The sequence below is a fragment of the Clostridium sp. LIBA-8841 genome (assembly GCF_057782475.1).
The window spans coordinates 2386173-2443843 of the sequence record NZ_CM173488.1; the positions used below are offsets into that span (position 1 = coordinate 2386173).

At 28.2% G+C, this 57671-nt stretch carries 52 protein-coding genes and 3 riboswitches (2 of these 55 cut by a window edge); of the genes, 12 read left to right on the forward strand and 40 right to left on the reverse strand.

The features are described from left to right. Positions 1–1371, reverse strand: partial view of an alanine/glycine:cation symporter family protein gene (locus AC2A4K_RS10330; RefSeq protein ID WP_322502409.1) — the 5' portion only. Its footprint begins 18 nt before the window's first position; 1371 of the gene's 1389 nt are visible here — the first part of the coding sequence; it begins with the start codon at positions 1369–1371; its stop codon lies off the left edge, out of view. A 75-nt stretch (positions 1372–1446) separates the two neighbouring features. Then, positions 1447–1530: riboswitch (glycine riboswitch) on the reverse strand. Between the two features lie 2 nt (positions 1531–1532). Then, positions 1533–1611: riboswitch (glycine riboswitch) on the reverse strand. A gap of 64 nt (positions 1612–1675) precedes the next feature. After that, positions 1676–2332: an HDIG domain-containing metalloprotein gene (locus AC2A4K_RS10335; RefSeq protein ID WP_322502410.1), complete on the reverse strand. Its 657-nt coding sequence runs from the start codon at positions 2330–2332 to the stop codon at positions 1676–1678. 352 nt (positions 2333–2684) lie between these two features. Here AC2A4K_RS10335 and AC2A4K_RS10340 point away from each other — a divergent pair, with 352 nt between their 5' ends. The 3 genes from AC2A4K_RS10340 (at position 2685) to AC2A4K_RS10350 (ending at position 4937) form a co-directional block, all read left to right on the forward strand. Next, positions 2685–3437 carry an ECF transporter S component gene (locus AC2A4K_RS10340; protein WP_416173342.1) on the forward strand — a complete coding sequence of 251 codons (753 nt, stop codon included), beginning with the start codon at positions 2685–2687 and terminating at the stop codon, positions 3435–3437. Positions 3438–3534: 97 nt separating this feature from the next. Beyond that, positions 3535–4512, forward strand: a complete 978-nt coding sequence (locus tag AC2A4K_RS10345) for a P1 family peptidase (protein ID WP_322502411.1) — start codon at positions 3535–3537, stop codon at positions 4510–4512. Between the two features lie 245 nt (positions 4513–4757). Then, positions 4758–4937, forward strand: a complete 180-nt coding sequence (locus AC2A4K_RS10350) for an alpha/beta-type small acid-soluble spore protein (protein ID WP_322502412.1) — start codon at positions 4758–4760, stop codon at positions 4935–4937. Positions 4938–4984: 47 nt separating this feature from the next. Here AC2A4K_RS10350 and AC2A4K_RS10355 read toward each other — a convergent pair whose 3' ends face one another. From AC2A4K_RS10355 to clpB, 5 genes are all read right to left on the reverse strand, one after another. After that, positions 4985–5425, reverse strand: coding sequence for a gamma-glutamylcyclotransferase family protein (locus tag AC2A4K_RS10355; protein ID WP_322503245.1), 441 nt, complete (start codon positions 5423–5425; stop codon positions 4985–4987). Further along, positions 5425–6066: a pyroglutamyl-peptidase I gene (gene pcp / locus AC2A4K_RS10360; protein ID WP_322502413.1), complete on the reverse strand. Its 642-nt coding sequence runs from the start codon at positions 6064–6066 to the stop codon at positions 5425–5427. Before pcp ends, AC2A4K_RS10355 begins: the two co-directional genes overlap by 1 nt. A gap of 34 nt (positions 6067–6100) precedes the next feature. After that, positions 6101–7030: a DUF979 domain-containing protein gene (locus AC2A4K_RS10365; RefSeq protein ID WP_322502414.1), complete on the reverse strand. Its 930-nt coding sequence runs from the start codon at positions 7028–7030 to the stop codon at positions 6101–6103. 12 nt (positions 7031–7042) lie between these two features. Continuing rightward, entirely contained in the window at positions 7043–7723 is a 681-nt protein-coding gene (locus AC2A4K_RS10370) for a DUF969 domain-containing protein (RefSeq protein ID WP_322502415.1), read from the reverse strand. A gap of 244 nt (positions 7724–7967) precedes the next feature. After that, entirely contained in the window at positions 7968–10568 is a 2601-nt protein-coding gene (gene clpB, locus AC2A4K_RS10375; protein ID WP_322502416.1) for an ATP-dependent chaperone ClpB, read from the reverse strand. A gap of 335 nt (positions 10569–10903) precedes the next feature. Here clpB and AC2A4K_RS10380 point away from each other — a divergent pair, with 335 nt between their 5' ends. Beyond that, positions 10904–12445, forward strand: coding sequence for a GTP pyrophosphokinase (locus AC2A4K_RS10380; protein ID WP_322502417.1), 1542 nt, complete (start codon positions 10904–10906; stop codon positions 12443–12445). 76 nt (positions 12446–12521) lie between these two features. Next, positions 12522–13952, forward strand: coding sequence for a cardiolipin synthase (cls, locus tag AC2A4K_RS10385; protein ID WP_322502418.1), 1431 nt, complete (start codon positions 12522–12524; stop codon positions 13950–13952). Positions 13953–14047: 95 nt separating this feature from the next. Here cls and AC2A4K_RS10390 read toward each other — a convergent pair whose 3' ends face one another. The 14 genes from AC2A4K_RS10390 to AC2A4K_RS10455 all read right to left on the reverse strand — a co-directional run bounded on the left by AC2A4K_RS10390 (position 14048) and on the right by AC2A4K_RS10455 (position 28499). Beyond that, positions 14048–15664, reverse strand: a complete 1617-nt coding sequence (locus tag AC2A4K_RS10390) for an FAD-binding protein (protein WP_322502419.1) — start codon at positions 15662–15664, stop codon at positions 14048–14050. A gap of 224 nt (positions 15665–15888) precedes the next feature. Then, the gene (gene hemL, locus AC2A4K_RS10395) at positions 15889–17166 is read right to left on the reverse strand and encodes a glutamate-1-semialdehyde 2,1-aminomutase (RefSeq protein ID WP_416173343.1); all 1278 of its coding nucleotides are present in this window, start codon (positions 17164–17166) and stop codon (positions 15889–15891) included. A 64-nt stretch (positions 17167–17230) separates the two neighbouring features. Continuing rightward, the gene (gene hemB / locus AC2A4K_RS10400) at positions 17231–18199 is read right to left on the reverse strand and encodes a porphobilinogen synthase (RefSeq protein WP_322502421.1); all 969 of its coding nucleotides are present in this window, start codon (positions 18197–18199) and stop codon (positions 17231–17233) included. Positions 18200–18255: 56 nt separating this feature from the next. Then, the gene (gene cobA / locus AC2A4K_RS10405) at positions 18256–19734 is read right to left on the reverse strand and encodes a uroporphyrinogen-III C-methyltransferase (RefSeq protein WP_322502422.1); all 1479 of its coding nucleotides are present in this window, start codon (positions 19732–19734) and stop codon (positions 18256–18258) included. Positions 19735–19742: 8 nt separating this feature from the next. Continuing rightward, on the reverse strand, positions 19743–20618 hold the full coding sequence (gene hemC, locus AC2A4K_RS10410; protein ID WP_322502423.1) for a hydroxymethylbilane synthase: 876 nt from the start codon (positions 20616–20618) through the stop codon (positions 19743–19745). A gap of 107 nt (positions 20619–20725) precedes the next feature. Beyond that, the gene (locus tag AC2A4K_RS10415) at positions 20726–21382 is read right to left on the reverse strand and encodes an NAD(P)-dependent oxidoreductase (protein WP_322502424.1); all 657 of its coding nucleotides are present in this window, start codon (positions 21380–21382) and stop codon (positions 20726–20728) included. Beyond that, complete coding sequence (gene hemA / locus AC2A4K_RS10420; protein ID WP_322502425.1) at positions 21346–22548, reverse strand: glutamyl-tRNA reductase; 1203 nt, start codon at positions 22546–22548, stop codon at positions 21346–21348. Before hemA ends, AC2A4K_RS10415 begins: the two co-directional genes overlap by 37 nt. A 192-nt stretch (positions 22549–22740) precedes the next feature. After that, complete coding sequence (asrC, locus tag AC2A4K_RS10425; RefSeq protein WP_322502426.1) at positions 22741–23721, reverse strand: sulfite reductase subunit C; 981 nt, start codon at positions 23719–23721, stop codon at positions 22741–22743. Between the two features lie 11 nt (positions 23722–23732). After that, on the reverse strand, positions 23733–24524 hold the full coding sequence (gene asrB / locus AC2A4K_RS10430) for an anaerobic sulfite reductase subunit AsrB (RefSeq protein WP_322502427.1): 792 nt from the start codon (positions 24522–24524) through the stop codon (positions 23733–23735). After that, complete coding sequence (gene asrA / locus AC2A4K_RS10435) at positions 24517–25533, reverse strand: anaerobic sulfite reductase subunit AsrA (protein ID WP_322502428.1); 1017 nt, start codon at positions 25531–25533, stop codon at positions 24517–24519. The genes asrB and asrA overlap by 8 nt, the downstream gene beginning before the upstream one ends. Before the next feature lie 243 nt (positions 25534–25776). Beyond that, complete coding sequence (locus AC2A4K_RS10440) at positions 25777–26469, reverse strand: Crp/Fnr family transcriptional regulator (RefSeq protein WP_322502429.1); 693 nt, start codon at positions 26467–26469, stop codon at positions 25777–25779. A 148-nt stretch (positions 26470–26617) separates the two neighbouring features. Then, complete coding sequence (locus AC2A4K_RS10445; RefSeq protein WP_322502430.1) at positions 26618–27430, reverse strand: formate/nitrite transporter family protein; 813 nt, start codon at positions 27428–27430, stop codon at positions 26618–26620. A gap of 189 nt (positions 27431–27619) precedes the next feature. Continuing rightward, positions 27620–28240 (reverse strand): DUF2238 domain-containing protein, encoded by a 621-nt coding sequence (locus AC2A4K_RS10450; RefSeq protein WP_322502431.1) that lies wholly within the window; start codon positions 28238–28240, stop codon positions 27620–27622. Further along, entirely contained in the window at positions 28218–28499 is a 282-nt protein-coding gene (locus AC2A4K_RS10455) for a GIY-YIG nuclease family protein (protein ID WP_322502432.1), read from the reverse strand. Before AC2A4K_RS10455 ends, AC2A4K_RS10450 begins: the two co-directional genes overlap by 23 nt. 265 nt (positions 28500–28764) lie before the next feature. Between AC2A4K_RS10455 and AC2A4K_RS10460 the strand changes: the two genes are divergently transcribed. Beyond that, positions 28765–30825, forward strand: coding sequence for a helix-turn-helix domain-containing protein (locus AC2A4K_RS10460; protein WP_322502433.1), 2061 nt, complete (start codon positions 28765–28767; stop codon positions 30823–30825). A gap of 484 nt (positions 30826–31309) precedes the next feature. Here AC2A4K_RS10460 and AC2A4K_RS10465 read toward each other — a convergent pair whose 3' ends face one another. The 8 genes from AC2A4K_RS10465 to AC2A4K_RS10500 form a co-directional block, all read right to left on the reverse strand. Beyond that, on the reverse strand, positions 31310–32575 hold the full coding sequence (locus tag AC2A4K_RS10465; protein WP_322502434.1) for a helix-turn-helix domain-containing protein: 1266 nt from the start codon (positions 32573–32575) through the stop codon (positions 31310–31312). Positions 32576–32591: 16 nt separating this feature from the next. Next, a complete protein-coding gene (locus AC2A4K_RS10470) occupies positions 32592–33893 on the reverse strand; it encodes a helix-turn-helix domain-containing protein (RefSeq protein WP_322502435.1) in 1302 nt (433 codons plus the stop codon). Positions 33894–34189: 296 nt separating this feature from the next. Then, positions 34190–34351, reverse strand: coding sequence for a YtxH domain-containing protein (locus tag AC2A4K_RS10475; RefSeq protein WP_322502436.1), 162 nt, complete (start codon positions 34349–34351; stop codon positions 34190–34192). A 79-nt stretch (positions 34352–34430) separates the two neighbouring features. Continuing rightward, positions 34431–35063, reverse strand: a complete 633-nt coding sequence (locus AC2A4K_RS10480) for a ribonuclease H family protein (RefSeq protein ID WP_322502437.1) — start codon at positions 35061–35063, stop codon at positions 34431–34433. 13 nt (positions 35064–35076) lie between these two features. Next, positions 35077–36048 carry a YkvA family protein gene (locus tag AC2A4K_RS10485; protein ID WP_322502438.1) on the reverse strand — a complete coding sequence of 324 codons (972 nt, stop codon included), beginning with the start codon at positions 36046–36048 and terminating at the stop codon, positions 35077–35079. Positions 36049–36328: 280 nt separating this feature from the next. Next, positions 36329–37360, reverse strand: coding sequence for a rhomboid family intramembrane serine protease (locus AC2A4K_RS10490; protein ID WP_322502439.1), 1032 nt, complete (start codon positions 37358–37360; stop codon positions 36329–36331). Positions 37361–37376: 16 nt separating this feature from the next. Beyond that, the gene (gene pepF, locus AC2A4K_RS10495; protein WP_322502440.1) at positions 37377–39176 is read right to left on the reverse strand and encodes an oligoendopeptidase F; all 1800 of its coding nucleotides are present in this window, start codon (positions 39174–39176) and stop codon (positions 37377–37379) included. A 20-nt stretch (positions 39177–39196) separates the two neighbouring features. Continuing rightward, a complete protein-coding gene (locus AC2A4K_RS10500) occupies positions 39197–39595 on the reverse strand; it encodes a DUF6762 family protein (RefSeq protein ID WP_322502441.1) in 399 nt (132 codons plus the stop codon). 160 nt (positions 39596–39755) lie between these two features. On the opposite strand from AC2A4K_RS10500, the gene AC2A4K_RS10505 reads away from it, so the two are divergent. The 3 genes from AC2A4K_RS10505 to AC2A4K_RS10515 all read left to right on the forward strand — a co-directional run bounded on the left by AC2A4K_RS10505 (position 39756) and on the right by AC2A4K_RS10515 (position 41668). Further along, a complete protein-coding gene (locus AC2A4K_RS10505) occupies positions 39756–40100 on the forward strand; it encodes a hypothetical protein (RefSeq protein WP_322502442.1) in 345 nt (114 codons plus the stop codon). Positions 40101–40172: 72 nt separating this feature from the next. Beyond that, positions 40173–40841 (forward strand): metal ABC transporter ATP-binding protein, encoded by a 669-nt coding sequence (locus tag AC2A4K_RS10510; protein WP_322502443.1) that lies wholly within the window; start codon positions 40173–40175, stop codon positions 40839–40841. Positions 40842–40858: 17 nt separating this feature from the next. Beyond that, the gene (locus AC2A4K_RS10515) at positions 40859–41668 is read left to right on the forward strand and encodes a metal ABC transporter permease (RefSeq protein ID WP_322502444.1); all 810 of its coding nucleotides are present in this window, start codon (positions 40859–40861) and stop codon (positions 41666–41668) included. A 155-nt stretch (positions 41669–41823) separates the two neighbouring features. Here the strand turns inward: AC2A4K_RS10515 and AC2A4K_RS10520 are convergent, their stop codons facing one another. From AC2A4K_RS10520 to AC2A4K_RS10535, 4 genes are all read right to left on the reverse strand, one after another. Next, on the reverse strand, positions 41824–43215 hold the full coding sequence (locus AC2A4K_RS10520; protein WP_322502445.1) for an MATE family efflux transporter: 1392 nt from the start codon (positions 43213–43215) through the stop codon (positions 41824–41826). Between the two features lie 168 nt (positions 43216–43383). Beyond that, positions 43384–45807 carry an FN3 associated domain-containing protein gene (locus tag AC2A4K_RS10525; RefSeq protein ID WP_322502446.1) on the reverse strand — a complete coding sequence of 808 codons (2424 nt, stop codon included), beginning with the start codon at positions 45805–45807 and terminating at the stop codon, positions 43384–43386. Positions 45808–45991: 184 nt separating this feature from the next. Further along, on the reverse strand, positions 45992–47386 hold the full coding sequence (locus AC2A4K_RS10530) for an NCS2 family permease (protein WP_322502447.1): 1395 nt from the start codon (positions 47384–47386) through the stop codon (positions 45992–45994). Between the two features lie 79 nt (positions 47387–47465). Next, positions 47466–47567: riboswitch (purine riboswitch) on the reverse strand. 77 nt (positions 47568–47644) lie between these two features. Continuing rightward, positions 47645–48055 carry a Fur family transcriptional regulator gene (locus tag AC2A4K_RS10535; protein ID WP_322502448.1) on the reverse strand — a complete coding sequence of 137 codons (411 nt, stop codon included), beginning with the start codon at positions 48053–48055 and terminating at the stop codon, positions 47645–47647. Positions 48056–48437: 382 nt separating this feature from the next. Between AC2A4K_RS10535 and AC2A4K_RS10540 the strand changes: the two genes are divergently transcribed. Then, on the forward strand, positions 48438–49640 hold the full coding sequence (locus AC2A4K_RS10540) for a 6-phosphofructokinase (protein WP_322502449.1): 1203 nt from the start codon (positions 48438–48440) through the stop codon (positions 49638–49640). Positions 49641–49699: 59 nt separating this feature from the next. Here the strand turns inward: AC2A4K_RS10540 and AC2A4K_RS10545 are convergent, their stop codons facing one another. Together AC2A4K_RS10545 and AC2A4K_RS10550 are read right to left on the reverse strand one after the other, a co-directional pair. Beyond that, on the reverse strand, positions 49700–50065 hold the full coding sequence (locus AC2A4K_RS10545; protein WP_322502450.1) for a C-GCAxxG-C-C family protein: 366 nt from the start codon (positions 50063–50065) through the stop codon (positions 49700–49702). Positions 50066–50204: 139 nt separating this feature from the next. After that, a complete protein-coding gene (locus AC2A4K_RS10550; protein ID WP_322502451.1) occupies positions 50205–51491 on the reverse strand; it encodes an aminotransferase class V-fold PLP-dependent enzyme in 1287 nt (428 codons plus the stop codon). Positions 51492–51661: 170 nt separating this feature from the next. Between AC2A4K_RS10550 and AC2A4K_RS10555 the strand changes: the two genes are divergently transcribed. Beyond that, positions 51662–53593, forward strand: coding sequence for an ABC-F family ATP-binding cassette domain-containing protein (locus AC2A4K_RS10555; protein ID WP_322502452.1), 1932 nt, complete (start codon positions 51662–51664; stop codon positions 53591–53593). A gap of 138 nt (positions 53594–53731) precedes the next feature. Here AC2A4K_RS10555 and AC2A4K_RS10560 read toward each other — a convergent pair whose 3' ends face one another. The 3 genes from AC2A4K_RS10560 to AC2A4K_RS10570 form a co-directional block, all read right to left on the reverse strand. Further along, a complete protein-coding gene (locus AC2A4K_RS10560; RefSeq protein WP_322502453.1) occupies positions 53732–54196 on the reverse strand; it encodes a dUTP diphosphatase in 465 nt (154 codons plus the stop codon). A 129-nt stretch (positions 54197–54325) separates the two neighbouring features. Then, entirely contained in the window at positions 54326–54964 is a 639-nt protein-coding gene (locus AC2A4K_RS10565) for a hypothetical protein (RefSeq protein WP_322502454.1), read from the reverse strand. Between the two features lie 75 nt (positions 54965–55039). Then, positions 55040–55594, reverse strand: a complete 555-nt coding sequence (locus tag AC2A4K_RS10570) for a DUF1836 domain-containing protein (protein ID WP_322502455.1) — start codon at positions 55592–55594, stop codon at positions 55040–55042. A 237-nt stretch (positions 55595–55831) separates the two neighbouring features. Between AC2A4K_RS10570 and trhA the strand changes: the two genes are divergently transcribed. Beyond that, entirely contained in the window at positions 55832–56479 is a 648-nt protein-coding gene (gene trhA, locus AC2A4K_RS10575; protein WP_322502456.1) for a PAQR family membrane homeostasis protein TrhA, read from the forward strand. Between the two features lie 46 nt (positions 56480–56525). Here trhA and AC2A4K_RS10580 read toward each other — a convergent pair whose 3' ends face one another. Both AC2A4K_RS10580 and AC2A4K_RS10585 read right to left on the reverse strand, forming a co-directional pair. Next, positions 56526–57410 carry a LysR family transcriptional regulator gene (locus AC2A4K_RS10580; protein ID WP_322502457.1) on the reverse strand — a complete coding sequence of 295 codons (885 nt, stop codon included), beginning with the start codon at positions 57408–57410 and terminating at the stop codon, positions 56526–56528. Positions 57411–57421: 11 nt separating this feature from the next. Further along, positions 57422–57671: the 3' portion of a hypothetical protein gene (locus tag AC2A4K_RS10585; RefSeq protein ID WP_322502458.1), read on the reverse strand. 41 nt of this gene lie beyond the right edge of the window; 250 of the gene's 291 nt are visible here — the last part of the coding sequence; the start codon falls outside the window, past its right edge — the gene reads right to left on this strand; the stop codon is at positions 57422–57424.

The following is a 57671-nucleotide window of genomic DNA, read 5'->3' on the forward strand; positions in this document are numbered from 1 at the left end:
TTCTAATTCAACACTCTTCTTATTAAGAGCTTTTTCTTTAAAGAATTCTTCTGTTTCTTCTATAACTACTTTTCTTAATCCAATAATACCTATAAGGTTTGGAATTGCCATTAATCCATTAACAATATCAGCTATTATAAATATCAATGTTAATGGTAAGAATGATCCTGCAGCAACAAGAAGTATATATAATATTCTATATGGTTTTATTGCTTTTATTCCAAATAAATACTCAACACATCTTTCCCCGTAATAATTCCATCCTAATATTGTTGTGAAAGCAAAGAATATAAGTCCTATATTAACTATATATGTTCCTATATTACTAATAGGAAGACCCATTTCAAAAGCTTGCGTTGTAAGGGCGGCACCTTCTAAATTTCCTGTATAAGCACCTGTAAGAATTATAACTATACCTGTCATTGTACAAATAAGAATTGTATCAAAAAATGTACCAGTCATAGAAATAAGTCCTTGCTTAACTGGTGACTTAGTCCTAGCTGCAGCCGCTGCTATTGGAGCACTTCCAAGGCCAGCTTCATTCGAGAAAACTCCTCTTGCTATCCCACTTTTCATAACAGTTATTATACTAATTCCCACAGCTCCACCTAAGGCAGCTCTAGGATTAAAAGCACTCTCTATAATTATTACTACGGCATTTGGAACCTTATCTAAATTAAAAGCTATAACAATTAAAACTCCTAATATATAAAGACCTGCCATTAAAGGAACAACCTTTTCTGATACGCTAGATATTCTCTTTATTCCACCTAAAGTTACTAAAGTAACTAATAAAGTTACTATTCCTGCTGTAATTACAGTTGGAACATTAAATGTAATACTTGCAGCATCAGTTATTGATTTAACTTGTCCAAAGGTTCCTATTCCTAATAAAGCTACACCGATTCCAAAGAAAGCAAAAATATTTGCTAGCCAATTTAGCCCAAGACCATTTTTTATATAATACATTGGTCCTCCAGCCATTTGACCATTTTCATCTACCACTCTGTACTTTATAGCAAGTACACCTTCTGCATATTTAGTTGCCATTCCAAAGAAAGCAGCTACCCACATCCAAAATAAGGCTCCTGGTCCTCCAGCTTTTATAGCCGTTGCAACTCCTACTATGTTTCCTGTTCCTATTGTAGCCGAAAGTGCTGTACATAAGGCTCCAAAACTTGAAACATCTCCTTCTGCATCATCACAAGAAGATTCATCATCCTTCTTAAATACATACTTTAAAGCCATTGGTAATTTTAAAATTTGTAATAATTTTAATCTTATAGTCAGGTAAATTCCTGTTCCTACAAGTAGTACAAGAAGTGGGACTCCCCATACTAAGTTGTCGATTTGATTTAATAAGTTTTCCATAAAAAAAATCCTCCTTAAATTTAAATTTGCGGAGGAGAATAAGGATACTTAAAAAACTTAAGTAACTAACCTTATCCTCTGTCCTTTTACCTGAGAGTTTCAGTCAAAATAATTTGACCTTGCTCCTTCGGTGCTCTTTTACAAGAGTCTCTCCAGAGGCTCGTCCAGTAACGGTCCTAATACCTGAAAGATTTCCCTCTTCGGTGGATATATAAAATATCACTCTCCCATTACCTTCATCCGAACATATTGAATTTTAATTTATTATAGTCATTATATAGTTATTTAATACAAAAATCAAATACTATTTTTCCAAAATATTTAATTTTTCGTATTTTTTATTAGTTATACTATTTGTCTTTTCAATAAAATCATTTATTGAATTTAAGATTTTTCTCTTTTCCTCTAAACTTTTTTCCCCTCTACCAACTCTATCGCAATATGTTAATAAAGCTATGTCATGTAAATCTGAATTTAAAACCATATCTTTCGGCTTTACAAATGGAAGATTTTTATCTACATAAAGATATGACATGTGATATCTTATTAGATTACTTACATCTATTATAAACTTTTCATCCTCTACTACACTTCTTAGAATATTTTTGGTAATCTCTGCCCCTACTCTATCATGATCATAAGCAGTCCATCTTCCTTTTCTCATCTTAGTAGTATCTTTTTTCCCTATATCATGAAGCAAAGCTGCCCACATAAACTCTCTTTTATTATTAGCAAATTCTTTTAACCTGGCTGCTTCATCCAAAACCTGCAAAGTATGATTCCATACATTACCTTCTGGATGATGTTTCTTTTCCTGCTGAACTTTCTCTAAATCCTTTATTATTTCTAAAAAAGAGTTTTTTAATTCTCCTTCTTCATTCAAAGAAATTAAAAATTTTGATGGAACTTTATCCTCTAAAATATGTTTTTCTAAAATTTCAAATAATTCTCTATCATTCATAATGAACTCCTAAACTTTATATTATAATTTTATTTATTAAATTAACATTAAGTAAAACTTAATGTTTCAACCTAAGATTAATTATATTTTACCACTAATTTTTAAATTCAATTCCTATAATTAATTGTCAGAAAATTACTACTTTATGTTTTCAAATCCAGCAAATGAGCCATTCTGCCTTTTATGGTACTTATATATTTGCACAAATTTTCCTTTTTATATTGAATTACTTAAAAAGATAATGTTAAAATATCACTGTCGGTATTCTAATCTTAGAAGCTGAACTATTTTTACGGTTAAAAATTCAAGAACCGAATTATATCCCAAAGGGAATAAGAACGGAGGAGAGTCAATGAGCGCAGTTTATCAAACTAGACAAAAGACAAGAAAACTAGTAATTATTGGTATGCTATCTGGTATATCAATTTTCCTAGGACTAACAGGATTAGGTTTTATAAAGATTCCACCTGTTAACGCTACTATTATGCATATTCCTGTTATAATAGGTGCTATTATTGAAGGACCAATTGTAGGAGGATTAATAGGACTAGTGTTTGGATTATTTTCTATGTACCAAGCCTTTACGGCACCAATGCCAACTAGTTTTATGTTTTGGAACCCTATTATAGCTTTAGTTCCTAGAATTCTTATAGGTGTAGTAAGTTACTACGTATATGCATCTATGATTAAGGGAGCTAAAAAGAATTTAAAAGCTACAACCTTTATAAGTTCTCTTGTTTTAGGACTACTTTTATTTGTGAGCTTATCAGCTTTAACAGAATCTTTACTAATATCAGCTATAATAGGAGCTTTATTCTTTGCAATTAGTATGCTTATTATGCTTAAATTTAAGCATAAAAATAAAGAGGAAGCCTTATCTATAGGTACAGCTTCAGTAATCGGAACCCTAGTAAATACTGTTGGTGTACTTGGTTTAACATATGTTTTCTATTTAGAAAGATATGCTTCTGCTTTAGGAATATCTGAGCATGCTGCTAAATTAACTTTAGCAGGAATAGGTATAACAAATGGAATACCTGAGGCTTTTATATCTGCCTTAATATCCATACCTGTTATACTTGGAGTTAGAAAAATATTAAAATAATTTTATAAATATGTTTTAGCGTATAGCTTAATAAAGTTATACGCTAAAACTTTATTCAATTGCTGGTAAAGGTTTAATAATGTGAGGTGTATATTATATGTTTGAAATAAAAATTACTGATATTGAGGGATTTAAGTTAGGACATGCACAGAATTTTGAAGGTGCTACTGGATGTACAGTTTTAACCTGTGAAGAAGGAGCTTCTGGTGGTGTTGATGTACGTGGTGGTGCTCCAGGTACTAGAGAAACAGATCTTTTAAATCCAATGGAAATGGTTGATAAAATTCATGCTGTTGTATTATCTGGTGGTTCTGCCTTTGGATTAGATGCTTGTTCTGGAGTCATGGAATACTTAGAAAATAAAAATGTTGGCTTTGATGTAGGTGTAGCTAAAGTTCCTATAGTATGTGGTGCTGTTTTGTTTGATCTAGTATGTGGAAGTTCTAAAATAAGACCTAATAAAGAAATGGGATTAGAAGCTTGCATTAATGCTGAGAACTATGATGATTCTAAAAATGGTAATATAGGTTGTGGTACTGGTGCCACCGTAGGTAAGGCCATAAATCCAAAACTTGCAATGAAAGGTGGTTTTGGAAGCTATGCCGTGCAAGTTGGTGACTTAAAAGTTGGTGCTATTGTTGGAGTTAATAGTCTTGGAGATATTGTTGATCCAAATAATAATAATAAAATCATTGCAGGTGGATTAAGTGAAGATATGAAATCCTTCATTAACACAGAGGAAAGTTTAATAGGCAACTATGCAAATCCTAAAAATGCTTTTAAAGGTAATACCACTATAGGTGCCATAGTCACTAATGGAAAGTTTACTAAAGCTCAAGCTAATAAAATTGCTTCTATGGCTCAAAATGGTTTTGGAAGAACCATAAGACCAGCTCATACTATGTTTGATGGAGATACAATTTTCACACTTTCTTCAAATAAGGTAGATGCTGATATAAATGTTGTTGGTCTTTTAGCTGCTCAAGTTATGGAAAGAGCTATTATTAAGGCAGTAAAAGAGGCAGATACTTGTCATGGCTTCCTAGCTTATAAGGATTTAAAATTTGATGTATAATATTTTTAACTCAAGCAGATAATATTTCTGTTTGAGTTTTTTATTTGATTTATTATAATATTTAAATCACCAGATAGGCTATTAAAATAATTTTATCATTTTATTCCAAAACATGTCTTTTAATCCTCCAATGGATATAAGTTTATAGTTTATTAACTCCATTTCTGCACATCATAATATCGAAAGGAAAAGAAAACTTATCCTTTCAAAAAAAATCTCATTTAACTTAAAAGGAGGAATTCAAAATGGCACAATTAGTTCCAGAAGCAAAAAACGGATTAGCAAAATTTAAGAATGAGGTAGCAAATGAAATGGGAGTACCATTCTCAGATTACAATGGTGACCTAAGCTCAAAACAATGCGGAAGCGTTGGTGGAGAAATGGTTAAAAGAATGGTTCAACAATACGAACAATCAATGAAATAATAAAAAAGAGTAGAAGGTAAGAACTTTCTTACCTTCTACTCTTTTCTTTAAGAAACCTTTTTAAGCATAAAGTTTCTCCAGTTTCCATCCTCTATTAAAATGCTATTACTTTCAAACTCTTCTTTATCATTCATTGCATAATAATAAACATAACATTTCTCTGGTGATTTTTTCCCTACAATTTCAACATCCATTTCAACTCTATTATATTCATTATTATTATTATCAATTCCAAAGTAGCCTTCCATAAGATCCATAGAATTTATAACATCTTCATAATCATGAATAGTCATTACTTCTCCATATACAAAGCCATCCCCTTCTAATAAAGCAGGATATCCTTTTTTAGGCATATGATATAAAGTTCCTCTTACTCTTCCTAATTCACTCTTTATAACTTTTCCTTTTAAGTATTTATCATAGTTAAAAAATCCTGTTCTTAAGCTTCCATAAACAAAGATTTTTCTTTTTATCCTAGGTTCTAACATTAGCAAACAGCGCCTCCTATAGTTTTAATATCATTATCATTTAAAACAATAGCTTTTATACTAAGCTCTAATCCTTTTGCTATATCATCAATTGACATAGATGGAGTATTTGGTTTACTTACAACTTGAGCTGGTATATATGGTACATGTATAAATCCTGCTCTTATATTTTTATATTTCTTATTAACCAAATATAAAACGCCGTACATTACATGGTTACAAACAAAAGTTCCTGCTGTGTTAGAAACTGATGCTGGTATACCATTATCCACCATCTCTTTAACCATTGCCTTTATAGGTAAATTACTAAAGTATGCACTTTCTCCATCTTCATATATAGGAATATCTATTGGCTGATTTCCCTCATTATCTTTTATTCTAGCATCATCCATATTTATAGCTACTCTTTCTGGAGTTATGCCAAATCTTCCTCCTGCTTGTCCTATTGATATAACTACATCTGGATTAATCTCGTTTATCTTTTCTTCAATTTTTTCGAGAGATTTTCTAAAAACTGTAGGTATTTCTAATTTAATAACCTCAGCTCCTTCTATATTTTCTGGTATCATCTTAACAGCCTCTAAAGCTGGATTTATACTTTCTCCTCCAAAAGGATCAAATCCTGTAATTAATACTTTCATTCTCATACACTCCTTCTTCTCAATACATAGTTAATTAAAATGCTAAGAAATACATTAATGCTATATGTATCACTAACAAAATTATAGCAAATAAACTTTGACATTTCATAACCACATTCTTGTCTTTTGTCTCTAATAAAGCCGCTGGCATTACATTGAAATTCGCCGCCATTGGTGTTAATAATGTTCCACAGTAACCTGCTGTTAAGGCTAAAGCCCCTGCTATAGCAACATTAGCACCTTGAGCAAATACAAATGGTAATCCTATTCCCACAGTTATAACTGAGAAGGCTGCGAAGGCATTTCCCATTATCATAGTAAATACAGCCATTCCTACACAGTAAGCTGTTACACCAGCTAGTATGTGTCCTTCAGGAATAAAATTAGATATTCCTGATGATATAACATCTCCAACTCCTGCCGCAGTAAATACTGTTCCTAAGGCTGCTAAAAGTTGAGGTAATATACTTGTAGATCCAACTGACTGAACCATTCTATTACTATCTTCTACTAAATGCTTAGGCTTAGCTTTTAATACTACAAATGTTGTTATTACAGCTGCCACGGAAGCTATACCTATAGCGACTGTTCCTGATAAACTTGTAAATTGTGCAATCACTAAAGAACCTATTGCTATTACAATCGAAGGTAAAAAAATCTTATTTTTTAATTTTTTAGCCTGCAGTTCTGCAAAATCTACATTAGGCAGCTTTAAGTTTCCTATATTAACTTGTTTACTTGCAGTTAATACACCTATAACTAAAAGTAAAGCTCCTATTACTACAGGTGGAATGGCTCCTCCAGCTATAAAAATAATTGATAGTATTGTCCAAAAGACTGCCGTTCCTATTCTAGTTTTATGTTCTTTATCTCTTAATGTATCAATTGCCGTATTTAACATTAAAAGACCTACAATTATATAAAAGATTTCAAGTAATACATTAGAAATCACTTCCATATTCATTAGCTTTCACCTCTACTTTACTTCTTCTTTGTTCTTTGATAAGTTTTTACTTAACTTTTTATCCAATAACCTATTTTGTAATACTCCTAGTATTAAAGCTATTATAGCTATTGGCACTGAAGCCTTTGCTATTTCTAAAGTACTAACTCCATATCCTAATTCCTGTAATGTTCCAGCTATTAAAAGAACTCCTGAACTTGCTAAGAATACGTTTTGGCCAAAGAAGTTTCCATAGTTATCCATAGCCGCTGCTGTTCCCTTTATTAAGTCTTCGCTCTTATCGTCTAGCTTTCCATATTTGCTTACAGCTGCTCCTTGAGCCATTGGATTTATAAGAGGTCTTATAAACTGTGCTTGTCCACTTAATCTTAAAGAAACCGCTGTTCCAACTTCTCTTATGAATAAATAACAACTTAAAAGTTTTCCAGTTGACATATTTTTCATATTTTTTATTAAAGTTATAGCTCTTTCTTTTAAACCAAATCTCTCACACATACCGATTACAGGTAAGGTCAAAATAAATAAAGTCATATGTCTTTGACTTACAAAAGTTGAACCTAATTTTTCTAATATTTCATATACACTCATGTCTGCTACTAATCCAGTAGCTAAACCAGCAACTAACACAACAGCTATAGTATCAAATTTTAGTGCAAATCCTATTATTACGATTAATATTCCTATTAGTTCCAATATTATCTCCCCTTTTCAATTTATCATCTTAATACCATTAAAATTTTTATTTCGTTATTTTAAAATTATTATAACCATAAATTTATCAATTTTCTACAGTTTTTTATGAATATTTTTAAAATTATCTATATTTTTATTATCATTTTAATTTTGTTATTAATTTATTTAAAGTTTATTCAAAATTTAAACAAACAAAAAAAAAGAAACCATAGGTCTAAACCTATAATTTCTTTTAATTAATATTCTATTTTCTAGAAACTATAATTTTTCCATCTTCTCCATCTACTAAAGCAATAGATCCATCATAAATTTCTCCAGAAATTATCTTCTTAGCAATTTTAGTTTCTAATACATTACTTATATATCTCTTTAATGGTCTAGCTCCATATACTGGATCATATCCTTCTTCAGCTAATATATCTTTAGCTGTATTAGTAACTTCAAGAGTTATATTTCTTTCTTTTAATCTATTTTCAACACCTTTTAAGAAGATATCTATAATTTTCTTAATACCTTCACTACTTAAAGGTCTAAACATTATGATTTCATCTACTCTGTTTAAGAACTCTGGTTTGAATCTTAATTTCATTTCATTCATAACATTTTCTCTAATATCTTCTTCTATACCTTCAGTAGATTTATTTTCTAATAAGTAGCTACTTCCTATATTAGAAGTCATAATTATTATAGTATTCTTAAAGTCAACAGTTTTACCTTTGTTATCTGTTAATCTACCGTCATCTAATATTTGAAGGAATAGGTTAAATACGTCATCATGAGCTTTTTCTATTTCATCAAATAATATTACTGAATATGGGTTTCTTCTAACAGCCTCTGTTAATTGACCACCTTCTTCATATCCAACATATCCTGGAGGAGGGCCTATTAATCTAGATACAGCATGTTTTTCCATGTATTCAGACATATCTATTCTAATAATATTATCTTCACTATCAAATAAGTCTCTTGCTAAAGTTTTTGCAAGTTCTGTTTTACCAACACCAGTAGGTCCTAAGAATATAAATGATCCTATTGGTTTTCTTTCATCTTTAAGACCTGCTCTAGCTCTTATTACTGCATTAGCAACAGCAGTTGTAGCTTCATCTTGACCAATTACTCTTTTTCTTAAATCTTCTTCTAATCTTAAAAGTTTTTCTCTTTGACTTTCAACTAATTTTGTAACAGGAATTCCAGTCCATTTTGAAATTATTTCTGAAATTTCATTTTCAGTAACTTCTTCTTTTAATAATGCATTATCATTATCTTTTTCCATGTGAACTTCTTGTTCTTTTATTTGACGTTCAAGCTCTGGAATTCTACCATATTTAAGTTCTGCAACTTTATTTAAATCATATTCTCTTTCATATTTTTCAACTAATCCTCTTGCTTCATCTAAGTTAGCTTTTAAATCTCTAATTGCTGAAATATGAGCTTTTTCTTTTTCATATTTAATTGTCATTTCATCATTTTTATTTTGAAGATCAGCAAGTTCTTTTTCTAATGCAACTAATCTATCTTTAGATGCTTCATCGCTTTCTTTTGATAAGGCTTCTTTTTCAGTTTCAAGCATTAAAATCTTTCTTCTTAAAATATCTAACTCAGTTGGAAGAGAGTCTATCTCACTTCTTACCATAGCACCAGCTTCGTCTATTAAATCTATAGCTTTATCTGGTAAATATCTATCTTGAATATATCTATGAGAAAGTTTTGCCGCAGCTACTATTGCTGAGTCATGGATTCTAATTCCATGGTGAATTTCAAATCTTTCTTTTAATCCTCTTAAAATTGATATAGTTTCTTCAACTGTTGGTTCTTCAACTATAATTGGTTGGAATCTTCTTTCTAAAGCTTTATCTTTTTCAATATATTGTCTATATTCATCAAAGGTTGTAGCTCCTATACAATGTAGTTCTCCTCTTGCAAGCATTGGTTTAATTAAGTTTCCTGCATCCATTGCACCATCTGTTTTACCAGCACCTACAATTGTGTGAATTTCATCTATGAATAAAAGAATTTTCCCTTCTGAACTTTGAACTTCTTTTAATACAGCTTTTAATCTTTCTTCAAATTCTCCTCTGTATTTTGCACCAGCTATTAAAGCTCCCATATCTAATGAAATGATAACTTTTTCTTTTAATCCTTCTGGTACATCTCCTCTTACAATTCTCTCAGCTAGTCCTTCAACTATAGCAGTTTTACCTACTCCAGGTTCCCCTATTAGTATTGGATTATTTTTAGTTTTTCTTGAAAGAATTCTAACGGCTCTTCTTATTTCTTCATCTCTTCCTATAACAGGATCTAATTTATGTTGTTTTGCAAGTTCTATTAAATTAGTTCCGTATTTATCTAATGCTTCATAAGTTCCTTCTGGATCTTGTGAGTCAACTCTTTGACTTCCTCTAACTTCATTTAAAACTTTTAGGAATCCATCTTTAGTTATATTATATTTTCTTAAGATTTCTCCTACAGCTCCATTTTTATCTATATCCATTATTGCAAGCATTACATGCTCAACACTTATATATGAATCCTCAAATTGTTTTGAGATTTCTTCTGCTTTTATTAATACTTCATTTATTCTTCTTGTTGCAGTCACTCCTGATGATTGAGCTGCTTCACCTAAAACCTTAGGCATTCTATCTATTTGAACATGAATGTCTCTTTTTAATGACTCAATATTAACACCCATTTTTTCAAATATATTAGGAATTAGACCATCTTTTTGATTCACTAATGCTGAAAATAAGTGAATTACATCTAGTTGTTGATTATTATATTTAACTGCAATTTCATAAGCATCATTTAAGCTTTGTTGTACTCTTAATGTCATTTTATCTGCATTCATTTTATCACCTCAATATTCTCTTGTTTGTATCTTATGTAATAATAATACTATAATAGTCAAAGAAAGTCAAAGTCTATTTTTAACTTTTAATTTTTTTCCTATTATCTTAATTAATAAGCTCTTTTCTTTATAAACTATTACTTAATAATAATTTATATTAATAATTTTTAAACTAATCCCCTATTTAAATAAGAAAATATATTTTTATTTCAAAAAAATAGCAAAATTATAAATATATTATTTTAAATTCCTATATTGTTATCCTTAATATATGTTGATATTATTAAACTATACTGACTTTAACAACTTTAACTAATAAGGATGGTGTTTTAAATTTGGAATTAAAAGTTTTTGAATTTACTAAAAGTACTTTGGAATTACTTAAGGATATAAAAAAGGAACTTGCATATAGTGCAAATCTATTAGATGATTTTTTCTATTCCTTACTAGAAAATTCTTGTGAAGGTTTTTTTAATATATCAACTAGAGTAAAATCAGCTTCAAGCTTAAGAGAAAAGATAATAAGACATAATTATTATCTAAAATATGAATCTTCTAAAGATTTATTTGAAAATTTATCTGATTTAATAGGAGTAAGGATAGAATGTAGATTTATAGAAGATGAGGAGCATATTTTTAAATTCATAAGAACAGTTTTTAACTGTATTAATGAAGATGGTTTCTCTTATTCATCTCAAAGTCCTAATATATTTTTAGATTTAAATGAGCATCAGCCTTTAAAACAAAAGAATGGTTTTGAATTATATAGAATAGATGGTTTTATTATTAATGAAGGAGAAAAATTTAACTTTGAACTTCAAATAAAATCAATGGTAAATAATTTTTGGGGAGAAATAGAACATAAAATCATCTATAAAAATTATAATATGATTTTAGGTGATAAGTTTTATAAAAATATACTTCATTCTATTAAAAACAACTTATGCCTAATAGATAATCAACTCCTTACAATATTTAATCATGTTAATTCCAACATGGATAATGCTCCTGGTATGGGAATTAAAAAAGAAGGTATAGAACTTCTTTTATCTAAAATGATTTATGATATCTATTCTTCTAAAGTAAAAAATGAATTAGGAATATCAGTTGACTTTAGAAATGCATGCGATATAATAATTGATTACATATTTACAAAAAATAATTGTAATACCTCTCAAGAGTACTACACCGCTTTTATAGATACTTCTGTAAGATTAAATGAGGTATTTAAAAATTCTATTTCTTTTAAAAACGAATTATCTATTGGAAAAGAACCTTTAGATTTTGATTCAGATTTTTCTATTTCTGTAGGAAATAAATTGGCTCATGCAATGAACTATGATTTTCACTGGAATCTATTTTTTAAAATATTATTTGAAATAGAACCTGGTAATAATAGAGAAGACTTCTATTCATTTATAAGCTATTTAGAAACTATTTTTTCTAAAAGAGATTCTTATTTGAATCTATATTTAACCTTCTCATCTGATGAAGTTTCTATGATAAAGGAAGATATTTTAAGTGCTTTAAGCAAGGCATTTTTAGAAATTGATTCTTTAAAATTCATATATAGAGATAAGCTTTCAGAAATATTTAATGCTCTTGATGAGCATGTTAAATTCTTATGTGAAAATATTAAGTCTTATGAGGATTATTCAGATCATAAATACTTATATACAGAATATCTTTACCTTAACGTATTAAGTATTTTTAATGCTGATATAAATATAAATTCAATTATTGAATTTGTTAATGAATTAAAAAATAGTAAGTGTAAACTTAGAATAAGCTATAAAGGAATTAAATTACTAGCTTCAAATAACATTAATTCTCCAATTAACACATGTGAACTTTTAGAACAAATTTATATTAGATAATCAATAATTAAAATATCAGTCCACATAAATTTAATTATTGGACTGATATTTTTTCATATACAAAGGAGGAATTTTTATGCACTTTTTTTTAAGCGCAATATTTTTAATAAATATTGTATTCATATTATCAATTATATTTCTTGAAAGGAAAAATCCCGCAACTACTTGGGCTTGGATTTTAATTCTAACATTTTTACCTATAATAGGATTTATTATTTATATTCTTTTTGGTCAAAATATAACACGTGAAAAAAACTTTAATAAAAAAATCACAGATGATAAAACAAAGCAAAAATACTTAAATGAGTTTAAAAAGCATTTCAAATTAGATGATATTTCTTTGAAATATAAAGATCTAATAATGATGAACTTTAATAATGATAACTCAACTTATACTCAACGTAATGATATAGACTTATATTTTGATGCTCACAGACTTTTTGAAGAGATGATAAAGGAAGTAAAACAAGCAAAAGAGTTTATTCATATGGAATTTTATATTTTTAAAAGCGATGAAATTGGTAAAAAAGTATTAAAAGCCTTAACAGAAAAAGCTAAAGAGGGGGTTGAGGTAAAACTACTAGTAGACTCCATAGGTAACTCTATAGAAAAAAAATATATAGATGACTTTAAGGCTGCTGGTGGTGAGTTTAAAGTATTCTTTCCTGGCTTTTGCAAATATATAAACCTAAGAATAAACTATAGAAACCATAGAAAAATACTTGTTATAGATAGAAAAGTAGCTTTTCTAGGTGGATTTAATATTGGTGATGAATACCTTGGAAGAGATAAAAAAATAGGTTATTGGCGTGATACTCATACTAAAATAAAGGGACTTGTAATAAATGATTTAGAAGGGAGATTCCTTCTTGACTGGAGTTATGCTAACGATTCAGATTTAAATATAGCCCTTAAAAAGTACTTCATACATCCTAATTCTTTAGATGTACCAGATAAAATTATTGGAGCTCAAATAGTTTCCTCAGGTCCTGACCATGTTGAACAACAGATTAAAAATGGTTATTTTAAAATTATAAATTCAGCAAAGAAAAATTTATTTATACAAACTCCATATTTTGTACTAGATGAACCTATGCTTGAGGCCTTAAGGCTTTCAGCATTATCCGGAGTTGATGTTAAAATAATGCTTCCTGGAAACCCTGACCATAAATTTATGGGATGGATAGCTAATTCATATTTTGAATCTTTATTAAAATCAGGTGCAAAAATTTATCTATACCAAAAGGGTTTTTTACATGCTAAAACGATAGTAGCGGACTCCTCTATATGCAGTATAGGAACTGCTAATATGGATATTAGAAGCTTTTCTTTAAACTTTGAAAGTAATATATTTATATACAACGAAGAACTTTCAAAAGCTATGGAAGATCAATTCTTTAAAGATTTAGAATTCTGTGAGAGAGTTACTCTTGAAAAATTTGAAAAACGTTCTATTGTATCAAAAGTTGGTGAATCCGTAATAAGATTGGTTTCTCCTTTAATGTAATAAAAAAATACAGCATATATAAAAATATATGCTGTATTTTTATTTCTCTTTAATTCTAAACTTTTAAATTATCTTAAATTAAATAAAAAAATTCATTATTCTTCTTTAAAATACACTTCAATGTCATCCTTTAATTCGACCATTATCATTTTATCCATATTTTCATTTATATTTGGATAATCACTTCTATAATGAGATCCCCTACTTTCTTTTCTAAGATCAATTGCTTTTAGTATAGCTTTACACAATAATATATTATTTTCTAACCTATATGAATTCCTTACACTTTCAATATTAATATCTTTCTTATATATAAATTCCTTAGACATTTTATTTAATTTTGAAATTGCATTTTTTACACCTATTTCATTTTTTTCTATCATTGCATTTTTAAACATTATTTCTTGAACTTCTGAAATAAGTTCTTCTGCCCTATCTATCTCATATAGTTCAAATTCTACTTCATCTTTATCACTTAAGTTTTTATTTTCAGCATACCTACTGGCACTTTCTCCAGCTATCTTTCCAAAAACAAGACCATTCGCTGTAGATAATCCACCTATTCTATCTGCACCATGCATACCTCCAGTGCACTCTCCTGCTGCAAATAATCCATTTATCTTTGTTTCTGCTTTTTTGCTTATGCTAATTCCACCGTTTGCTGCATGAAAGAATATTCCAATATTTATTTGATCCTCTATAGTAAGACTCTTATTTTCTTTTAACCACTTGAAATAGACTTCAATAAATTCTGGCATATTATCTTTCAAACTATCTTTATATCTAACAGCGACTCCATTTTTATTTTTCATAAACTCCTTAAATATAGCATAATCAATATCTTTAGAGGTTAATCTTGAAGTAAAAGGTCCATAAGTTGATCTTTCCTGAAGCTTTTCTTCTAAATTTTTAAATATACTTTCACCTATTTCATTTCTAGCCTCTATATATTTAAATGTCTTTTCATTAAATATAGTCTTCGGACATGGTTTTATATATCCTGGCATCATTTGCATAAATTCTATATTAACCAATTTACACCCCGCTTTTAATGCTAAGGACTGTCCCATGCCTGTTATATCACTAGTATTTAATCTATATTTAAATAATCCACCTATTCCTCCTGAGGCAATTACAAGTGCTTTACATTTTATAAACTCAAGTTTATTCAACTTACTAATAACGATTACACCAGAAACATTATTATTTTCTATTACTATATCAATTACCTCTGAAAAAGGATATTTTTCAACTTTATTGCTTTCTAATTTCTCATTTAAAATTTTCTTTGCACTTTCAAATAAAATTCCATTCCAATTTCTATTTTTATGATCAAAGCACGGAATAAATTCCTTTTCTCCTGCATTATTAGCTTGTTTAAGTTTAACATTCATTTCTTTTAATGACTCTATACTTGGATTGATATTTTTCACAAAAATCTCTACTAATTCTCTATCTATAACATTACAGCCAACTTCTTTAATTGTATTAGCTAAATCTTCTTCATCAATTTCATTTTCTGGTCCTATTAATCCTAATCCCCATGTGCCAGGATAAAAACTTGAACCTGAAAATATATTTGCACTACTTGCAATTATTACTCTTTGTCCATTATTGGATGCTTGAATTGCAGCCATAATTCCTGCAATCCCAGCTCCCATTACAAAAACATCACATTCTTTAACTTTTTTCAATTTCATTTTTTCTCTCATAAAAAATCCTCACATTAATTAAATTTCATATACCCTTTATTTATTATTCATTTTCTAAAATTAATTTTTCTTTATTTAAAAATTAAGCTCTGTTTTAAACTAGTGTTGATTTATAGATATAGGTGTCCAACTATCTTAATTAGCAATATAAACTCTTTATGAAACTAAGTTAGTTCTTACTATATCTAAAAATCAACATTCATTTAAAACAAAGCTAAAAATTATTATCCTTCAAAACTTTCAAAAGCTTCTAAGAATTTATCTATATGTTCTTCTGTATGCTTTACACTTAAAAACATAGCTTCAAATTGTGATGGTGGTATGTTAAATCCATTTTCTAACATATGTAAGAAATATCTCTTAAATCTTTCTCCATCACAAGTTTTTACATCATCATAAGAAGTAACTTCTTTTAAATCAGTAAAGAATAAAGTCATCATTCCACCTTGTCTATTAACAACAAGACCTATACCTTTTTTCTTTGCTATCTCAAGAACACCTTTTTCAAGCTTTTCTCCTATTTTTTCAATATGTTCATAATAGGATGGATTATCATGAAGCTTATTAACAGTAGCAAGCCCTGCACTCATTACTATTGGATTTCCTGACATTGTTCCAGCTTGATAAACTCCTCCTAATGGTGATAAGTTTTCCATTATCTCTCTTCTTCCACCATATGCACCACAAGGTAGTCCACCCCCCATTATTTTAGCATAAGTAACTAAATCTGGCTTAACATCAAATAAAGTTTGTGCTCCTTTATAAGCTACTCTAAATCCGCACATAACCTCATCAAATATAAGAAGTGATCCATATTTATCACATAACTCTCTAAGTTTTCTCATAAACTTAGGATTACACTTAACAACTCCCATATTTCCTGCAACTGGCTCTATTATTACTCCCGCAATATCATTTCCGTACTTTTCAAATAAATCTTCAACTTGCTTTTCATTATTGTATATTCCTATTAAAGTATTTTTTATACTTTCTTCTGGAACACCTAAACAGCCTGGAATTCCTTCTGTTAATACTCCAGAACCGGCTTCTATTAAAAATCCATCAAAGTGTCCATGATAGCATCCTGCAAATTTAATTATTTTGTCTTTCTTTGTATATCCTCTAGCTAACTTTACAGCACTCATAGTAGCTTCTGTACCTGAGTTTACCATTCTTATCATATCAACATTATCTAATGTTTCACATAGAAGCTTAGCTAAATCTAACTCTAATTTTGTTGAAGCACCAAAAGCTATACTTTCCTCTGAAGTTTTCTTTATTGCTTCCACTACATCTTCATCACAATGGCCTAATATCATTGGTCCCCAAGCTAAGACAAAGTCAATATATTCATTTCCATTCTCGTCCTTTATCATAGCTCCTTTACCACTTTTTATTATTGGAGGATTTATTCCTACACTTCCGAAAGATCTTACAGGACTATTAACTCCACCTGGCATATATTTTTTTGATTCTTCAAATATTTCTTTATTTCTGTCCATATTCATTCTCCTAACCATAAGATTGTTAATCAAATCCTTGATTTCATTATATTATAGTTTAAAACTATTTTTCTTGTAACCATCTAGCAGCTTCTATAGCATAATAAGTTATTATCATGTCTGCTCCTGCTCTCTTCATTGATAGAAGCATTTCTAAGGCAACTTGTTTTTCATTTATAAGTCCAAGCTTAGCTGCTGCTTTAACCATAGCAAACTCACCACTTACATTATAAACACAAACTGGCACATCTACTTTACTTCTAACTTCCTTAACAATATCTAAATATGATAAGGCAGGTTTAACCATAACTATATCTGCGCCCTCTTCTATATCCTGTTCTACTTCTTTTATTGCTTCTCTTGAGTTTGCAGGATCCATTTGATAAGTTTTTCTATCTCCAAATTGAGGTGCTGAATTAGCTGCTTCTCTAAAAGGACCATAAAAAGCTGAGCAATATTTTGCAGAATAGCTCATTATTCCAACATTAACAAATCCAGCTTCATCTAAAGCGTTTCTCATAGATAATATTCTTCCATCCATCATATCTGAAGGAGCCACCATATGAGCACCAGCTTTTGCATGTGAAACTGCTATTTTATCTAAGAAACTTAAAGTTTTATCATTATCTACATCTTCTCCATTGATTATTCCACAATGACCATGACTTGTGTATTCACACATACAAACATCAGTTATTACTAATAAATTCTCATAGTCCTCTCTTAATTTTCTAATAGCTTTTTGAACAATTCCTTCATCAGAATATGCTTCTGATCCACAAGCATCCTTATGCTCTGGAAGACCAAAGATAATAACACCTTTTATATTTAATTCTACAACTTCATCAACTATTTCATTTAATCTATCTAAAGATACATGATAGTTTCCTGGTAAAGAACTTATCTCCTCTTTTATGTTGTTTCCTTCAACTACAAATATAGGAAATATGAAATCATTAGCTGTTAGAGTATTTTCTCTAACAAGGTCTCTCATTTCCTTATTTATTCTAAGTCTTCTTCCTCTCTTTATCATAATCTTTCCTCCTAATTTGTTTGTGATTTACTTATAAATTTAATTTTACCATAAATTTATTTTTTAACCTCGTTCCATATACCCTCAATTTCACTTAAAAATCCTTCTCCACAATGTGTTTTGCACATTTTTCCTTCAATTCCACTTTCATTTAAAGCTTTTAATGTTATAGGTCCTATGGCTATACTAACCTTTTCCTTAAGAGCATCAAGTCCTATTAGATTTATCATGTTTTTAACTGTTGAAGGACTTGTATATAAAACCATATCTACCTCTTTAAAAGCTCTAGGATTCTTAACTCCTCCACATACAGTATCATAAATATTAACTCTATGGCATACAGCACCTAAATCAGTTAAGTTCTCAAATAAATATTCTCTACTTAGAGAAGAACATGGAATTAATATTTCTTCTCCCTCTTTAATATTATCTTTTAAAGCCTCAAATAATCCTTCTGCTGTAAATGATTTTGCAATTATAGTTGGTATAATTCCTCTTTCTATTAAAGCCTTTTTAGTAGCTTTTCCTAATACAGCAAACTCAGCTATTATTCTTCTTATATCAATTTCATTTTTTATTATATAATCGAAAAATATATTAACAGAATTTACTGAAGTAAATACTATACGATCATATTTTTCTAACTCTTTTAAGTAGTCCTTTAAGTTTTCAGATGTCTCTTTTATTTCTATAGAGTTTATTTCTGTTACCTCAGCACCTAATTCTTTTAATTTCCATTTAAGTTCTTTTGATTGCTCTTTAGATCTTGTAATGCAAATATTAGCACCAAATAAAGGTAACTTTTCAAACCATGAAAGTTTCTCATTTAATGAAACAACTTCACCGACAACTATTATGCAAGGAGATTCTAATTTAGCTTCTCTAACCTTTGAACATATATTCTCTAAAGTTCCAATAACCTTTCTTTGCTTTGATGTTGTTCCTCTCATTATTACTCCACAAGGAGTCTTTATGTCTTTATCATTTTCTAAAAGCTTCTCTACTATTGTTTCTAAATTTGAAAGTCCCATCATGAACACTAATGTTCCATTTTCTTTTGCTAGTGCTTCCCAATTTACATTTAAAGTTCTTGCTGACATACCTGTGACAATATGAAAGCTTTGAGCTAATCCTCTATGTGTTATTGGTATTCCACCATAGTTTAAAACAGAAATAGGTGAAGTCACTCCTGGAATAACTTCAAAAGGTATATTCTCTTCTACTAAAGCTAGTACTTCTTCTCCACCTCTTCCAAAAACATATGGATCTCCACCTTTTACTCTTCCAACAATATGACCTTTTTTAGCAAGTTCAACTATGCTTTCATTTATCTCTTCTTGTGTTTTATAATGACATCCTGGCTCTTTTCCACAATAATAAATTTCACAATCATCATTTAAATAGTTAAGTATGTTATTCCCAACTAACCTATCATATAAAACAGCTGTACATTTTTCTAATGCATTTATCGCCTTAAGTGTTAATAATTCTTCATCTCCAGGACCTGCTCCTATTATATATGCTTTTTTATTCATGATTTCTTCTAAGCCTCCCCTAGTATTTTCTCTGCAAGTTTTTTTCCTAATAATATATTATCTTCTTTCTTTCCTAATATATCTTTTTTAACTATTTTATTGTTAACCGCGAATGTACCTATCATATATAAGTCATTACCTTTAACCTCTGAATAAGCTCCTATAAGACTATGGCATCCACCATTTAAAACCTTCATAAAACTTCTTTCAGCTTCAACAGTAGTCCTAACCTCTTTGCTATCTAATGCTTTGAAATAGTCATTAAAATCTCCATCCTTTAAACACTCTATTCCTAAAGCTCCTTGTCCTATAGCTGGTAAAAATACCTTTGGATCAAAGTAATCACTTATTACATCTTCCATACCAAGTCTTTTTAATCCTGCCGCTGCTAAAATTATTCCATCTAAATTTTCTTCAGTTATTTTTTTTATTCTGGTTTGAACATTTCCTCTAATTGGAACAATCTCTAAATCGCTTCTAAATAATTTTAATTGCTCTGCACGTCTTATACTACTAGTTCCGATTCTAGCACCCTTTCTTAAATTAGATAAGGTTGAACCATTTAAAGATACAAAGGCATCTCTTATATCTTCTCTCTCAGGCATTGCAACAAGTTCAAATTCACTAGTAAGTTCAAAAGGAACATCTTTCATGCTATGAACTGCACCATGAGCTTCTTTATTTAAAAGAGCTAATTCTATTTCTTTTACAAATAGCCCTTTTCCACCAATTTTATTTAATGAGACATCTAATCTTCTGTCTCCTTCTGTCATAACTAAAAGCTTCTTACTATCTATATTTTCTTTTTCTTTTAAAAGTTCCATAACTTTTTCAGTTTGCACTTGTGCTAACTTACTTTTTCTAGTTGCTATTATTAATTCCATTAATCCAAACCTCACATTGATTATTTTTATAATAAATTTGATACTCTCTTTTCTTTTGCTAAAATTACTTTTATAAAAGGTTATTTTTTATTAAGATTATATTTGTCTTAATCCTCAGTTAATGAATAAGCTATTTTCTCTCCGAAAACATTTGATAGATATTCATACTCTCTTTCTTCTAAAAAAGCTTTTTTAAATTCATTACTTGAAATAACCTTAATTATTTCACTTTTTAATTCTTCTTTTTTAGCTTTTTCTCTAATTTTAGCTACTTTAATTGAGTACATATCATTTTCCTTAATAATACTTGATACCTCTTCACCTATAGCTCTAGTTATTCTAGGTGATCCTAACTTACTACTTATACTAAAGCCTAAATTTTCATAACATCTACTATATGGAATAGATACCATACCATCTTTATAATTAGTTGCATTTAAATATAATTTATATTCCTCATCACAATCCTTACATATTTCATATGCTAAGGAATCTTCATCTATAGCTATTATTATAAGATGAGCATCTTTTATAAACTCTTTATAATAAGTTCCTTCTTCAAGCTTTAAGTTTTCATTGTTAATATCTAAAATTTCCTTTGAAAACTTCTTTGATAAAATATGTACATAACAACCTTTTTCTAATAGTCCTTTAACCTTTATGAAAGCTGCTTTTCCTCCACCTATTACCTTAACGTGGAATTTACTACTTATAATATTTATTGGCACTAAGTTAAAAATATCTTCTCTATTATTTCTACACAAGAACTATCACTTCCCTTTAAAGCTTCACTTTTTAAAAGTTCTATAGCCCTATTAACATAAGCATCAGCTGTGCTTTTTATCATTTTTTCTGCTAATTTAGAATTTTCTCCATTTCCTTTATTAGAAAAAGTTTTTATTCTCTCTTTGCAAATTTCATTTTCTCTTATTTTTATATTTCTTATTCTGCTTGATATTTCTCTTATTTTAAGCCAGTTTAAAAATTCTTCTATGCTTTCTTCAACTATATGCTTATACTCTTCCATTCTATCTTTTCTTATTTGCTTATTTTTATCATCAATCTTACTTATCTCATCTATATCTTTAAGAATTATTCTTTCTTTTTCTGATAATTCTTTATCAACATCTCTTGGAACAGCTAAATCATATATGTATATTCTCTCGCCTTCTTCTTTTATGTCTCCATTTCTAACTACTGTATGAGGTGCTGCTGTGCAGGAAACTATACAATCAACCTCATTTATAACTTCATTTTTCTCATTAAAATCTAAAATTTCTACAATTTCATCTTCTAAATCACTAGCCTTACTCTTATCCCTTACTATTAAATAAATGCACTCTGCCTTGTGGCATAAAAGGTGCTTAATTGCAAGTTTTCCAATCTCACCGTAGCCTAATACCATAAATTTTTTGCACCCTTTTAATAAAGCGCTATTTATTGATATTGATACTGATGAAACTGGCACCTCAAACATTTTGCACTCAGTTTTAAACTTTTTACCACAAGCAATAGCTATTTCAAACATTTTTTGTAATTCGCCTGAAATACTATTATCCTCAAGTGCCTTCTTATAAGCATCTTTAATTTGCCCTAAAATTTGATCTTCCCCTAAAATTCTTGAGTGGAATCCACAAATAACCTCCATAAGATGGGTTACTGCTCTCTTTTCCTTTGATAAAAACATATAATTTTTCAAATCATCATTCCAGTTAAAAGCACCAAAAATCTTATTAAAAATTTCATCATCTGAAATACTTTCAGTGCAATTAAAGTAAATTTCTGTCCTATTACAAGTATTTACTATTACAACTTCTTTAAATGAATCTAATAATTCTTCTATATATTTCTTATGTTTTTTAGGATATAAGGCTAATTTTTCTCTTATTTCTATATCTACATTCCTTTTAACCCCTATAACTCCTATCATGAACTGCCTCCTAATTTAATGTCTCATCTGTTAAAAATTTATTAAAATACTATATAATTTATAATATCATAAAAATTATATATGCCCAATGAAATAATTGTATTAGTAATATCAAAAATATATATTTATTATAATCAGTAACTTATATACTAGTATATAAGGAAAAGCACTCTATAAATAGAGTGCTTTTTATTAAAATCCGTTTGTATAATGTATTCCGCTCCAATAAACATTATTTTTCATTAATGCTTTTTCAGATAAAGTTACTCCTTCTAAAGCCCATTTTTTAAATTCCATAAATCCAGTTCTGTCTATTATGTATCCAATGTGCTCTTTTCCACCTGGAGCATTTCTATCGATATATTCAGTAACATATTTATAAGTATTTAAAATAATTTTAACAATACTATCCTCATCTACCCAAAGTATAAAATCTTCTGCTAATCTTGGGTTTTTCTTTCCTGTTCTACCCATTATAGCTAATCTGTAGTATTTTTCTTTACTTCTTGTCCATGCATTTGTTGGGCAATTCATAACACATTCTCCACAACCAATACATTTACTTGCATCTCTAACAACTTTAAAGTTTTCAAAACTTAAAGCACCTGTAGCTTTCTTTTTACAAGCTCTAACACAAGCTCCACAAGTTACACATCTGCTTTTTTCATATTGTGGCTCTGTCATTCCTATTATTCCAAAGTCATGCATTCTTGCTTTAATACAATCATTAGGACATCCTGTTAAGGCAACTTTAAAATGTAAGTCATTTGGGAAAATTGCTTTTTCTATTCTTTTTGCAAAATTTGTTGTATTGTAATTAGCAAATGGACAAACATTATTTCCTATACATGCTGAAACATTTCTTGTTCCTGCTGCATTGTATCCATCTCCTGGATTTTCTTGGTTTATTTCTAAAGCTTCTATAATAGGTTGAAGTTTTTTGTTTACTTCCGGTATATCTCTCATATCTATTCCAGGTATTTCAAAACCTTGTCTAGTTGTAATATGAACTGTACCATCTCCATAAGTGTCAGCTATTTCTTGAATACCAAGTAATAATTTAGCATCTAAATGCCCACCTGGAACTCTTATTCTTGATGCTGTATATCCTCTTCTTTTAGTTACTCTAAAAGCGTTCTTTTTAAGTTTTTTAGTATTTATATCTAAAGACATAGTCCTTCCTCCTAATCTATTAAAAGTTTACCCTTAGTATAGTTGAATACTGGTCCATCTAAGCATATATATGTATCATCGATTTTACAGTGTCCGCATTTACCTAATCCACAACACATTTTTCTTTCTTGAGATATCCAGATATTTTCTTCTTTAATTCCTCTTTTTAAGAATTCTAAAACTGTAAACTTCATCATCATTGGAGGCCCAACAACTATAACTTGAACATTATCCATATCTTTTATTTCTAATTCAGGAATGTACTTAGTTACAAGTCCTGTATTTCCTTCATAACCTTCTTCTGCTGAGTCAACAGTTATGATCATGTTCATATTCTTTTCCCATTCTTTCATATCATCCTTGAAAAGAATATCCTTTGGTCCTTTAAATCCACTTATAAGAGTAAAACTTTCTGCATCTTGTGGATTTTGTGAGAAATAATCTACTATTCCTTTAACTGGTGAAAGACCAGTTCCTCCAGCAACAACTACAACTTCTTTTCCTTTATAGTTTTCAACGTCAAAGCCATTACCATAAGGTCCTCTTAAGAAAAGTTTATCTCCTTCGTATTTTTCAAATATTTCATTTGTTACTACTCCAACTCTTCTTATTGTAAGTTCTACATAGTCTTCTCCTATACCACTTACTGATATTGGAGCCTCTCCAAACTTTGGAAGAGAAACTTCAAAGAATTGTCCTGGTTTAACATCGCCTTTGAATTCCATTCTAAAAGTATATTCTATGTCAGTATGTTTTTTTACGTTTAATATTTTTGATATAAAAGGAGTATATTCATTATGCATTATCTTTCACCTCTTCTACAGCATCTTTAAGTTTATTTACACATTCTGAAAAAGATATGTATTCTGGACAGATATCATCACATCTACCACATCCAACACACATATGGTATCCCCATCTCTTCTTGTAGTCATATACTTTGTGCATAACTTTAAATCTCATTCTTTGACCTTTATCTTTTCTAAAGCTATGTCCACCAGCCATATCTGTGTATCCATCTACTTGACATGAAGCCCAAACTCTTCTTCTTTCACCTGCATTTTCATTATCTTTGTAAAATATATCTTGCATTGTGAAACAAGTACATGTTGGACATACAAAGTTACATCTTCCGCAAGCTATACATCTTTCCGAATACTCATTCCATACAGTTGATTTTATTATGTTTAAATCAATTCCTTCTGGAACTTCAACCTTAGTTTCATTTTCTTCTACAAACTTCGGTGAAACTTCTTCTTTATTACTTTCTACTGCTTCAAAGATTTTTGCTAATTCTTCATCTTTTATATCTAATAAAACTTCATCATTATCTATTCCTATATATGCTGAATATTCATCTGTTTTATTAGTTCCCATGCTTACACAGAAACAATTTTCAAAACTGTTTTCACATCCCATAACTATAAATTTAGCTTTTTCTCTTAACTTTTTATAGTAAGGATCTTCAAAACCATTTCTTAAGTATATATCATCAATTCTTCTTAATGAATGCATATCACAGCTTCTTAAGAAAATTAATATATTCTTTTCTTCTACACTTGCTTCACTAAATTTATCTTCAGTAAAGAAGAATAATGTTTGAGTTATTGGAAGTAAAACTTCTTTATATGAAAAATCTGACTTCTTTGAAAACTCAATATCATTTATAGAATTTATTTCTCCGTATCTTGTTATGTCAGTATCAGAAAATCTTCCCTTGCCTTCCATAACTTTAGGAGCGTATATCTTATATTCTTTTTTTAAACAGTCTATTATCTTATCAAAATTGTCTTTTGTAAGCCTTAAACCCATAATAAAACACCTCTTAAACTTAACTTTATTTTGAAATTAAATAAATTCTAATCTATTATTTAAAATAAAAGAATTTCTTTTTCCGTTAATTAATTTTTAATAATTAAGAATTTAACAAAGTATATTATAAGAATAAAGCATTAAAGATGATGTGATTTTTGTTACACTGTAAAAATTCTTAAATTGATAAAAAATAAAAAGTTATAAATAAATATTTATAACTTTTAACCATATAGACCCTTCTTATAATAAAGATTTAAAATATGCTGCAATTCTATCTCTATCAGGTACTATTATCTTTTTATTGTTTTTTATTATTAAATTCTCATCTTTTAAGGTTTTAATAGCTCTAGAAACACTTTCTCTTGGTGAACCAAACATATCTGCTAAATATGTTATGCTTATATCTAAATCAATAAGTGTTCCTTCATCAACCTTTTTCCCATAATCTTTACTAAGCTTCCAAAGCTTTGCTGCTACTCTTTTTTCAAGCTTTATAGGAGTTACATTCTTCATTTGTCTATAGAGTCTTCTTATTTTTTTACTCATTTCATTTAAAACAATTTTTGTTAATTCAAAATCTTCACTCATTATTTTTAGCAACTTATTTTTTTCTATACTTAATATAATTGAATTTTCAAAGGCTTCTCCATTTATTGATGAAGATAGATTATCAACTATTACTTCATTTAAGAAACTTTCTTCTCCAAGGATATATATTATTCTTTTTTGACCATACTCATTCATTTTATAAAGAGTAACTTTTCCCTTTAATACAATAAAAATATCTTGAACTTTATCCTTATCTCTAAAAATATGCTCTCCCTTTTTCTTTTTTAATACTTTCGAATTTTGAGCTATATATTTTAATGTATCATCATTAAGTCTCGAAAAAAAACTTATACTCTTTAACTCATCAATACTTATTAATTTCATAATCTCTCCTACTTTAATTCACAAAATATTAGTATCTTCACACAATATAATCTAATTTAACATAAAATCTCACGAAATAATAGAACTTAAATGATTATATTTTAAATATTTAGCCTTTAAAATATGAAAGATACCTATTTAATTGAGCTTAGTTCACAAAGATGTTCTTTTTCTTAATTGTTTTGTTATTAATTATTTTGTTTTTGTCAGATATATAATGATATGCCATAGCCAAAATAGTTCCACCTATTATATTACCTATTGTGACAAAAAATAAATTATATAAATAACCAGATATTGTTATGGTTGTTCCCTTTGTCAAAACAACCCCTATTGCTAGTAAACTCATATTAGCAACACTATGTTCAAATCCAACTGTTACAAAGGCAAAAATGCATAAAAACATCATTATAAGCTTGCCAGTCTCTGTTTTTAACCTATAAGTACACCATACAGCTAAACATACTAACATATTACAAAGTATTCCCCTTATAATTAACTGTTCCACTGGCATACTTGTTTTAATTCCAGCTGTTTTAATTATAAATTCGCTTACACTCCCAGTAGCTAAACCTGCTCCTGCGAACCCTAAGGCTGCCACTATTGATCCTAAGAAATTTCCTAAGTAAGCCATTCCCCATATTTTCCCGCATTCTTTAAAGCTTATTTTTTTATTTAGGATTCCTATGGTCATTATGAAATTATTTCCTGTAAAAAGCTCTGCTCCTGCAAAAACTACTAAACTTAAAGACACTCCAAAAGATGCACCCATTGCCATTTTTGTGCTTGGAGAATTCACACTATCTAATATCCCACCTATGGTAAATGCTAGCATTATACCAAAACCTACATAAAGTCCAGCCATCATAGCAGATACTAAATAACGTCCCTTACTATTATTTAGCAAATCTATTTTTCCCCTACCAGCATTATTAACTATACTTAATTCCTCACTAAACATGTTAAAGCCTCCCCACTAAAAAGTCTTTATTTAAAATTCTAAAATAAAATAATCTTAATAGCCATAATCAAAGTAATAAAATAACCATTTTTTACTTTTTATCTATAATTAATTAATAATAAATCAATATTTATATTAATCTTATAAAAGAAAAAAAGACTTTACTAAATTAATAGTAAAGTCTTTAATTTATTTTCTTTTATTATTATTTCTCATAAAGTCAGTTAAATCTTGGAATAACTTATTAGGTTTACCCTTTAAAAATCTATTTAAAAATGGTGATAAAACAATAGGGAATATACTTCCTGTTATTATATCTTTCATAGTATCAAACAAACTTATTTGAGCTGTTAATCCAAAAGTTTGATCTGTGAAGAACTCCCACATTTCCCATACAGCTGTAGAAGCTATTCCAAATAAAAGAGCAAATACAACTATTACTAATGGGTTTACATTGTCTGTTTTATAGTTATTAAGGTATAAAAATAACAAATATCCAAGTATAAATGTTAATATTCCAGATAATATATGTAAAAATGTATCCCAATGTGGTATAGCATAGAAGTTATTTACTTTAGCTAAAAACATTGAAATAAAGATAAATCCTACAATTATAAAATTTAAAAATGAAGATAATTTTATTTTAGCAATTTTACATATAGCTCTAGGTAAAGCTAAAGTAATAGCTGTTAAAACTGTTGAATATAATAAGATCATATCTTTATTTATTATTCCATATATTAAATATGCTACAAGTAAGATATAAAATATAATTTCAAAATAAATATCATAAGTCAATTTCTTTTTCATAAGTATCCTCCTCAATATCCTTACTATTTATAAGATTCAATTTTTGTTTTTTTGTTAACCTCTTTATATAATACTCTCTACTTTGAGCCTCTCTTTTATCTTCAAAAACCTCAAAATACATAAGCTTCACAGGCCCTCTTCCTCTAGTATATTTTGCTCCACAACCATTATTATGTGCATTAATTCTTTTTTTTAGATTGTTAGTCCATCCTGTATATAAAGAATCATCTTTGCATTTTAATATATAAACATAATTCAAAGTAATCACCACTTTTTATATTAAATCATACCTATGCTTTTATCAACTGAAAACATAACATTATTTAACAAAATTTTATTTTTATTTTTTATTGAGATATAATAGTACTATAAATAATTTTATCTAAAATTTACTAAGTAATTTCTAATTTTTTCAATAATAATTAAAAAATTATTTAGAATCATATAAATAAGACTAGATTTTTAGAACTTAACATTTTTTCTAATCTCTTAGTCTCAACTTATTATATAAAGGAGTTTTTTAAGTGAGAAAAGAATATGTGAACTACCCTTCAGACATCCCAGTAACAATATCTTATGCAAACATAAAAAACTATCCCTTGCATTGGCATGATGCAATCGAAATACTGTATGTACTTAAAGGTAGTATCCAAGTAGATATAGATACTGACAGTTATGAAATACTAGAAGATGAAATTGAAATAGTAAATACAGAACAAACTCACAGGATTTACTCTAATGAAGATAATAGAGTTTTAATATTTAAAATAGATCCTCACTTTTTTGAAAAATACTATAGTGATATAGAAAATATGTTCTTTTATACAAACACCTCTGATGAAGGTGCTCAAAGTGATGAATCCTATGATAAACTTAGAGTGTTTTTATCAATTATTTTATGTGAAGAAGCTCAAAAAGTAGATGATTATGATAAATATATCGAAAAGTCTTTAGTGGAACTTTTATTTCATCTTTTAAATAATTTTCATTATCTTTTATATGATAATGATGAAATACATGAAAATAACATGTTATTAGAAAGATATCATAGAATTTCTAAGTATATATACAATAATTATAATAAAAATATAACTTTAAAAGACATTGCTAATACAGAATTTCTTAGTACCCATTATCTTTCCCATGAAATTAAATATGCAACTGGCTTGAGTTTTACAGACTTATTAAATTTAACAAGAATTGAAGAATCAGTAAAACTTCTTTTAGATAGTGATAAATCACTTTCTGAAATCTCTTATGAAATAGGATTTTCACACACTCGTTATTTTAATAAACATTTTAAAGCTTATTATAATTGTACCCCTTTACAATTTAGAAAAAAACATAAAATAAGTGAAGAGGAATATAATAAGCAAAAAGAAGTAACTTATTATCCTTTAGAAGAAAGTCTTGATGAACTTTCTTACTATTTAGATGATTATCCTAGATTCAACTATGAAGATAAAATTCATAAACTTACTTTTAATATGAACACTGAAGGCACTGAATTTAATAAATACTTTAAGGAAGTTCTTAATGTTGGAGATGCCTTTGACTTACTTTTAGAAGATAACCAAGATATTGTTGAAGATCTGCAAGAACAAATCGGATACAACTATATAAGACTTCTTCATGTATTTTCATCAGATATGGGGATATTCCCTGGATCAAAATTTTTCAACTGGACTAGAACCTTCGATATTTTTGAGTATATATCTTCTTTAGATTTAATACCTTTGATTGTTTTAGATCATACTGGATATTCTAAAGAAAACTTCTTAGATATTATAAATTCATTCATAGACTTTTTCAGCGAGGTAGAAAGTTTTGAATTAACAGATTTAAAATTCCAATTAACCTCCACCTTTGATGAAGAATTAAAGAAATCCTTAATAGAACTTTTTGATTCTAAAGATTTGACTTTAGTAGATACTTTATATACACCTAATAATAAAATAGATTTAATATATGATACAGCCTATATGCTTCCATTTATAATCCATAACACTGTTAATTCTGGAAGCAAATTAAACTTTATAAAGGCCTTTGATGCCTTGGATAGACAAATCGATATTACAAATGAAGTTTTTTTCGGTTATCCAGCTATGGTTAATGATAAAGGAATAAAAAAGCCTGCTTATTATGCTTATTATTTCCTAAGTAAACTTGGAGATACCCTTCTTTATAAAGGTGATGGCTATATACTAACTCAATCTGAAGATGAGTATCAACTTCTTATATACACATATAATGACGAAATTGATTCTCTAATAGACTTTAAAGACTTTACAAAACTAAGAGGAGTTAAAGATTTAGTAGATAAGAAGATTTCTTTAAACTTACTTGATTTAGATAGTGATGTCAGAATAACCAAATACACAATAGGTGAAAATTTTGGTTCCTCTTTCAACTATTGGCTATCAATGGGAAAACCTAAAAGATTAAGAAAAGAAGAGAAGGACATATTATTTAAAGCTTCTTATCCTAAAATCGAATTTGAATATTCTAAAAAAAATACAATTTTAAATATTCAGACAACTCTTCAAGGATATTGTGCTGAATTATTTATACTAAAAAAAGTTTAATTTTGTATAATAAACATGTAAAAAGAGTACTTTTTTGCCTTTTTCAAATATTTTCCTGAAAAACTTTCCTTACATTTGTACATCTTTTAAGACATACATGCAAATTATTTTATTAAGGAATTAGGTATATAATATAACTATAGAAAAGAGAAGATATGAAAGAAGGTATTTTTATGGCAAGGCTAAAAAAATTTTTTAGACCTATTAATTTAAACTGTTTTAATTGCAAATTAAGTTTTTTACAACAAACAATGGACTTATTTTATAGAGGTTAAATATATATGAAAAAGAATCTAGAATTTAAATTTCTAGGTTCTTTTTTGTTATTCGAATAAAATTTTAGACTCTATTTTACGTAAATGTTGATTTTTAGATAGAACTGTAAGTTAAGTCTGAAGAGCTAGCTAAAAATCAACACTAGTTTAAAACAGCGCCTTTAAATAAAATTAAGGAGAGAGCCATAAGCTCCCTCCTTAATTTTATATTAATATAATTTATCAACTTCTTTTATAGCAAAGCTTAAATATTTTAAAGCTTCATTGGTATCATCTAAGTAATGGTAAAGATCAGCCATTTCTAAATATCTCGCTCTCTTTTCTTCATATGTACCAAACTTAAGTAAAAGATCTGTTGCTAAATTCATATACATTTCCCATTGCATATCATTTTTCTCATTTCTACTTAATTGGGCTTTAAAATAATAACTTCTCTCTATAAAAAACATATTGTTCTTATTTATCGCTAACTCTAAGGATAATTCACAATATTCTTTTACACTTTCTATGCATCCATTTACATTATAAACATTTATTATAAATAATAGAAGTTCTATATATCCTATTTTATCTTCTTTATCAACCTTATTTATAGACTCTTCAGTAAACTTTTGTGCTTCTTCATAATTACCATTCTTTAAGAAAGCATCTATAATAAGACTATTTATTCTTTTCCAATTATAAGCTTTACAATCAACCTTATTTTTATATTGATTATAATTTTTTTCAAACTCATCAATATTTTCATTTAGTAAAGCTATAGTGGCTAAGACACCTTGCGCCTCACCTAAGTATTTATTATTTATATCAATACCTTCAATTGAGAAAATATCTCTCAATATTTCATTGCTTTTGTCTATCTGTCCTACTCTATAATTACATATAGCTAAAGCCGTAGCATTTTTTATATAAATTTCATCCTTCTTTTCTATTCCATCTTTTAATAAAAAATCTAAAAGCATATTATAATATGTTATTGCATCTGCAAAGTTTTTTCTCACAGTAAAATATAAAGCTAAATCTTCATAATATACTCTTTTATTACTTTTATTACTTTCATATATGCTTGAATATTCATTTAATAATTCTTTTGCTTTTCTGAAATCCCTAAGGTTTGTATAATTCATAAATAAAATATGCATAAGTTTTGCTGAGATTTCATCATATTCCTTGCTTAAAGAATACTCTAAATACTCCTTAATTTCATCTGATTCGTTCTCTGTTAAAATTTTCTTCCCAACATATTTTTCAATTGAGTTGTTTAATTGAGTTATATCATCACATAAAAGATATTCTAAATCTAAATTTAATCTTTTAGCAACTAGTTCTAAGACCCATCTATCTGCTTTTACTTTTCCATTTTCTATACAGCTCATTCTAGATATAGATATATCCTCTTCACAAAGTTGCTTTAATGTTAACCCTTTATATATTCTAGCTCTTTTTATTTTCTCACCAGTAGATAAAAAATCCATCACTCTCACCTATACCTTAACTTTTAATTACACCTAAATTTTTCAAGTTATTTATACCTTTATCTAAATACTTAGCTGCTTCATAATCTCTCTTAAGCTCTAGATAAAACTTACCTAATCTTATGGATATGTTAGCTTCTTTCTTTTTCATATCATTTCTTTTGGCAATTTCAAGTGTATCTAATAAAATATTTTCTGCCTCTTTTATATTGTTTTGTAAGACTTCTATTCTAAAAGTCAGAATCTTATATTCTATTAACCTATTAACATCACTTATATTTAACTTATTCTTTATTTCATTAAGAATCTCTATGCACTTAGTCATATTCTTTGTTTTAATATGGTTTTCACATAAATTAAATAAAGTATCTAAAAGTTTAGAGTCAGTGTTTTCTTCTCTTATTTTCATTGCTCTATTATAATGTTCAAAAGATTCTTCTATATTGTCAAACTCAAAGAATAGTTTTCCTAAAGAATCTTCTATAGAACTTATCTTATCTAATTGTTCTAATTCCTTATAAACGTTAAGACTTTGTTTTGAATATGCTATAGCACTTTCTAAGTCTCCAACTTTAGCATGCTCTTCTGCTAATAACTCTAAGCTCTTAGCATAGGCCTTTTTATTGTAAACTTTTTCAAATTCGCTTTTTGCTAGAAATGCAAAATTTATTGCCTTAGGTAAGTTCTCAATAAAGAAATAAGTTTTTGAAATTAAGTAATATATTTCACCTAAAAGCAAATCTTCAGTTAATTTATTAGTTACATATATCTTTTCAGCCTCTCTTAAGTATGAATTAGCTGAATAGTATGCCTTTGAATGCAAGCTTATTTTTGCTATATTTAAATATGTCTTCACCATATCTATATTACTATTTATTTGTAAAAACAGCATATTTGCAGATAAAAAATACTGCTGTGCTAAAACGTATTCTTCGTTTTTTAAATACATCTCAGCCTTTAAGGCTAAGTTCTTTGCCTTTCTATATACTAAATCATATTTATCAGCATAATAGATTGCATATTCTATAAATTTCTCACCCTTTTTTATATCATCATTTAAAATAGCACCCTCTGCTATTTGTTCATAATATAAACATATTTTTTCTGCCTGTGTTTTTTCTGTTTCCATTAAATATTCAACAGAAGTGTTTAGTGTAATTGCAATATACTCTAAAAGATCCATTGAAGGATTTGACCTTCCTGACTCTACCAAACTTATCTGTCCTGGTGTTATTCTTTCCCCTGCTAATTCCTTAAGAGTCATATTTAATTCTTTTCTTCTTCTTTTAATTTTTTCTCCCAATGATAATATTTCCATAGCTTAAATCATCCTCTTACTGTTATTTTTTTAACATCCATAACTAATTAAATTATAACACAAATTTAGGTTTTTATGTCAATTATTCAGTATTTTTGTAAAAATCTATATACCTTTGTATATTTTTTAACATTTTTAATAGCCTATTTAAATATTTACAATTTCTATTCCTAATTTCTAAATATATATACATATTCTTTAAAATTATTATATATTATAATTAAAAATTTCTCTACATAATAAAAAAATTTCTATAAATATACAAAAAAAGCAGCTATTAAGCTGCTTTTTTTGTATTATTTCATCCATTCCATAGATTCTCCGGCTACATTCATCATTCTTCTTGAAGCTTTTTTAATAGCTCTTTGAGTTCTTCTGTCTAAGTTTGGAGTTACCATCATACCAACTGCTGCTCCAATAGCACCTACGGCTAAAGTAGTCATCAATCTATTTGCCATAACAATCACCTCTTTATAATAATGACTTCATGTTTAGTTTGGCTAAATCAAAGTTTTTTATTAGAGGTAATTCATAGCACTAAATACTTTCTAATGCTTTTTTAGCAAGTATATCTGCCATATCATTGAATTTATTTCCACTATGTCCTTTTATTTTTTTAAATTTAATATTTATAACTTTAAATTTTTCTTGCATAAATTCATGATAATTTTGAGTTATTCTATTGTTTCTTTTCCAAGTACCTAAAGCCCAGCTCTCTATTCCTTGGTAATCATAACAAAGTATTATTTCTTTATATCCATTTTTTACGGCATACTCTGTTGCTTTCATAGCACCTTCAACTTCACCTGATACATTTCTTAAAGCTATCGCTTCTTTATCATGTCCAACACCATTATCCTTAAATAAAACCTCATTGTTTTTTACAACTAAAAATCCATAAGAGTAATTTTCCTTATGAACCATGAAACTACCATCTACATAGATATAAATGGAATCATCATTAACTTTCTCTTCATTTCCCTTAACTTCTAAAGAAATCCCACTATTTGTGTGAAGAGAAATAAAATTTTCTGCCTCTTCTATTGAAGTGAAACTTTTATATTTAGCTCCCTTACATCCTATAACCTCTTTTTGACATTCAGGCCATGTTTCAACAATCTTAGGAACTCCTGATTTTCCTTTTGCTATAGCATAATATTTTTTAGCCATTATTTTACTCCTTCTAATTACTTATTAAATCTATGACTTCATATATATTATCTAAGTTATTTGCTCCTGTAAATCCACTAAAGAAATCTACAGTTTTTCTTAAAATAACCACAAATTCATTTTTACCTTGCCAGTTCTCTAAAATAATATCTATATCTACATCATTTATTATTCTATTTAAAGCAAAAAATACAACACTTATGTCATCTAACGCTCCTATAAAAGGTATTTTATCTGGTAATATATCAAAAGGACAGCTTACATAAGCTAGAGAAGCACCTACTACAGCTTTAGTTTTAATTGGAACTCTACTATCTTTTAAAAGTCTAAATATTAAAGCTACTATATCTGGTATAAACATTATGTAATCCTTATAAGCCTGAGCTTTTTCTGGAATATGTTCAACTACATATTCTCTACTACTTGTGTACATATCCTCAACCTTTTGTACATCTATACTCATAATATAGTCATCATTTTTTTCTTCATGCTCAATTTCTTCTCTTACTTCAATTTCTAATGCTGGTTCTTTTACTTTTGAAAGCTCAACATCTATCTTTTCTAAGTTTACATTTAAAGTATTTTCTTGAATTTTTAAGTCTTTAAAGTTTAAATTTAAAAAAGGTATCTTATCTAGTATTGTTTTATAACTTATAAGTATTTTATCCTGTTTTACTAGTATTCCTTGATTTTTAAAACCTTTTAAAGCTATTTTAAGCCCTATCTTTCTAAAAGGCTTTAAAATTCCAACACTCATAAGTTTAGCCTTAGAAAATTCAATAACTAAGTTATCTCCTTCTAAGCCTAGAACATCTATTGTTGCCTTAAATCCCAGTGCAAGAATCTTTTTAAATACACCTTCCACTTCTATTTTATTATTTATTTTTAAACTCTTTATTTCTAATCCTTCTATTTTTACAAAATCATTAATAAAACTCATTAAATCATCTGCACTTAATTTTATGTCTATATTTGAAATTTGCAAAATACTTCTCTCCCTATCTACTTAATATTTAACCATCTTTTAGTATATCTTATTTACTTCTAATTTTAAAGGTAAATTATCCAATAGATTCCACTTACTAATATACTGTACTTTTCCCCATAACTTACCTTGGTAAAACTTATAGAATTAATTAGACTTATTTTTTTAACACTGTCTAATAATAATTGTTTCTAGTTAATGTATTAGAAACTTTAATTACTCCAAACCAAATATTATATACAAAAAATCCTCTGTTTTACTCACAGAGGATTTTGTATTTTTATTTATTTTTTATTACTTTATAATTATGGAAGAAAAGACCTAATATAGCTCCACCTATAAATCCACCAAAATGAGCTGATATATCTATGCCATTCATTGATAAACCAATAAATACATTTAATAATATAATAATTATTATATTGGTTACTAATCCCTTACCAATTCTATCTTTTTCATAAAAAGCAAAAACTAGGGCAGCGCCTAAAAGTCCAAATATTGCTCCTGAAGCTCCAACTCCCATAACTGGAGAGAAATATAAGCTAAATATACTAGCTAATATTCCTGATACAAAATAAATAACTAAGTATTTTTTTGCTCCATACACTCGTTCTATGAAGTCACCTAATATATATAAAGCATACATATTAAATAAAAGATGAATTATTCCAGCATGTAAGAACATAGATGTTATTAATCTGTAATACTGTCCTTGTAGAAGTATTGCATTATTATGCTTAGCACCCATCCAGTATAGAATTTGTGGATTTACACTTAACAAATTCTTGAAAAAGCCATCTCCTAAAACAGTAGCTACAATAAGACAAATTAAAAAAGCTAAGATATTTAAACCAATTAAAATACTTGTTACTTTTCCACATCTTATTTTCTTATACCACGGAATTTTAGGTTCTTCTTTCTTCTTTAATAAAAATTCTAATATTTTAACTAGAGGCTCAGAGCTTCTATCACTTTTTAAAACTTCCTTTTTTTGAGCATCAACAATTATTCTATGACAATTCTTATCTATAGAAAAATCATCTTCCTCTCCTTCAGCACTATTATAGTTTTTATAAAGAATTATATTATGAAGAGAATAAGGTTTATCTAAACTCTTTAAATAATCTTCTGCTATTTTAAAATTCTCATCTTCTTCATAAGACTTAGATATTATAACAGCATACTTTCCTTCATTATTAACAGTTTTTATAGCTATCCATAATTCTTTATTATTTTCTCCTTTTAGATTTTCTACATAAAAACCATAATTATTTATTAGTAAATTGAAATAATCTTGCTCAAATCTACTCATAGCCTCTCCTCATTTTCTAAATTATTTCTTCTAACATATCTAAAAGTTCATTAAATCTATCTAAAGTATCTTTAAGAGGTTTAGAAGTTGTCATATCTACTCCTGCCATTTTCAATGTATCTATAGGATACATTGATCCTCCAGCTTTTAAGAAACTCTTATATTTTTCAACAGCTTCTTCTCCTTCTGTAAGTATTGAATTTGCAAAGGATGCTGCTGCTGCATATCCTGTGGCATATTGATATACATAGAAATCAGAATAAAAGTGAGGTATTCTAGCCCATTCTATAGAAATTTCTTCATCTACAATCATATCTTCTCCAAAATATTTCACATTTATATCTTTCCACATTTTGCATAAGTCTTCTGAAGTAAGAGATTCTCCATTTTCAATAGCTTCATGAGTCTTAAGTTCAAAATCTGCAAACATTAATTGTCTAAATACAGTTGTTCTTATTTGCTCTAACTCTTGATTTATTAGGTATAATTTTTTATTCTTATCCTTTTCATTTTCTATTAAATGATGTATAAGTAATATTTCATTTGTTGTTGAGGCAACCTCTGCACAGAAAAGGCTATAATCCCCATATATATAAGGTTGTGTTTTTCTAGTATAGTAAGAATGAATTGAATGCCCCATTTCATGAGCTAAAGTTGAAGCATCATTTAACTCATAATTATAGTTTAAAAGAACATATGGCATCGTATCGTATGTTCCCCATGAGTAAGCTCCACTTCTCTTACCTTTGTTTTCATATACATCTATCCATCCTTCATTTATTCCTTCATTGAATATATCTAAATATTCTTTTCCTAAAGGCTTTAATCCTTCCTCAACTAAATTTATAGCATCCTTATATTCTAAATTTTCTTTTTCAGATTCTATAACTGGAACATATAAATCATACATATGCATTTCATCTAAATTAAGTAGTTTCTTCTTTATTCCAACATATCTATGAAGAGCCTCAATATTTTCATCCACTGTTTTTAAAGCATTATAATATACCTCTACTGGAATATTGTTAGGCTTTAAAGAAGCTTCTAAAGAACTATTATATTTTCTTGTTTTGCTTTCAAAAACAAAATTCTTTATGGAACTAGCTAAACTTGTTGCTAATGTATTTTCATATTTTTTATATGTTCCAAATAAAAGTTTAAATGCATCTTCTCTTACTCTTCTATTTTTACTCTTTATAAAAGAACTATAGTTACCTTCACTTAATTCTACTTTAGCACCATTTTCATCAGTTATTTCTCCAAAAGTTATATCCGAATTGGTAAGCATTGAATATATACTTTCTGCTGCTCCTAAACAATCTGAAACTGATGCTAAAACTGCCTCTACCTCTTTTGATAATATATGTGGTTTTTCCTTTAATATCATTTCAAAATATATTTTATATTTCTCTAAATCTTTATCTTCCTTTATGAAGCCTTCAATTGTTCCTTCTTTTAAACTTAGTATTTCTGGAACAAAATAAGCAGTATAACTTGAAAATTCTGCTGAATATGGATCTATTTTATTTACTAGAGTCTGCATTTCAGAGTTAGATGTATCCTCATGGCTTCTCATATGTGCATAAACATATAACTTTCCAAGCTTCCTACTTAATTCTTCATTTAATGCAAGAAACGCTTTTAAGTCTTCTTTATTTCCAAGTTTGCCCTCAAATTCTTTTAATCTTGGAGCTTCATTTTTTAATTGATTTAATTCCTCATTCCAAAGAGTTGGAGTTTCATAAATTTTATCAATTCTCCACTTATCACTTTCTGGAATTTCCTCTCTTCTTCTAAGCTTTTTAACCTCACTCATTATAATTCTCCTTTCAACTATTATTTATAATCTTCTTCTTTACCCTTTATATCCTCAAACACCTTATTCATATGTTCATTTATGATTGAGCAAACCTCATTTAAAACTGCTCTCATTTCCTCATGTTCATCATCAAACTTAAATTTAACCACCCAAGTTGGATTATATTCTTCATCAAACTCTTCTACTATATATCCTAATGAAGTAAGAGCCTCCACATTAAACAAATCATATATTGCTGAAAATTCCCATTCTTCAACATCTTTATCAGTATCAAAAAATAGACTTACATCTCCATCTATGCAATATAATTTTTTAACATAATTAGTTCCATCTCCAACGGAATAACTTCCTAATTCTCCTTTTATAGCTCCACTTTCTTTATCTTTTTCCATTATAACTAATGAAGAAAAATCCATACTATCTCATCCTTTCCTGTTTTGTCATATATACTAATTATAAATTTTCTTTTTATATTTTCAAGTGTATATATAACATATATAAATAATGTAACATTTCTACTCTTTATACATTTGTAAAATTATGGTAATATACTTCTATATATCATTATAAATAGAGGTGATTTTTTTGAATAAATTTTTACTTAGACGCATAATTTTAGCAATATCTTTATTTTTTATAATTATATTTTCAAGTGCTTTTATTATTAATAAAATTTATGTTAAACAAAAGTGTAAAGATTTATACTTCGCTACTGAACATTTAACCACCAAAGGAAATATGGAAAATAGTCTTTTAAGAATTGAAAACTTCGAACTATCCTTTTTAGATGAAGATATAGCTGTTGTGCAAATTAATGGACTAAGCTATGAAAAGCCTCGTAAATCAATTTCTTGCAATGCATACTTTGAAAAAAACAAAAATTCTATTTGGAATTTAAAGAGAATTGAGAGGCTAACTTAAAATGCAAATTATTTGCACTTACCTCAAAATCAATGTATAATTTATTTAGAATTATACTAGGAGTGATACAATTTGATAAAAATAAATAATCTTTCCTTTTCCTATAGTGGTAAAAAGCCCTATCAACTTGATGATATAAACTTATCTTTGCCTAAAAATGAGTTTATTTCAATAGTAGGAGAAAATGGAAGTTCTAAAACTACTCTTTTAAAGCTTCTTTTAGGATATTTAAAACCTATTAAAGGGAATATTGAAATAAATTTAAATAGTGTTGGGTATGTTCCTCAAAAAGTTGATAACTTCAACTCTCAATTTTCTATCACAGTTTATGAAATATTAAAAATACATTTAAAAACTCTAAAAATAAAAGACAAAGGCGAAATAGACAGAGTTCTTTCAGCTGTTAATATGCTAGATTTTAAAAATAGATTAATAGGTTCTCTTTCTGGTGGTCAACAGCAAAGGGTTTTTATAGCAAGAGCTTTAATTGGTCATCCAGATATATTAATACTAGATGAACCATCTACAGGAATAGATGAAAAAACTCAAAAAGATATATATGAACTTATTTATAAATTAAACAAAGAGAAAAAAATGACTATTATATGCGTCGAACACAATATAAGAAAATCTCTTAAATATTCATCATATATTCTTGAATTAAAAAATGCACATGCTACTTTATTTAAAACTGATGAATATATAAAAAAACTTAATAAAATGAATAATGAATTTATATAGAAAGGGCTCTTTAAAACATGTCTATTATACAAAATATGTTTCAATTTGAATTTATGCGTAATGCATTTATGGCTGGATTTATAATATCTCTTCTATGCCCATGCATAGGACTTTTTCTTGTCTTAAAGAGATATTCAATGATAGGGGATACTCTTTCTCACTCATCCTTTGCTGGAGTTGCAATTGGATTAGTATTTGGCGTTAACCCTCTTTTAACAGCCTTTGTATTCACTACTATTTGTGCATTACTTATAGAAGTGTTAAGAAATTATTATAAGAAATATGCAGAATTATCTATGTCTATTATACTTACTTTTAGTTTAGGTTTGGCCTTAATATTAGTTAGTAGCGGTAAGTCTAGTACAACAGTTAACTCATTTTTATTTGGAAGCATACTAACTGTCTCAAGAACTGACTTAATAATTATAGCCTTAGTTTCCTTACTTTGCTTCATAGGTATATTTTCATTATATAACAAGCTAGTTTATACTACCTTTGATGAAGAAGGAGCTAAAGTTGCCGGAATAAACACTAAACTTATAAATTATATTTTTACAATTATAGTAGGAGCTACTATTTCTGTTTCAATTAGAGTTATGGGAATATTAGTTATCTCTTCAATAATCGTTATACCAGCTGCAACAGCAATGCAATTTAAAAAAGGCTTTACTAAATCTCTTATTATATCAATGATAATAGGAGTTATAGATGTTTTAAGTGGTTTAATCTTAGCTTCTCTATTTGATTTAGCTCCAGGAGGAACCATAGCTTTAACATCTGTAATAGTTCTTATATTTGCATTACTTTTAAACAGAAAAAAATTATAAAATGAATTTAATAATTATAATAAACAAAAAGTCTATAAGTAGATATTAAAAATATCTTACTTATAGACTTTTCTTTTAATCTTTAATTATGGTTTAGAATAGTTTTAATCTTAATCACTCTTTTGATACCACTTTAAATTTATCAAGCTTTAAAACTACATACTTATATGCTCTAATTCATTATCATCTTTATAGACTTTAAAAAGTTTATTCTTCTTATAAAGATATCTATATATAGCATATACCACTACTCCCTTTAAAGCTCCAGTTATGGTTATAGCCCACCAAATTCCATCTAAACCTAAGAATTCTGGTTTACACAAAATATAAGCCATTGGTATTCTCGCCCCAGTTAGCAATATACTAATTATTGAAGGTATATATGTTCTTCCTAATCCATTAAAGGCTCCTGTTGTTGTTATTTCCACACAAACAAGAATCTGACAATAGCCAAGTATTCTTAAATAAACAGTTCCCTGTTCTATAGCCTGTGCCTCTGGTATAAATATTCTAAAAATCTCTTCTCCAAAGAAAATTAATATAGCTGAAGCAAAAACTCCTACTACAAGAGAAATCACCATGGTTATATTAAACCCTTTTGTTATTCTCTTTAACTTGCCTGCTCCATAGTTTTGACCTACAAAACTACTTAAAGCAGTAGAGATTCCTCCTGCTGTCATCCAAGCAATCGCTTCAACCTGTGATCCTACTTTTTGAACCGCTATAGGAACAGGCCCAAAGACAGCTACTATTTTTCCTATAAACATTGAAAAAACAGTAAATAATCCACTTTGAAGAGCTGCCGGTAATCCAATATGAACTAGTGTTTTCATACAATTTATATTTATTCCACTAAATAAATTTATTTTTAAATATTCAGCCTTACTCTTTATCATTATATATAAGAAACTAAGTGTAACTATAGCCTGTGCTATGACAGTTGCAAGAGCTGCACCTAAAACACCCATTTCTGGGAATATTCCTATTCCAAATATTAATACTGGATCAAATACTATATTAAATATTAACCCTATTGTATTTGCAATAAAAGGAGTTCTACTGTCTCCTGAACCTGTAAATACCGCTGTGAATACAGGATTTAAAAAATTAAATATCATTCCTAAAGCAACAGCAATCAAATAGGTCTCAGCCATATTTATAACCTCTGTATCACCTAAATTAAAAAATCCTATTAATTCACTATTAAATAAAAGCAGTATTATTGAATACAAAATAGCTAGTATAATATTAATTTGAAATGCACTCTTTATATAATCCTTTGTACTTTCAATATCATGTCTTCCTAAACTCTGTGCAACTTTAATCTCGGCTCCTACTTTAGAAATCATTACAAAAGCCATACCAAGCCATGGAAAGAATCCAGCTGTTCCAACAGCTGCTACAGCATTACTTCCTATTCTACCAACCCAGAGCATATCAGCCATACTATAAGCCATTTGTATGAAAGAAGTTGCCATAATTGGTATTGAAAGTTTTATAAGGTTGCTTGTTATTTTCCCTTCTGTTAAGTCAATTCTCTTGTCCATTTTTCCCCCTGTGTACCTCAAAAAATTTATTCTTACACATTATAATTCATATTATATTTAATCTAAATATATAAAATTATTTTATACAAAATAATTTTAATTTGTTTTTTATATATATTTTTTAGTTAAGAATTTAGAAAAAGTCTTCCATCTGATTTAAAATATCTTTTATAATACAGTAATTTGGTCTACAAACATGAATGTTGGTCCTTCTCCCGGCATTATGCTCCATGGTGGACATACCTCTTCATTTTTAGCAAATATCTTAATATATCTAGCTTTACTCTCTTTACTTGCCACAATGTCTTTTTTTCCAACCTCTTCTCTCTTTTCACTACTATCTTTTTCTTCTCTTTTTAAAAGAGAAAATTCTCTTCCATCTATTGAAGAATAAAATTCTACGAACTTAGGATAATAAATCCAGGCCCTTGTATCTTGTAAAAAGCCTACCATAACCTCCTTAATATCTTTTATTTCTCCTAAGTCAACTATCACCTCCATATCTTCAGTATATCCAAGCCATCTTCCATCAGTATAATGTAAACTTCCTTTTTGTCCATCAATCAAATCATAAACTCCATTTTTATTGTACATATAATGATTCGTAGGATTTGTTAATCCCTTAATATCAACTATTGGTAAAGTAACATATATTCTACTTTCAACTGTATTGCTTGGCTTATATCCTTCTTTAAAAACTTTTGCCTTTATAAAAGCTCTATCATCAACAACTATTGGCTCCTTATATAAGATAGAGTTCTCATTTGGCTCACTTCCATCTAATGTATATCTAATCTCTCCTTTTTTATCCTTTTTTCCTAAAAGAATTTCCTGAGAGAAAGGTTTATTCATTAATAAAGTGTCAACATTTACAATAGGTCTAAAAGCTCTTAACTTAACTTTATTAGTTTTATTATATCTCTTATATTCTGGTATATATCCATCTATTTCCTCTCTATTTTTTAAATATTCATCATTAAAAAACTCCTTTTCCTTAGTTATTTTATTAGTTGTATTTAAGTCAATAATAACTTCACCATGATCAGAAGTTATCAATATTTTAGAATCCTCATCTATTGTAAACTCACCCTTAATTAAAGAAACTTTATACTTAAAATTATTGTGTTCACATAAAATTGTATTTGAATTTAATTCCTTAAGAACCGGTAAAGTATTTAAACTAACCATATATTTTTCATTAGACTTCACATTAAAATTAATCTTAATCTTATCTTCTTTACAAAGTATTCTTATCTCCTCATCTTCATGAATCTGCCATAAAATTTCACATTCTGCCTCTCCCATGGACTTAAAGTTTAAATATTTCCCTTCCACTTTTTCATATACACCAATTCTTTTTGCTTTAACAAAACTTATTTCAGGTCTTTCATCTATTTCATTTTTCCAATAATGTGGTCTCATTAAAGGCAAAGCATCAAATATACTTTCATTACTATTTAGTGAATTCTCATAATATCTAGATTTATAGTTCTCATTGAATAAATGTATATCCCTTATGCTTAAAACATTGTTTTCAAATAAAAAACTACTTCTATAAAATCTACTGTTATACCATAAAGTTTTCATATTATAAGTATTCCAGTCCTTTTTAGCTCCAAATGTAGTTGGAGGTGTTAACCTGTATTTTTTCTTATACCAAAGGGCACTTTCCACCAAAGTTTCAACCCTAACTTTCTTCTCCTTTTCTAATTTTAAAATTTGTTCTATTTGAACTTCATACCCCTTATACATGGTATTCCATAAGAATGTATTCTCTTGTCCTACTTGAGCATAAGAAAAACCTAAAACTTCTTCATCAGTTAAACACTCAAAAAACCAATCTACCCACTCTTTACTTTGTCCAATTATCCACGCTGGCTCTAATGTATGAACTCCTTTTAATTCTTGGCGTAATCCTTCTTCAAAATTATATATTGGATCTGGTCCTAAAAGCCTAAATAAAGGTAAATCTAATTGCATTTCCTTGTTTTGAGCTGGAATATATTCATTTAATTTACTCGGATAATAAGCTTGATTAAAATATCCACCCCAAAGAGTAAAACCATCAGTTCCTATTTGATCTCTACAAATAGCTCCTCCTATCACCCCATATTTCTCCTTTAAATAATTTAAAGTTCTTATATCTATAACCCAAGAACCTACTGTCTTAGGATAATACCCGAATATATCTTTAAAATCTTTCATATAAGCATCGACCATTTTAATTCTATCCTCTGGACTATATCCTAGTGAATATCCTTTATCAACGTGATCATCAATAGGAGTTTCTCCCTTCCAGATTACTCCTGCTTTATTCGCTAATTCCTCTGTTATTTCCCACCATGCTCCAACTTCATCATATTCATCTATAGAATCTTTTATAAGGTTTACAAACCTTTCGTCCATTAAAGCATCATGTTTTAATGCATATGTTGCTGGAAAACCATATTGCTTTATTAATTCAATTTCTTGAACTACTGTTTGAAAATCATCCTCAACGAACTCTCCACTTGGATAAACCGTTTTTCTTATGAAATTATATATATTTACTATAGTTAAATTATTATTCTTTTTCCTCTCAAACTTTATCATATAATAATCACCCCTTTTCACCTCATTTTAAGTAATCTAATCACTTTAAACAATGAACAAATTTTAGTTTTTATTAAGATTTTCTTTATAATTTCTTTTTTGTGAGTTTATACAATTCAATAAAAAAAGCTATGAAATAATGAATATTTTCATCCATTACTTCATAGCTTATTTATTTTATTATTTAATCTGGCATTAATATAAATCTAAGAATAAATAAAAATGCGAATATGTATATAACCTTATGAACTTCCTTTCCTTTTCCAGTTACAACTTTCATAATTGGATAGAAAATCATTCCTATAGCGATTCCATTTGCTATAGAATATGTAAATGGCATCATAGCTACTGTGAAGAATGCAGGTACAGCCTCTGTAAAATCTGAAAAATCTATTTGAGTTATAGCTCCCATCATTAATACTCCAACTATTATTAATGCTGGTGCAGTTGCACTTTGTGGTACAATTCCTATTATTCCACTAAAGAATAGAGAAACTACTAATAATATACTTACAATTACATTAGATAATCCTGTTCTTGCTCCAGCTGATATACCTGCTGCAGATTCTACAACTGTTGCTAATGTAGTTGTACCAAGCATAGCTCCTATTGTTGTTCCAACAGCATCAGATGCTAGAGCTTTTCTTAAATTTTTAACTTGTCCATTTTCATCTATCATTCCTGAGCTTTGAGCTGTTCCAACTAAAGTTCCTATAGTATCAAATAAATCTACTAAGCTTAAAGTTATTACAACCATGAATATTGTAAGAAGTGCTTCCAAAATGCTATTTCCATTACTTGTTAAAAGTCCTTTTATATCCATTGCAAAAAATGTATTTCCTATGTTAGGTAAAGAAAATAGCTTCATTCCAATTAAATTAGTAATTCCCATTGGTATTCCTATTATAGTAGTTATTATTATTCCTAAAAGCATTCCACCAGTTACCTTTCTAGCAACTAGTATAGCCGTTATTATAATACCGATTATTGTAAGTAAAACATATTTATCTGTAAAATCCCCAAAGGCTACTAATGTTGCTGGATTTGCAACTATAATTCCCCCACTCTTTAAGCCTATTAAAGCTACAAAAAGCCCTATTCCTGCTGTTATTGCAAACTTAAGATTCTCTGGAATTGCTTGTACTATTTTTTCTCTTATTGAAGTAAGAGTAATTATTATAAATAAAAGACCTGAAATAAATACAGCTGCTAATCCTTCTTGCCAAGAAAAATCTAATTTTATACATATGTTATAAGCAAAGAATGATACTAATCCTAAACCTGGTGTTAATACAAAAGGTAAATTAGCATAAAAGGCCATTACTAACGTACCTATAGCAGCCGCTATACATACTGAAGCAAAAGCAGAAGCTATTATAGGATCACCTGCCATAGTTAAATTAGCTGCGGCATCCCCTTTAACTCCTAAAGAATTCATACCTCCAATTTTAAGAATGTTCGGAATAACTAATAATGCATAAGCAAAAGTAACAAAAGTAGTTAACCCTCCTATAACTTCTGTTTTTACATTAGTCTTGTTCTCCTTCAGCTTGAAAATCTTCTCTAATAAGCTCTTCATTTGTTTCTCCTTTCTGAATCTTTTAATATGCAAAAAAAAATTAGTATTGATTTAGGTAAATCAATACTAATTTTGATCATTAATATGCCGATTTACCCATAGCGAGAATATTTACGGTTATCTCGTAGAAACATCTGAACCCTATTTTCAGAAATATATGGGGAATATTTTTAATTTATTATTAATGATTATACGTACTTATTTTCTTTTTGTAAACACTTTATTTAAAAGTAGTTTTTCCCAAAGCTGACTACTATTCTATTTTTTATTTTCATCAATACATTCTTCGCATATACCTTTTAAAGTTAAATTGTGCTCTTTAATCTTAAAGCCTGTTTGATTTCTCAAAAGCTCCTCAACCTGTTGCATTGGACATGGAACTTCTATTTCCTTATGACATAAATCGCACTCTAAAATATGTTTATGAATGTTTTTATCTTTTAACTTGTAAGAACTTTTTCCATCGCCTAATTCAAATCTATCTATTAAATCTTTTTCTAAAAACACTTCTAAAGTTCTGTATACTGTAGATAAATTTATATCAGTGCACTTACTATATATATAATCGGCAGTAATACTTCTATCACTTTCCTTCAATAAATCATATATTAATAATCTAGCTTTGGTAATCTTTACTCCCTTAACCTTAAATATTTCTTTTACTTCCATAACAATCTCCTAAACAAATATTTAAATCATTATTATAAATTATATCACATTAAAAATACTTGAATAACAATATATTTATAAATTCTTTTTAATACTCCCTATTTCGAAAGAAAACATTTTCATTTGTGATATTCTATTTATTAAATAGTATACCCTATTAACATTTAGTATAAAACCCTTGAAACCTTAGTAATTTCAACACTTAAATATATATATATGATTTTATTTATAAAAAAACTATAATTTTTTTTGCATTTTTCACTTTATTTTTTAATAAACATAGTGTATATTAATAAATAGAGTATGACATTAGACGAAATAGTATAGCACATTTAGTTTTTCTAAGGACTAATGCGTTTAACATAAAGGGGAGATTTTTTAAATGAATTGTATTATAGCTCAATCTGGTGGTCCAACTTCAGTAATAAACTCAAGCGTTTATGGATTGGTTAAGGCTAACAACGAACTAAAATTATATGATAATGTTTATGGTGGATTAAATGGAATAGAAGGTATATTAAATAAAACCATAATAAATCTTTCAGAACTTGATGATTTTCAATTAGAAAGATTCAAGAATTCACCTGCATCTGGTTTAGGTTCTTGTAGATACAAATTAAAACCACTACAGGAAAGTGAAGAAGAATATTTAAAACTTCTTGAAATATTAAATTCACTTGATATAAAAGCTTTCTTCTACGTAGGTGGAAATGACTCCATGGATACAACAGCCAAATTAAATGCTTATGCAAAGGCTAAAAATATAGATATAAAATTCTTTGGAATTCCAAAGACAATAGATAATGATTTAATGCACACAGATCATACACCTGGTTTTGGTAGCGCCGCAAAATTTATATCTACAGCTGTTTTAGAAACTTATTTAGACTCAAAAGTTTATACTAACAATGGAATTTTCATAGTTGAAACTATGGGAAGAGATACAGGTTGGTTAGCAGCCGCTGGTGCTTTAGCAACTATAAACGGAGTTCAATGTGCTGACCTAGTATATTTACCTGAAAGAGCGTTTTCAGTACAAAGCTTTTTAACTGACGTAGCTAGAATATTTAAAGAAAAGAAACATGTGTATATAGTAGCTTCTGAAGGATTAAAAAATGAAAATGGAAAGTTTCTTACTGAAACTGCAGCAAATGGAGATTCATTTGGACATGCTCAATTAGGTGGTGTAGGAGCTTACTTAAAGAACTTAATAATTCAAGCTAGTATAACAAACAGAGTTAAATCTTTAGAGCTTAATACTTTACAAAGATGTGCTATGCACTCTTCATCACAAATAGATGTAAATGAAGCTGTAATGGTAGGACAAGCCGCTTTAGAAGCTTCTACTACTTCTGAAGGTGGATATATGGTAGCAATAAAGAGAGAATCTTCATTCCCATATAAGAGCTCTACTTTCTTAATTGAAGCAGATAAAGTAGCTAATAATATAAAATACTTCCCAACTGAATGGATAAACTCAGAATGTAATAATATTACTGAAGAAGGTTTATCATACCTTAAACCTTTAATTAGCGATTTCGAGGATAGAGATTCTCTTCCTCTTTATCATAGTTTTGTTTTATAGATATTATTTTACTCAAATTACCCACATTTAATAAAAGACATGCATTAGATGCATGTCTTTTATTTTTCTTTAAGTACATCCTTTAATGTCTCATATGAAAAATCTATTATTTCTGCACAACTTACCTTATTCTTTTTTAAATCTAAACAAATTTCTGAATTAAACTCTTCTCTTATTCTATTTATAAGTTCTCTTGAATAAGTTCTTGCCTCATTCTTTTCTTCATTGCTTTCTCTTCCTTTTATAAATCCAATAGCTACTACTGCCCCATTAACAGCTCCACATAAGCTTCCAACAGTTATACCAGTTCCCATACCACTTCCTAAAGCAACAGGTATATCCTTATTAAATTCCTCATTATAAGACTTTATTATAGCCTCTGCACATGTATATCCTTCTTTATGATATTCTGATGGTTTTTTCATATCTATTCTCCTTGCTTTTTAAATTTACTTATATGATTATAATATCAAAAAAACCATTTAATTTCTGTGATTTTTTCACAAAAATATTCTAAATAAATTCTCAAGTTAAATAAACTAAAGAATTTATTTAGAATAAACTTCAAAGCTTAAAATCTTTTTGCTTAACTATTTCTAAAGTATTTAAAAATTCATCTATCTCATACTTATTATTATATAGTCCTAAACTTGTTCTAAGCATGCCTGGTCTAGGTTTACTACTATAAGCAAATTTTAAAAATTCTTCATCTTTAAGCTTTAATAATCTTCTAACATAAGGATGAGCACAAAAAGTACCATTTCTAATGTCTATTCCTCTAAAATTTGCTAGTCCTTCTGATACTATATCATGATGGATATCTTTCACATTAAATACTGCCACTCCAATTCTATCTTCATCTTTAGAATCTCCATATGTTATTATATCAGGCATGCGTTCTAATCCATCTAGCAAATATCTTTTTAAAGCATTCTCTGTTGATTCTATCTTTTCAAATCCTATAGAATTTATTACTCTAATAGCAGATAAAAGTGCACAGACTCCTATTATATTAGGTGTTCCTGCTTCAAATCGTTCTGGTTCACTATCCCAGCAAACTCTATTATCTGAAACTAAATCCACTGCTCCTCCACCTTTTAACAAAGGTTCTTTATCTTTTATAACTTCCTTTAATGCAATAACAACTCCTGTTCCAAAAGGCGCGTACATTTTATGAGCTGAAAAAACAAGAAAATCTATATGATCATTATTTCCTGTTCCCCCCATATTGATCGCTTTATGAGCCACCAGCTGGGCAGCATCTACGATTATTTTCACTCCATATTCATGAGCTATTTTAGCTATTTCATTTATTGGATTCAAATAACCAGTTACATTAGATGCTCCTGTTATTGTTAAATATTTTACCTTTCCTTTGTTATTTTTAATTAATTCTTCTATTTTATCCTTTTTTAAAAATCCTAATTCATCAACCTCAACATATAAAACATTACTATTTTCTCTCCAAGGAAGATCATTTGCATGATGTTCCATTCTAGTGCTTATTACATAATCTTTCTTATTTACTAAGGAATGAGCTAAAAGATTTAATCCCTCTGTAGCATTTTTTACATATATAACTGTGTAATCATCAGGATTTTTAACATGGAAAAACTCTAGAATCTTTTTTCTTGAATGTTCATAGAATTCATTACAGAATTTAGCTTTATACCCTTTTCCTCTTCCTATTGAACTATAAACATATAGCATATCACTTACACATCTTAAGCATTCTTTTAAAGCAGGAGTAGTAGCCCCATTATCTAAATTAATTGGTACTACTTTTTTTCCATTATAAATAGTTATTTCATCATCAATACCTATAAATAAATCTCTATAATTATTATTCATACCACATCACTCCAATAGTATATATTATTCTCACTTGCTAAATTATGTTCTTAAAAAACTTAATCTACATCTAATGCCTTTAATATAAAGACATTTAATTTGATGAAATATCGCATTATTAGTATAATTGTATTGATTAATACTATAAATTCAATGATGGGAGTTTTAAAATGATTATTTTAAGCTGTAGACACTTAACTAAAAGTTTTGGTATTGATGAGATTTTAAGAGATGTAACATTTAATATAAATGAAGGTGACAAGGTTGGTTTAATAGGTCCAAATGGAGAAGGAAAATCAACATTATTTAAAATTCTTACCAAGCAACTTGATTATGATAGCGGTGAATTATTTTTAGATAAAAACAAAACACTAGGATATCTCTCTCAGAATTTATCTTTAGATAGTGAAAATACTATTTATGATGAGATGCTTTCTGTATTCTCTTCTTTAACGGAACTTGAGGATAAAATTAAAAGTTTAGAAGAAAAACTTAACGAACCTTATGATGCTTCTAAGGAAGAGTATCATAATAAGCTTATAAAAGACTACACTCTTTCTCAGGAACTTTATGAAAATAGAGGTGGTTATACTTTTAGAGGAGAAATCTCTAGGGTTCTTAAAGGATTAGGATTCTTAGAAGAAGATTTCAATACTTCAATCATAAATCTTAGTGGAGGGCAAAAAACTAGACTTGCTCTTTGTAAACTACTTTTAAGAAAACCTGACTTACTTCTTTTAGATGAGCCTACTAACCACTTAGATTTAGAAGCCATAGAGTGGCTTGAAGAATATCTTAATAGTTATAAAGGAACTGTTTTCGTTATTTCCCATGATAGATTTTTCTTAGATTCTGTAACGAACACTACCTTTGAACTTATTGGTGGAAAAATACATTGCTATAATGCAAGCTATACTAAATTTCTCGAGCTTAGAAAAAAAGATATTGAAGCTAGATTAAAAGCCTATAATTTACAACAGGCTGAAATAAAAAGACAAGAAGAAATCATAGAAAAATTTCGCTCATTCAATAGAGAAAAAAGTATTAGAGCTGCTGAAAGCAGACAAAAATCTCTTGATAAAATGGAACGTTTAGAAGCTCCCGAAGTTATAAAAGAGGCTTCTAGAATAAGTTTTGAAACCTTAGTTAAAAGTGGAAATGACGTTCTTCACGTTGAAAATTTAAAAAAGAGTTATGATAATCTTCTATTTCAAAATGTAAACTTTGATTTAAAGCGCGGAGAAAAAGTTGCTTTAATAGGTGAAAATGGTAGAGGTAAAACTACTCTATTTAAAATAATAATGGGGATGATAAAACAAGATTCAGGTTCTGTATCTCTTGGTAAAAACGTATTTACAGGATATTACGACCAAGAACAATCTAACTTGAACCTTGATAAAACTATAATAGATGAGGTTTGGGATGATTTCCCTAATCTTACTACTACTGAAGTTAGAAATTATCTTGCATCTTTCTTATTTACTGGTGATGATGTATTTAAAGAAATTTCTCTTTTAAGCGGTGGTGAAAAGTGTAAAATTAACCTTTTAAAACTTATGCTTTCAAAAGCTAATCTTCTTCTTCTAGATGAGCCTACTAACCATTTAGATATTATGTCTAGAGAGGCTTTAGAAGATGCCATTTTAAGTTATGATGGTACTTTAATAGTAATTTCTCATGATAGATACTTTTTAAATAAAGTCATCAATAAAATAGTTGAACTTCAAGAAGATGGTCTTAAAACCTACTTAGGAAATTATAACTATTATATGGATAAAAAAGCTAATCCTAATAGATACGAAGACCTAGATGAAGAAATAAACCAAGGAAAAACCAAAACACAAATTAAAGAGGAAAGAAAAAAGAAAAAAACAGCTGAGAAATCAGCTAGAGCTTTAAGAGCTCAGTTAAGAGAAATAGAAAAGTTGATTCCTCAAAAGGAAGAAGAACTTGAAAAACTTCAAGGAATGCTTTGTACTGAGGAAGTTTATTCAAACCCTGAAGAAAGCATAAGAGTTAATAAAGAAATAAACTTAGTTCAAGAAGAAATAGATTCTCTTTATGCAACTTGGGAAGAACTTTCTGAATCTCTGGAAGATTAAAATATAGAGCTATATTTTAGATCAATTGTGATTTTTAGATATCCTTACAGATATATCCAAAATCAACACTAGTTTAAAACATAGCCAAATATAGAAAAGGCATAGAGACTAATACTCTATGCTTTTTTTATATTAAACTTATTTTACTCCTGTAGTACCAAATCCACCACGGTCTTCATTACCAAAAGAAGAAACCTCTTCAAATTCTATCTCTGGCATAACTTCCATTATTCTAAATTGTCCTATTTTATCTCCTTGTTTTATCCAAGTTCCTTTTATTTCTTTTCCATCCACTATTTCAACATGCTTTCCTTGTAAGCAATAAACTGGCATATGCCATTGGTCATTATCTCCTATGTATGTATCATCAACAACACCGACACTATTTGTTTGTATTATTCCCCAACTTTTAAAAGTTGAACTTCTAGGTGCTAAATGTCCTTCCCATCCCTTAGGAAGTTCTAAGGCAAAACCTAAAGGTATCATAGCTCTTTCTCCACTTTCAACAAATATATCCTTATTCGCATATACATCTATCCAGTTACCTTTTACTATTTTTTTTAACTTAGTTGCTCCCTCAAAATATTTAATTCTAATCTTCATATCATTTTCCTTTCTTTTGTTTAACCTATATAATTATTATGAATTAAACTATAGCTATTATATAATTTTATTCTTTTAAATTAAAGCCCACAGATTTCTCTGTGAGCCTCTAAATAAGATTTTTATTAATTATTTGCGACATTCCTTGCATATACAACATCTACAACGTCTTGATCTACTGCGACGTCTTGATCTACTACGACGTCTTGATCTGCTACGCCTTGATTTACTATTACACTCATCAAGATCTTTGCACCTACAACGTTTTGGTGGTCTATCACAATCTTCTTCTCTCTTTCTAAATTTATTGATTATTATAACTCTAGCAAATTTATTGCCTGGAGAGATACATACTTCATAACATGGATAATATTCTGGATTTTCAAAATAACAACGATCTACAGGTTGTTTAATAGCATATAAGCCATCTTCTAAGCATTTAAATACAACTTTTCCACAACGATCTGTCTCTTTGCAAGCTATAAGTTCAAATCCAGTATTACAATCTACTTTATATAATTGAATTGCCATTCCGCTTATTGGATCTCCATCTGAGCATCCTATTAAAGATTGAACTTCAATAGTTCCCATCTTAGGCATTGGCTTTGGTTTAGCTCTTTTACAACAATCTCTATCATCTTCATGACATTCCCAATCATCATCCTTATGACATTCCCAATCATCATTGTGACAATCTATATCCTCAAATAATTCTTCTAAATCATTCATTCCTCCATATTGACCATTGCAGTACTCTTTGTAGTCCATAATCTACCTCCTAAATTTTATCATATGATTAGTATATATTATGACTACTTCTTACAAATTGTTACATATTATAATTTACTCAAAATCTAATATTTTCTCTGCTAATCTCTTATACATATTAGCCTTATCTACGAGTACTGCAGAAATTAACAACCTTTTTTCACTCTTTCCTAAGGAATCAAAGTTTTCTCCTAAATTATTTAAATCAGCACTAATTTCCTTATTCATGCCATCTAAATTTTTTTCATGACCTTTTAAATACAATTTATATAATTCTCTTATATCATTGGAGTTAATTTCTTCTTTATTATACTTTTCAACTATATCTCCTAAAGCTAATTTTATATCACTTAGAGCTAGTATTCCTTTCATATTATATATAAAACACATCAATATAATATGCTCTTTAGTATATTTCTTATTTTTAATCTCCATTAACAATCTGCCCTTAGCGTAATTGTTAATCATTGTTTTAGTTAAAATCTTATCCTCTTCGAATCTTTTATTTTCACCTAATTTATTTTCAAAAAGTTGTATCACCTGATCCATATATAAATCTAATTCTGGTATATCATCTAAGTCTATACTTTTATCTAAATTCAAACTTTCTAATAAACTATTTAAATTCATAAAATCCCTTCCTTACATTTTTAATTCATTACATAGTTTTTAAAACTACATTTCATTCTATATATATTATATTATTAGTAATTTAAAATAAATTCAAGATATTTGGCAATATTCTATATATATTATTGAATTTCCACCTAATTTAAAGGTTGAATTATTCCTATAATTAGTTGATAATTGTAATATGATAATACGTAGTTTTAAAAACTACTTGAATTTATTCCTTGGAGGTATGTTATGAAAAATGTATTTTTTAGAGAACCCATAAATGGCTTTACTCATTTATTCGGTGCCATTCTTTCTTTATTTGCTCTAGTAGCCTTGACCGCTAAAGCTACTTATGTATATGGAATTGGATTGCCCCTTTTATCGGTTATACTTTTTGGATTTTCATTAGTTTTACTTTATAGTGCTTCTGCTATTTATCATTTAGTTAATGCCAAAAAAGAAACGATTGCATTTTTAAGACGTTTAGACCATTCTATGATTTTTATACTTATATGCGGAAGTTATATGCCTTACTGCTTAATTGGACTTGAAGGTAAAGCACAAATATTTATAACTTCACTAATAATAATCCTTACAATACTAGGTATTTTATTTAAAATGGTTTGGTTTAATTGTCCTAGAATACTTTCTACTCTTATGTATATAGGAATGGGCTGGATTTCTTTAGGAGCAATTCCGTTTTTCAAAAACATACCTACTCTAGCCTTAGTTTGGTTAGCAATAGGAGGAGTAATTTATACAATTGGCGGAGTAATTTATGCTTTAAAACCTAAATTTCTCGAATTTAAAACCTTAGGATTTCATGAGATATTTCATATATTCATATTATTCGGAAGTTTAAGTCATTTCATATCAATATTTTTTTATCTATTATAAGATAAAAAAGGATATTATACTTAATATCAAGTATAATATCCTTTTTTTATATGTCTGAATTTTTGATTTCCTCTATAAATATTTCTAAATTTTTAGAAATAAACTTATCTTTATGATATATAAGAAATAAATCTCTACTTATTTCCACATTGTCTATGTTTATTTGCTTTATTAAGCCATCCTTAATTTTCTCTCCTATTGCCTTACAAGAAACGCAGGCTATACCTAATCCTGTTTCAACAATTCTTACAATAGCTTCAGTATTTCCAAGTTCCATATATACATTGTAATTACAATCATTGTTTATAAGATAATTCTCAACAACTTCTCTTGTTCCACTACCGGCTTCTCTCATTATAAATTTTTCATTTTCTAAATCTTTCAATGTTATTTTATTTTTTGAAAATATAGGGTTACTTGGGTTAGCAATAAATATCAATTCATCTTGCCCTACACTTAAAACTTCTAATTCATCTGACATTACATGCCCTTCAACTAATGCAATGTCAACTTTATTTTCCATAATAAGCTGCTCTATTAGTTGAGTATTTTCTATTATTAAAGAAATTTCTATGTTTTTATGTAATTCATTAAATTCCTTTATTAATTCAGGAAGTATGTAAACTCCAATTGTTGTACTTGCTCCTATAACAATTTTACCCTTTTGACCTTCTTTGCTACTTCTTATGGTACTATTAGCCTCTTCATATAGGTTTAGAATTCTTCTACTATATTCAAAGTAAACTTCTCCTTCATGAGTAAGATAAAGCTTTTTCCCTATTCGATCAAACAGCTTAACATCAAGATCACTTTCTAGTTCAGCTATGGCTTGACTTATAGATGGTTGACTTATGTACATAGACTTAGCTACTTTAGTCATATTTAAGCATTTAGCTGTTTCAAAAAATATTTTTAACTTTCTAAAATTCATGTAATCAATCCTTATTTATCATCTTTTACTTCTTCAAAATCAACATCAATAACAGGTCCATCATCTTGCATTTCAGACTCTGATTTATGTTCTTCTTTTGTGAATTTGTAACTATAAGTTTCTGTAGTATTTTTTTTATTTTTACGTTTAATAACATACTTTCTTATAAATTTAAAATATACCCACCCTATAAAGAATAGTATTATTCCTCCGATTATAATATAAGGTAGTATAAAAAATGCAAATTGTAATAAAAGTATT

Bases quoted from the DNA above. Each gene is read 5' to 3' on its own strand.
- AC2A4K_RS10390 (WP_322502419.1), bottom strand. From the start codon at position 15,664: ATGAGAGAAAAAATGAAATTGAAAAAAGTTAAAGAATGTGATGTTTTT.
- AC2A4K_RS10535 (WP_322502448.1), bottom strand. From the start codon at position 48,055: ATGGAAGTAAAAGAAATATTTAAGGTTAAGGGAGTAAAGATTACCAAA.
- hemB (WP_322502421.1), bottom strand. From the start codon at position 18,199: ATGATAAAGAGAGGAAGAAGACTTAGAATAAATAAGGAAATGAGAGAC.
- AC2A4K_RS10440 (WP_322502429.1), bottom strand. From the start codon at position 26,469: ATGAAATTAATAAGTATTGATGAGTTAAAGAGTATAAGTTTTTTTTCG.
- cls (WP_322502418.1), top strand. From the start codon at position 12,522: ATGCACTTTTTTTTAAGCGCAATATTTTTAATAAATATTGTATTCATA.
- trhA (WP_322502456.1), top strand. From the start codon at position 55,832: ATGAAAAATGTATTTTTTAGAGAACCCATAAATGGCTTTACTCATTTA.
- AC2A4K_RS10550 (WP_322502451.1), bottom strand. From the start codon at position 51,491: ATGAATAATAATTATAGAGATTTATTTATAGGTATTGATGATGAAATA.
- AC2A4K_RS10450 (WP_322502431.1), bottom strand. From the start codon at position 28,240: ATGAAAAAGAAATTGACTTATGATATTTATTTTGAAATTATATTTTAT.
- AC2A4K_RS10500 (WP_322502441.1), bottom strand. From the start codon at position 39,595: ATGGATTTTTCTTCATTAGTTATAATGGAAAAAGATAAAGAAAGTGGA.
- AC2A4K_RS10520 (WP_322502445.1), bottom strand. From the start codon at position 43,215: ATGGACAAGAGAATTGACTTAACAGAAGGGAAAATAACAAGCAACCTT.
- AC2A4K_RS10565 (WP_322502454.1), bottom strand. From the start codon at position 54,964: ATGGACTACAAAGAGTACTGCAATGGTCAATATGGAGGAATGAATGAT.
- AC2A4K_RS10525 (WP_322502446.1), bottom strand. From the start codon at position 45,807: ATGATAAAGTTTGAGAGGAAAAAGAATAATAATTTAACTATAGTAAAT.
- AC2A4K_RS10445 (WP_322502430.1), bottom strand. From the start codon at position 27,430: ATGTTTAGTGAGGAATTAAGTATAGTTAATAATGCTGGTAGGGGAAAA.
- AC2A4K_RS10350 (WP_322502412.1), top strand. From the start codon at position 4,758: ATGGCACAATTAGTTCCAGAAGCAAAAAACGGATTAGCAAAATTTAAG.
- AC2A4K_RS10530 (WP_322502447.1), bottom strand. From the start codon at position 47,386: ATGAAGAGCTTATTAGAGAAGATTTTCAAGCTGAAGGAGAACAAGACT.
- AC2A4K_RS10475 (WP_322502436.1), bottom strand. From the start codon at position 34,351: ATGGCAAATAGATTGATGACTACTTTAGCCGTAGGTGCTATTGGAGCA.
- AC2A4K_RS10345 (WP_322502411.1), top strand. From the start codon at position 3,535: ATGTTTGAAATAAAAATTACTGATATTGAGGGATTTAAGTTAGGACAT.
- clpB (WP_322502416.1), bottom strand. From the start codon at position 10,568: ATGAATGCAGATAAAATGACATTAAGAGTACAACAAAGCTTAAATGAT.
- AC2A4K_RS10480 (WP_322502437.1), bottom strand. From the start codon at position 35,063: ATGGCTAAAAAATATTATGCTATAGCAAAAGGAAAATCAGGAGTTCCT.
- AC2A4K_RS10335 (WP_322502410.1), bottom strand. From the start codon at position 2,332: ATGAATGATAGAGAATTATTTGAAATTTTAGAAAAACATATTTTAGAG.
- AC2A4K_RS10555 (WP_322502452.1), top strand. From the start codon at position 51,662: ATGATTATTTTAAGCTGTAGACACTTAACTAAAAGTTTTGGTATTGAT.
- AC2A4K_RS10560 (WP_322502453.1), bottom strand. From the start codon at position 54,196: ATGAAGATTAGAATTAAATATTTTGAGGGAGCAACTAAGTTAAAAAAA.
- cobA (WP_322502422.1), bottom strand. From the start codon at position 19,734: ATGAATAAAAAAGCATATATAATAGGAGCAGGTCCTGGAGATGAAGAA.
- asrC (WP_322502426.1), bottom strand. From the start codon at position 23,721: ATGTCTTTAGATATAAATACTAAAAAACTTAAAAAGAACGCTTTTAGA.
- AC2A4K_RS10365 (WP_322502414.1), bottom strand. From the start codon at position 7,030: ATGAATATGGAAGTGATTTCTAATGTATTACTTGAAATCTTTTATATA.
- asrB (WP_322502427.1), bottom strand. From the start codon at position 24,524: ATGCATAATGAATATACTCCTTTTATATCAAAAATATTAAACGTAAAA.
- pepF (WP_322502440.1), bottom strand. From the start codon at position 39,176: ATGAGTGAGGTTAAAAAGCTTAGAAGAAGAGAGGAAATTCCAGAAAGT.
- AC2A4K_RS10540 (WP_322502449.1), top strand. From the start codon at position 48,438: ATGAATTGTATTATAGCTCAATCTGGTGGTCCAACTTCAGTAATAAAC.
- AC2A4K_RS10470 (WP_322502435.1), bottom strand. From the start codon at position 33,893: ATGGAAATATTATCATTGGGAGAAAAAATTAAAAGAAGAAGAAAAGAA.
- asrA (WP_322502428.1), bottom strand. From the start codon at position 25,533: ATGGGTTTAAGGCTTACAAAAGACAATTTTGATAAGATAATAGACTGT.
- pcp (WP_322502413.1), bottom strand. From the start codon at position 6,066: ATGAAAGTATTAATTACAGGATTTGATCCTTTTGGAGGAGAAAGTATA.
- AC2A4K_RS10580 (WP_322502457.1), bottom strand. From the start codon at position 57,410: ATGAATTTTAGAAAGTTAAAAATATTTTTTGAAACAGCTAAATGCTTA.
- AC2A4K_RS10545 (WP_322502450.1), bottom strand. From the start codon at position 50,065: ATGAAAAAACCATCAGAATATCATAAAGAAGGATATACATGTGCAGAG.
- AC2A4K_RS10355 (WP_322503245.1), bottom strand. From the start codon at position 5,425: ATGTTAGAACCTAGGATAAAAAGAAAAATCTTTGTTTATGGAAGCTTA.
- AC2A4K_RS10465 (WP_322502434.1), bottom strand. From the start codon at position 32,575: ATGGATTTTTTATCTACTGGTGAGAAAATAAAAAGAGCTAGAATATAT.
- AC2A4K_RS10340 (WP_416173342.1), top strand. From the start codon at position 2,685: ATGAGCGCAGTTTATCAAACTAGACAAAAGACAAGAAAACTAGTAATT.
- hemA (WP_322502425.1), bottom strand. From the start codon at position 22,548: ATGATAGGAGTTATAGGGGTTAAAAGGAATGTAGATATAGAAATAAGA.
- AC2A4K_RS10570 (WP_322502455.1), bottom strand. From the start codon at position 55,594: ATGAATTTAAATAGTTTATTAGAAAGTTTGAATTTAGATAAAAGTATA.
- AC2A4K_RS10515 (WP_322502444.1), top strand. From the start codon at position 40,859: ATGTCTATTATACAAAATATGTTTCAATTTGAATTTATGCGTAATGCA.
- hemL (WP_416173343.1), bottom strand. From the start codon at position 17,166: ATGGACAGAAATAAAGAAATATTTGAAGAATCAAAAAAATATATGCCA.
- AC2A4K_RS10490 (WP_322502439.1), bottom strand. From the start codon at position 37,360: ATGAGTAGATTTGAGCAAGATTATTTCAATTTACTAATAAATAATTAT.
- hemC (WP_322502423.1), bottom strand. From the start codon at position 20,618: ATGGAATTAATAATAGCAACTAGAAAAAGTAAGTTAGCACAAGTGCAA.